This window comes from Arthrobacter sp. Soil764, assembly GCF_001428075.1.
Taxonomy (GTDB): domain Bacteria; phylum Actinomycetota; class Actinomycetes; order Actinomycetales; family Micrococcaceae; genus Arthrobacter.
Genome location: NZ_LMSI01000006.1, coordinates 1 through 57,671, shown reverse-complemented (window position 1 = coordinate 57,671; position 57,671 = coordinate 1). Strand labels below are relative to the sequence as shown.

The window sequence follows — 57,671 nt, the reverse complement described above, 5'->3', positions numbered from 1 at the left end:
GGCAGGGCGGAACTGTGGATGCTGGCCGGATACGGCGTGGTGGCGTCGTACCTGTTCGGGCTGCTGACCAACCTGTGGTTCTGGCCCTTCGCCGTGGGTGCCGGCACCGGGATCTCTTATGTGCCGGGCGCGCCGCTTGCCACCAACCTCAGCAGCTTCTTGCTCTACTCACTGCTGACCTCGACGGCGGGCTGGGACACCCTGCGGGCCGTCACTACGGTCATCGGCATCGCCGTGGTGGGCCGGGCCATCCTCGCCGCCCTCCGGCGGGTGAAGCCGGTCTCCAGCGCGGGCGGGCAGGCTGCGAAGGCCCACTCCGAACAGGCCAAAGACGGGCTGCAACTTAGGGTCTAAGTGCCCCGCCAAGAATTAGTGGCAAAGTTATGAGCGTGACGAATCATGCATAGATTCCGCAGGGTTATCTTCAAAATCTCGCGCTTTTGTTGCAGCTCCTGTGACCCTAGTCTCATCCTTACAAGCTCTTCCAACATCAGAGGCAGAAAGAGCCGTCCCATGCCCGTGAAGGGTGCTTCGGTGGCCTGAAACCTGGGGAGGTATCCCTATCGAAGCACCGCTCTCGGGCCATGGGGCAGCGCCTGCAACGTTGCAGGACCACTGCAAAGCCATCCGAATGGAAGGCCTGGCACCAAGTACCCCTACCAAAAGGAGTGTCCATGTCAGGAAACAGAGCCGTTGCCTACAAAGAACCCGGCGTCGTCGAAATCATCACCACCGACTACCCGACGTTCGAACTCAAGGATGGGCCTGGCGTCAATCCCGCCAATGTGGGCCGAAAAGTACCCCACGGCGCCATCCTCCGCACGGTGACCACCAATATCTGCGGCTCGGACCAGCACATGGTCAGGGGCCGGACCACGGCGCCTAAGGACCTCGTCCTTGGCCATGAAATCACCGGCGAAGTGGTGGAGGTCGGTCCGGATGTTGAGTTCATCAAGGTGGGAGACATTGTCTCTGTGCCTTTCAACATCTCCTGCGGCCGTTGCCGGAACTGCAAGGAGCGCAAGACGGGCATCTGCCTGAACGTCAACCCTGACCGCCCGGGCAGCGCCTACGGTTACGTGGATATGGGCGGCTGGGTGGGCGGCCAAGCCGAATACGTGCTGGTCCCCTATGCCGACTGGAACCTGCTCAGGTTCCCGGACCGCGACCAGGCGCTGGAAAAGATCATGGACCTGACCATGCTTTCCGACATCTTCCCCACAGGCTTTCACGGCGCCGTTACCGCCGGAGTGGGCGTCGGATCCACCGTCTACATTGCCGGTGCCGGCCCGGTGGGCCTCGCGGCCGCGGTCGGCGCACAGCTGCTCGGTGCAGCCGTGGTGATTGTCGGTGACATGAATGAAGACCGGCTGGCTCAGGCCCGCTCCTTCGGCTGTGAAACGGTGAACGTCACCAAGGGCGATCCAAAGGACCAGATCGAGCAAATCCTCGGCGTCCCCGAAGTGGATTGCGGCGTGGACGCCGTAGGGTTCGAAGCCCGCGGTCACGGCAAGGACGCCTCCCACGAGGCCCCCGCCACCGTGCTGAACTCGCTCATGGACATCACCGCCGCAGGCGGGGCCCTTGGCATCCCAGGCCTCTATGTCACCGGCGACCCCGGTGGAATTGACGAGGCAGCAAAGCGCGGCTCCCTGTCGCTGTCCTTGGGCACCGGATGGGCAAAGTCCCTGTCGTTTACAACTGGACAGTGCCCCGTGATGTCGTACAACCGCCAGCTGATGATGGCCATCCTGCACGACAAGGTCCAGATCGCCAAGGCAGTAAACGCCACAGCGATCCCACTTGAGGACGCACCGCGCGGTTACGCCGAATTTGATGCCGGTTCGGCAACGAAGTTCGTGCTGAACCCGAACGGTTACGTCGCGGCGTAGAACCGCAGCAACCCGCCCGGATGGCACGGGCATTCAGGGCCCGTGCCACCGGTGCGCATCCACTCTCCAAATATCAGCAAAGGTAATCAGATGACCCTTCTCACCGACCAAGAATCAATTCTCCGCCTTAGCAGCAACGGGCAGGAGCATGTCGACATCCGGCTCGAAGCATCGGGTCCGGTGACCGTTCGGCTGCAGCTGGATGGTGGGTGCAATTGCCAGCATGGCCCCGAAAAGCGCCCGGGCTCGTATGTTGACAGCGACTTCGGCGTCCGCTGACTGACCGTAGCTGCACAGGCCATCCGGCATAAGCCCGAGGGCCGGGACCACATGCAGATAGGCATCTCAGCAACCTTCGCTGCACAGGAGATCATGAGTGTCCCGCCCAGCTACATCTAAGCTGACACACGACTCCTCCCTGATTCCAGAGGCGCCGAAATTGGTCTGATGCTGCCAGGCAGCTATCCCAACGGCTCACGATCTCCAGCCATGGAAAACCTGAATTGACGCCAGCCATGGACAGATCGCAACCGCCCACCAGTTCCCGCCGCTGATCCAGCAGACAGGGTTTATCCGGCCCAGGCAGGTTGACGGAAGTGATTCTCCGGAGATCCTCGCGTGATCAAGAGCTAGGTCTCCTCGCTCGACCATCTCTTGAATCAGATTTCTAACTATCATGCTCATGGGTAGCTCCCGGTGTGCCTTGGTAGCTGCAGTGCACTCAAGCCTGATATCGCAGCGAATGCCCTAGCGCCTAGTTAGCTGGCAAGGAGGTCTCGATTCTGTAGGTTTTCCTTGCTGTTTCGGCAAAGAGATCTCGGCGTTCGCCATCTGTCATGCCGGCGGTCACGTCGTCGAAGGCACGATAGAGCTCGGTGAAGCTGGAGTAGAGGCTGTCCACGGGGAAGTTGCTTCCGAACATTGTGCGGGACGGGCCGAAGACTTCGATGGTTTCCAGGATGATTGGCCGGATAGAAGCCGTCGTCCAGGAGTGGTCGTTGGTTCCCAGCGCGGAGATCTTGGTGACGACGTTTGGCTGCTTCGCCAATTTTTCCATGCCGGCATGCCATTCCCCGAGGGAGGCCCGATCACGCTGAACCGGCATCGCCGCGTGGTCCAGGATGATGGTTGTGTCCGGATGGTTGGCAGCCAGTTGCGCGGCCTGGTCCAGTTGGTCAGGGAAGACCTGAAGGTCGAAGGAAAGGCCCAGGGAAGCCAGCTGAGAGAATCCCTCCAGCCAGTAGGGGTCGGTGATTAGGTCCGGGCGGGACGTATGGGTGTAGCGGGGGTCGGGGTGCCAGTTGAGGATGTCCCTTATTCCGCGCACGGATGGGATGGAGGCAAGCTGTTCAAGTCTGGGCAGCACTTCCGGATCGGCCAGTGAAGCTTTGGCTACCTGGACCGAGGGCAGGCCGCAACTGTCATGCACGTTCTGGATCCACTCCGCTTCCCAGAGCGGATCCGCGGCGCCATTCTCAATATGGACGGAACCGAACAACTCGAATTCCCGGGTGTCGGCCAGATAATCATCCAGGAAGTAGTCCCGCCTCAGCGGGCGGTCGTCTCCGTGGTAGCGAAACGGTCCCGCCGGTCTTTGAAGCCATGGGTAGGAGCGGGAGAAGTCGCAAAGGTGGTGGTGGGCGTCGATAATTCCGAAATTCAGCACGGGCACCTCCTGTGGCTGCGTGCCGCTTGTGTGGGACCGGCGAGCCGGTAACGGCGGCAGCGCTGTTCGGCTGCCGCCGTTACCGGCTTTGGTCAAATTTGGATAGGTGTCTTCCGCAGTCAGTCAGGGCGACGCTGGGTCATGCAACGGCTTCCTTCTGTGGTTCTAGCTTCTTCTTCTTCAACAGTGGCCATCCCTTGCTGCCTTGGTCCAGGGCGACAGCAATGACGACGACGAGACCGGTGACGATCTGTTCGTAAAAGCTGGGGACGTTGAGCAGCACCAAACCGTTGGTGAGCGCTCCGAGGATCAGGGCGCCGACCAAGGTTCCTGCGATCCGTCCTTCGCCGCCCATGAGGTTGGCTCCGCCGATAACGGCTGAGGCGATCGCCGTGAGAAGGTACGGGCTTCCTGCGTCGGTCTGGGCAGCATTGATGCGGGCGACGATGACTAGGCCGCCGACTCCGGCGAGTACGCCGGAGAGTGCGTAAACAGCGATTTTCACCCTGTCGACGCGAACACCCGAGAGCCAGGCGGTCTCTTCGCTGCCACCGGTGGCTATGACGTTCTGTCCGAACACCGTTCGACGGAGCAGCAGCCAGCAGAGCACGGCGAGGACTGCTACGAGGATGACTGCGACAGGGATACCGCCTACATAGCTGTTGAGCATGAAGACAAAGTCCTTGGGGACGTTGTAGACAGGCCGACCATTGGTGACGACGTATGCGCAGCCCTGATAAATGCTCATCGTTCCGAGCGTGGCGATGAATGGCGGCAGCTTGAGTTTGGTGATGAGCAGGCCGTTGATGGCACCGCAGACCAGGCCCAGTGCAATGCCGGCCAGCAGGGCGAGGAAGGGTGAGGTCCCTGCATTGACCATGAGGGTGGCGGATACGATACCGACAAAACTTGCGATGGAACCGACGGCGAGGTCGATGCCGCCGGTGATGATGACGAACGTGATCCCGAGCCCGATGATGGCGTTGACGCTCGCGGAGATGGCGATGTCCCGGAGGTTGCCGGAGGTGAGGAAGTTGGGGTTCAGCAACCCGAAGATGAGGAAGATGACAATTGCAGCGATGTAGATTCCGAGTGCCTGGAGGTTAAGTACCGGCCGGGTGCGTGATTTTTTGATGGCTGTAGCGTAGGGCCGTCGGTTCATCGCGTTGTTTCCGCTGTCTTCGGCCTGGTCTTTCTTGGGCAGGGTTGGCTGGCTCATGTCGTAGTTCTTTCTGCGATGCCCATGGCGTTGGCCACAAGACTGTGTTCGTTGATGTCGTCGCCCGTGTGCTCGGAGACGAACTGACCCTGCCGCATGACTTTGACCCGGTCGCTGAGGGAGATGATTTCCGGAAGGTCGGAGGAGACCACGATCACGGCGCTTCCGGCGTTGGCCAAAGCATCGATGAGTTCGTAGATTTCGACCTTGCCGCCGACGTCCACGCCCTTCGTGGGTTCATCGAACAGGAACACTTTGGTGTTGCGCCAGGTCCATTTGGCGATGACAATTTTTTGCTGGTTGCCGCCTGAAAATTGGCGGGCGTTGAGCCGGACATTGGCTGGGCGCAATGACATCCGAGCTGCCGCCTCTTCGGCTGCCGCGACCTGTTTTCGCAGGCTAATGAACGGGCCAAACCCGTTGAACTGCCGGTCAGCGGTGAGGGCGACGTTGAAGTAGGCAGGGACCTGCAGGACCAGGCCTTGGTGTTTGCGTTCTTCGGGGATGAAGGCAATGCCGGCGTTTCTACTGTCTCGAGGCGAGCGGATTTTGCGGTTTTTCCCATCGATACTCACCACCCCGGTACTGCCCTTGTCGGCCCTGATGATTGCCCGCAGAAACTCAGTGCGGCCTGAGCCGACCAAGCCGGCGATGCCCAGAACCTCGCCTGCCCGGACGTCCAGCGACAGCGGCCCTCCCCCGGTCGGATGGCTGACTTCCGAAGCCGAAAACAAGACCGGGGCGTCAGATCGTACGGGGTGCTGCCGCTTGAACGACAGCAACTCCCTGCCAACCATGTTCCTTACTATGTCCTGTTCAGATGTCTCCCTGATCGGCCGGGTGTAATTGACGGTTCCGTCTCGCAGGACCACGACCTTGTCCGAAACACTCATGACTTCTGGCATTTTGTGCGAGACGTAGATGATGCCAACACCGCGAGTGTGGGCGATCTCCCGGACACGGTTCAGGACGCCTTCAACGTTGTGTTCCAGCATGCTGGTTGTAGGTTCATCGAGCGCTACGATTTTCGCGCCGAAGGCCAGTGCCCGGGCGATGGTCAGGGCGTGGCGTTGTGCCGGGCTTAGCCCCCTTACGGAGGCTTTGGCGTGGAGGGGAAACCCCATTTGGGCGACGTCGGCCAGCGCCTGGTCGATATCAGCGCCAGCATCCCGACGTTCTCGGGAGGAGCGGCCTAGTACGAGATTCTGCTCCACAGTCAGCTGTGGGACGATGGCCGGTTCCTGATGGGCGATCCTCACCCCGTCGGCCAGTGCCTGGCGGGGGGTGAAGTGCTGCCGCTGGGTGCCGTCGATAAGGACGGCCCCGTGATCGGGAACAAGGGAACCGCCCAGAATGGCGAGCAGTGTACTTTTTCCGGCGCCGTTTTCCCCGGCCAACGTGCAGATTTCTCCGCGCTCCAAGGTGAAGCTGACATCGTTCAGAGCGCGGACGCCCGGGAATGACTTCGCGATGTTCTGCAGTTCCAGCAGCGGTGCAACCATGATGGGTACCGTTCTTGCCTTACGGCATTCCGGTCGGGTATTGCCCGACGTTTTCAGAGTCGATGATGAAGGCGGGAACGTCAATCCAGCCGGGAACCTTCTTGCCCTGCAGGAGCCAAAGAGCTGCACCAACGCCACTGGCGCCTTCGGTCACGGGTTGTTCGCTGACCGTGGCGGTCATGTTGCCGGCCTGGATCTCCTTTTTCGCCTGGGGAATGCCGTCGGTACCGACCAGCAGGACCTTTCCGGTCAGATTTTTGGCGGCGATGGCAGCGGCGACGCCGAACGCCATACCGTCGTTCTGGGAGTAGAACGCCTTGATGTCGGGGTTCGCGGTGAGCATGGCAGTCGCAATCTCCTGTGCCCTGGTCTGATCCCACTTCGCTGTCTGGGAGGCAACCAGTTGTAGGTTCGAGTGCTTGGCAAGACCGTTCTTGAAGCCCTCGCCACGGTTCAAAGCATTTGATGAACCCGGGTCGCCTTCGATCATGGCGACCTTGCCGCCTTCGGGAAGCTTGGACGCGATGTAATCAGCAGCGGTCTGGCCGATGGTCAGCGCGTCCGGACCGACATAGACGCTGCCGGGGACGGTGCCTTTTGCATCATTGAGGACGACGACCGGCATTTTCTTGCCCAGGGCATCGGTGAAAACGGTGTCCAGCCCAGTAGCCGAAATCGGTGAGGCAAGCAGGGCGGTGCAGCCCTGGTTCGCGGCACTCTTTGCCTTGTCCAACTGTTCGGTGATGGAAGATTCGTCGGTCACATCAAACGTTTGGTAGTTGACGCCGAGCCTCTTTGCTTCTGCTTCGAAGCCGTCCCGTTCAAATCCCCAGAATTCGTTGGACAGTGTCCGCGTGATGTAGCAGAGCTTCGTGTTGGCCGCTGGCGCTGCCGGCTCGCCAAGGCTGGATTTTAGGTCCTTGATCGGGGTCTTCGCCGAGGCGTCAACGAGGCTGGCCAGATCACCGCCCGATCCCGCGGCCTGGCCTGCTGGACCGTCAGGGGTGGCACTGCAGGCTGCGAGCATAGCGACTGCCGCCGTGGCGGCGATCAGCTGTGTAGCAGCGCGAGGGATTCTATTCATGGTGATAGTTCCTTTCATCATTGGAAGGCCCGCACTTTGCGGCACTCTTGCTAGATTTTGTTGCGACACCTTTGCTTTCGGGCACCGCAAGGGTTCCTGCCACGCACGGGGTGCAGCAGGGTGCTGGTCAGCTACTGGCCAACGGAGGTGTTGGCGAGGGAAAATCCGATAGCGTCCTCGATTTGACGGACGTCAGCGGTTGTAAGGAAGGATTCAGGCTTGCTGCACACGAGCCTGCCCGCTTCGTTGGCTGCCCTGAGGCACAACGGAAACGGATGGCCGTTCGCCATCGCCGCAACCATTGTTCCCAGGAAACTGTCACCTGCACCGACTGAATTCACGACCACTGTCGGTTCGACGTTTACCTGAACGAACTCATTTCCGTGCAGGGCCGCGACCCCGCCGCCGCCGAGCGTCAGGACAGGAGTTTTCGCGCCGGCCTCTCGTAGAGCGGTGAGCAGCACCAGGACGTCGGTGTTAAGCGGGACATCCAGTACGTGGCAGGCTTCCCGAAGGTTTAGAACGACGACGTCCGCGAGCCGGAGGAGCGACCTTGCCTCTGCACACACCGGTGAAAGGTTCAGGACCACTGTAGAACCGAGTTCCCGGAAGCGCGTCGCTGCCCGCTTGACGGTGGGAAGCGGCACCTCGAGGTTCAGGACAACGAATGCCGGCGGATCGTGCGCTTGGACGTAGCCGTCAATATCTAACGGCGAAAAGTTTCCGTTGGCTCCGGGAACGACGACTGTGTCGTACTCCCCCTGTCGATCGACTCTGACGTGACCTACGCCCGTGTGGGTCCGCTCATCCCGGATGATGCCTTCGGTGGTGACCCCTCTCTTGTGAAGAGCGCCGATGATGAAATTTCCTAGATCGTCGGAGCCGACGCGGGCCACGAGGGTAACCGTCGGATCCACAGCTGCAATACTCATCGCGGCGTTCAGACTCTTGCCGCCCGCGGCCATCTCGAAGCGGTCACCCGTCACATAGCCTGCCACGCTTGCTTCTGCACCGTGATACGCAATCAGGTCCGCGTTTACCGAGCCGACCACGCAGACACCGGTTGGCCGCACTTAGACACCCACTGCTTTCGACCACAGTACGGATGATGAGTTCAGAGCGTCCCCGCTGGGGAGATCCGGATAGTCCCGAACCAGCTCGTGGGCCTTCTCGATGATGGTCCCCATCCTCTCAATGTTCATCTCGCATTCGGCAACAGGGTTCTCTCGTACCGGATCGGTGTCGAAGTAGTACGTTCCCTGGTAGCCCTCGCGCAGCAGGTAGTACACAAGTTCCAGCGTCTCCGCGAAGTGGATCGACGCTACCACGAGTCCGTCATCGGCTACCCCGTGGGAATCGTTCAGCTGAAGACCGAACAGTTTCTGGTCACGCAGGCACATAGCCGCCGACTGGGACGGGTTCTCACGGGCCATCAGCAGGTGCCCGAAATCCAAAGTAACGCCGAGGTTCGGGCGGTCACAGTCCTTGATGAGGTTCATGACCGCGCCGGTAGTGTTAAGAATGGTGCGTCCACGCGGTTCAGCCGGCTTGTACTCAATGGAGATACGGATGTCCCGGTCGACGTCAGCGACCGTCTGCAGGCTTTCCACCATCCAGCCCCATGCCTTCATGTAATCCATCTGCAGGGGGTATTCATAACCGTCATGCGCTGGCCACAGCAGCACGTGATCGGCGCCGAATTCGCGGCAAAGGCTGATGGCCTCCTTGACCATTCCCACTGCTGCTTCCCGCAGCGCAGGGTCAGGATTCGTGAATCCCCCATTCGCGAACTGGGGTGCAGGCCAACGGAGCTGGATGCCACGCACGTCCAGTTCGGCCTTTTCCAGGGCCGCCTTAATGTCATCGACTGAATCAGTGCCGAAGTGCTCCGGGTAGTTCAGTTCAAGGGTGGTCAGGCCCTTGACAGTGCCGGCAATGGCGATCAGGTCGATCACCGAATCCTCGCCACTGGGATACTTCTTTCCCTTGCCCAAGGCAAAGGAGTTAAGACGGGTGGAGTACTTAATGTCTGTCATTGCAGTTCGCTTTCGATCGTGAAGGCCAGTCGGTCCACATGGACGGCGATCGAAATTCCTGACGGAACTTCGGCTCTGAAGTTGGGCTGGTGTTGGAAGTCTATGAGCCAAAATCCCCGGAAAGGATGGCAGAATCGATATTGAGGCAGAGAATTTTCAGGGCTGAATATTCATTCAGCACCGCTCTTGGCTTCGGCTGATCGACAGGGAGGCCGCCTTTCGCCTTAGGAAGTAGAACTGTCCACCGGATGGGCAAGTCCACGCGTTATTCGGCCCTGCATAAATATTCATACGCGCACCGAAAGTTACGAAGTATGACGCAATTCACAGAATCAGCGACCTTACTGTCCGTCACCACGGAACAGCTGCGACTCTTCACGAAGATCGCCGTGCTCTATCACGAGGAGGGGCTTTCCCAGGGTGACATCTCCCAGCGGCTGAACCTTTCCCAAGCAAGGGTGTCGCGCTACCTCAAGAACGCAGTTGACTTAGGGATAGTGCGAACATCCATCGTCCAGCCGGCGGGAATCTATGTCGGCCTCGAAAAGGCCCTAGAAGAGAAGTACCAGCTCCGGGAGGTGGTTGTAGTGGACGTCATGGACGGCGCTTCACTGGGTATGCGACTGGGCTCGTCCGCAGCCACCTACCTGGAGACCACGATTGACGCCAACGACTACATCGGAATCTCCTCATGGAGCACCACGCTCTTGCAAACGGTTGAAGCCATGCGATCACGCCCGAGAAAAGTAGCGAATGAAGTAATCCAGCTCATTGGCGGTGTAGGCAGCCCCCAAGCACAAATGCAGGCCAGCCGCCTGGTCTCCCACCTCGCCGAACTCACTTCCGCCAAGCCCTTCTATATGGGATGCCCCGGCCTCGTTGCGAACCCTCAGATTCGCGAAGCGTTCCTCGGGGATCCAGCAGTGGCCGCATCAGTAGAAGCATGGGAGCGCCTAACGACGCTACTGGTGGGGATCGGAACATTCCCCGCCTCACCACTCTGGCAAGCCAGCGGGAATGCCCTGAGCAGTGCAGAAGAAGGAGAACTATCGCGGGCGGGGGCTGTCGGCGAGATCTGCTTGCGCTTTTTTGACATCAACGGGGTGCCCATGAAACCCGCGATTGAAGAACGGGTGATATCCATTGACGCCGAGGTCATGATGCAGGTACCCCGCCGCATCGGTGTAGCCGGCGGCATGGGCAAACTGGACGCCATCCGCGGCGCCGTATCCGGCGGCTGGATCAACGTCCTGATCACCGACGCCGACGTTGCGCGTCAGCTCCTCGAACCACCACAGTTGTAAGTTCACTGTCACGAAGCCTGCAGCAGCCGGTGAGTTGAGCGCCTGGCCGTCCTTGCAGGTGATGACGCGACCAGCAGGGAGACCGTCCGCCACTACCTGCGTCACACGCGGCGGGGTTGCTGCCTGTCCTCTCCGGCAGGGTTGTACTACTAAGTGGGATGCCGGCAGAAGCTGCGGGGACGAGCGGGACCAGGTGGTGGTACCGGGACGGCAGGTGTACCGGCCAAGCCCGGGAGGCGCACTCCCAGACCAACGACCGGCTTCACCTCACACCTTGAAGTACTTCGCCTCCGGGTGGTGGAACACGAACGCGTCGGTGGACTGTTCGGGGTGCAGCATCAGCTCATCGCTGAGCACCACGCCCATGCGTTCCGGCTTCAGCAGCTCCGTCACCTTGCGGCGGTCCTCCATGTCGGGGCAGGCGGGGTAGCCCAGCGAGAACCGGGCACCGCGGTAGTCGAGCTTGAAATACCCTGCCGTGTCCTTCGGCTCCTCGGCCGCGAAGCCCAGCTCCTTGCGGATCCGGGCATGCCAGAACTCGGCGAGCGCCTCCGTGAGCTGCATGACCAGGCCGTTGAGCTCGTAGTAGTCGCGGTACTGGTTGGCGGCGAACATCTTGGAGGTGAACTCCTCGATCTTCGAGCCGGCGGTGACCAGCTGGACCGGCAGCACGTCGATCTGCCCGGACTCCCGCGGCTTCACGAAGTCGGCCAGGCACAGGTGCCGGTCGCGGCGCTGGCGCGGGAAATCGAAGCGCAGTCGGTCGGTGCCGATCGGACCGCCTGAACCACCATCGGGGGCAAGAAGGCCCGCCTGGCCCAGGACGCCGTCGTGGTCCTCGCCGTGGTGCAGCACCACCACCTGCTCCCCCTCGGAAACCACGGGGAAGTAGCCGTAGGCGACGGACGCGTCCAGCATGCCCTCGCCCAGGATGCGGTCCAGCCAGTAGCGCAGGCGCGGCCGGCCCTCGCGTTCCACCAGTTCCTCGTAGGAGGCGCCGTCCTCGCCGCGGCCGGGCTTGAGGCCCCACTGCCCCATGAAGGTGGCGCGCTCGTCGAGGAACGCGGAGTAGTCGTGGAGCGAGACGCCGCGCACGATCCGGGTGCCCCAGAACGGCGGCACCGGAACCGGGTTGTCGGTGGCAACATCCGAGCGGCCGGGCATGGCTTCCGGCTCGGTGACCGTGAACTTCGCACCGCCCTTGTGGATGCGCTTCTTCAAAGGCGGCAGGCCGACGTCGTCCGGCGATTCACCGCGGGCCACGCGCACCAGTGGTTCCATGAGGGAAAGGCCCTCGAAGGCGTCCTTGGCGTACCTGACCACGCCGTCGAACTGCTCGGCCAGGTCCTGCTCCACGTAGGCGCGGGTGAGGGCTGCGCCGCCGAGGATTACCGGCCACTTCTTCGCCAGGCCGCGGGACTGCAGCTCCGCGAGGTTCTCCTTCATCACCACGGTGGATTTCACCAGCAGCCCGGACATGCCAATCACGTCGGCGTCGTGTTCCTCGGCTGCGGCGATGATCTCGGCGATGCCCTGCTTGATGCCGATGTTGACTACCTTGTAGCCGTTGTTGGTGAGGATGATGTCCACCAGGTTCTTGCCGATGTCGTGCACGTCGCCGCGGACGGTGGCGATCACCATGGTGCCCTTGCCGGAGGAGTCTGACTTCTCCATGTGCGGTTCGAGCAGGGCGACGGCGTTCTTCATGACCTCGGCGGACTGCAGCACGAACGGCAGCTGCATTTCGCCGGCGCCGAAGCGTTCACCGACAACCTTCATGCCCTCGAGCAGGTGGTCGTTGATGATGCCCAGCGGGGTCATGCCTTCGCTGCGGGCCAGGTCCAGGTCCGCTTCGAGGCCCTTGCCTTCGCCGTCGATGATGCGCCGTTCCAGGCGTGCGCCGGTGGGCAGGGCCGCGAGTTCGGCGGCGCGCTGGTCCTTGAGGGCTGCGGTGTCGACGCCGGCGAACATGTCCAGCATGCTGGCCAGGGGGTCGTAGGTGACGTTGCCGTCGGCGTCGTATTCGCGCCGGTCCCAGACCAGGTCCAGGGCCACCTTGCGCTGCTCTTCCGGGAGGGAGGCGAGCGGGACGATCTTGGCGGCGTCGATGATGCCGCTGGTCAGGCCGGCCTGGACGGCCTCGTGCAGGAACACGGAGTTCAGGACGACGCGGGCTGCCGGGTTCAGGCCGAAGGAGACGTTGGAGACGCCGAGCGTGGTGTTGATGCCGGGGTACTTGGCGGTGATCTGGCGGATGGCCTCGATGGTTTCGATGCCGTCCCGGCGGGTTTCCTCCTGGCCGGTGGCGACCGGGAAGGTGAGGCAGTCGACGATGATGTCCTCGACGCGCATGCCCCATTCGCCCACCAGGGCGTCGACGAGGCGGGAGGCGATGGCCACCTTGCCCTCGGTGGTGCGGGCCTGGCCCTCTTCATTGATAGTCAGGGCGATCACGGCAGTGCCGTGTTCCTTCACCAGCGGCATGATGCGCGCGAAGCGGCTGTTGGGACCGTCGCCGTCCTCGTAGTTGACTGAGTTGACCACCGGACGGCCGCCGATGAGTTCCAAGCCGGCCTGCAGGACGGGCGGTTCGGTGGAGTCGATGACCAGCGGGAGGGTGGAGGCGGACGCGAACCGACTTACCACCTCCTTGATGTCGGCGACGCCGTCGCGGCCCACATAGTCGATGCAGACGTCCAGCAGGTGGGCGCCGACGCGGATCTGCTCGCGGGCGATGTCCACGCAGTCGTCCCAGCGTTCTTCGAGCATTGCCTGGCGGAAGGCCTTGGAGCCGTTGGCGTTGGTGCGTTCACCGATGGCCAGGTACGCGGACTCCTGGTCGAAGTTCACGTGCTGGTAGAGGGAGGCCACGCCGGCTTCGCGTTCTTCGGGAATGCGGGCGGGTGCTGTCTTGTCTCCGCTGGTGACCACGGCTTTGGCGCGGAAGGGCGCAAGACGTTCGACGACGGCGGCCATGTGCTCCGGCGTCGTACCGCAGCAGCCGCCCACCAAGCCCAGGCCGAATTCACGCACGAACTGTTCGTGCGCGGTGGCGAGTTCAGTGGGTGAGAGCGGGTAGTGCGCGCCGTTGGCGCCGAGGACGGGCAGGCCGGCGTTGGGCATGCAGGCGATGGCGACGGAGGACTGCTTGGAGAGGTGGCGGAGGTGTTCGCTCATTTCGTCCGGGCCGGTGGCGCAGTTCAGGCCGATGGCGTCGACGCCGAGCGGTTCGAGGGCGGTGAGCGCGGCGCCGATTTCGGAGCCCATGAGCATGGTTCCGGTGGTTTCCACCGTCACCTCGACGAAGATGGGGAGGCGGATGCCACGGTCCACGATGGCCTGCTTGCAGCCGTTGACGGCGGCCTTGGTCTGCAGGAGGTCCTGGCTGGTTTCGATGAGGAAGGCGTCGGCGCCGCCGTCGATCAGGCCCTGGGCCTGGAGGGCGAAGGTCTGTTTGAGGTAGTCGTAGGTGGTGTGGCCCAGGCTGGGGAGCTTGGTGCCGGGGCCCATGGAGCCGAGGACCCAGCGCATGCGGCCGTCTGTTTGTTCCGCCGCCTCCGCACGTTCGCGGGCGATTTGCGCACCCTTGCGGGCGAGCTCTTCGATGCGGTCGTCGATGCCGTAGTCGGAGAGGTTGGACCAGTTGGCGCCGAACGTGTTGGTTTCCACCGCGTCGATGCCCGTGGCGAAGTAGGCGTCGTGGATGTCCGCGATGACATCCGGCCGGGTGTCGTTGAGGATCTCGTTGCAGCCCTCGAGGTTCTGGAAGTCCGTCTCCAGCTGCAGGTCCCGGCCCTGGAGCATGGTGCCCATGGCGCCATCGGCGATGACGACGCGGTGGTTCACGCCGTCCAGCAGCTCCTGCGAACGGGCGGGGCGGGGGACGGACTCGATATCCAGTGCAAAACGGGGCATCTATTCAGGTTACGTGTGGGGGCGCCTGCGTTGCGCTGTGTGTCCGTGTACTACGGCGGGCGGACCGCTTTCGCTGTCCTTAGCGATCGACACGATCCGGCCCAAGGATGGCCGCGACGGTCGGCTCAGATGGCGTAGTGGGGGTTCTGACGGCTGCCGCCGTCAGTTGGCGGAGCCGGCCTGCTGCTGCGTGATGGCCAAATCCTCAGGAGCCTCAGGCTGAGGTTCTTGTTTCTCGATTTCCCCGGGGCTCCGTCGTCGCGCCTCGATTCCTTGGGCTACGTGCAGGATCGTATCTTCAACAGTTTCCCCGATGGCTTTGGGAACTGAAGCTACCCCTTCGGCAACGGCAGCGGCGGAGTTCACCACGACACCTCCAGCTTTTTGGCCAAGGCGGATCACAGATTCGTGCCACTGCGTACGCTCGATCGAAGCTGGCTCCGGCATACCGAAGGACGAGCTAAAGACCTGCAATAGTCGCTGCATTTCCTCAGCGGCAGTGTAGAGCCTTGGCATTTCTAGGGGGTTCGTAATGCGGGTAAAGCTATCCACATCCACCGCTTTTGAAATAGCGTCTGACAAGTTTCGGATTGCCGTGCTGGTGGTGGTCATGCGCCGCTCGCGCGCCTTGGCGATATGCCGCTCATGAGCCGGGGAGTCTGACCCGTCCTGCACACTTCGGACGGCCTCGAGGGCGTCCAGGCGAACCATATTTGTCAGGGCCACCGCCGCAATAACCAGCCAGTGCTTCAGTTCGCCCCTTGCCGAGGCCTCAGCGTTATTGACCCGCTTGCCGAAGTTTTTGACAGTAAGACTGTCGGCAATGGTGTTTAGGTGGTTCAGGGCGACGGCGTGAGCCTGGGCAAGAGCAGCCGCCTGCCCCGACACCTGGTCCCATAGAGCATCGTTCAGCCGCGCCGTCTCCTCGAAGTATCCAAATGCCTTGTCTAGGACGTGGGTCGTTCCCTGTACGTTGCCGAGCGCCTCGTCACGGTTATCCCGGACGATTGTGTCCAGCTTCGCGTCCACAGCCTGAACAAGCGTATCGAGGTCTTTGAGGGCCACACGGATCGCCAAAGTCGCGGCCATGAGCTGCACGTTCGCGGCCGCGGCAGGATTGACTGGAGAAGAGCTCACCAGTTCGATGATCGTGTCAATCCTCCCATCTGACTGTCGTAGCACCCCGCTGACAATCCCGAGCTTTTCCTCAGTGGAACCGACGAGTTCCAGAAATCGAGCGTAGGACTCGGGAGTCATATGGAAGGAGTTGCCCGGGATATTTGCCGACATCGCCATCGCAACCGCCCCAGCCAGGCCAGCGAGGAGATCAGCCACCCCTGACCCCAAGTTGGCACGGTCCTCTGGCTTGACATCCAACTTGCGGAAAAGCTCCGCAATGGCTGTCGGATCGCCCGCCACCAAGGCATTCTTGCCGTCGACATACAGGGAAAGCTCGTGGTCGTTGTCACTCATTTGAACATCTTCACATATCCTTCCGACGCAGCACGGTGACGCGGCCCCGGAGTCTCCATCACCCATCGATCGCCCACCAAGCCACCCTCGCCAATACAATGCAAGGGCAAGTACGTGCGTGATCGATTGAACGCTGCACGGCAATGGGGGCGCCGACGGCGTGGCCGGCTAAAGTCAGCGCACCCCCACTGCCCGCGGCACAGAAAGTGGGAACAGTGGCCGGCAACAACAACGCCAACCTGGTGTGGAGCATCGCGAATATTCTGCGGGGCACCTACAAACCGGCCCAGTACGGTTCGGTGATCCTGCCATTCACCATCCTGCGCCGTCTGGATTGCGTCCTCGAAAAAACCAAGGACGCCGTTCTCGCTGAACAGGAGGCCAAGAAGGACCTCAACATTCCGCTCGACACCTTCCTGCAGAAGGCTTCGGGCCACAGCTTCTTCAACATCTCCAAGTTCAACTTCGCCGAGCTCTTGGACGACCCCACGAACATCAAGGCGAACATCCTCAATTACGTCCAGGGCTTCTCGGAGAACACCCGCGATATCTTCGAGCGCTTCGAGTTCTACAAAACGCTCGAGAAGCTGGACAGCTCGGACCTGCTCTACCACGTCGCCAAGGACTTCGCCGCGATCGACCTCCACCCGGAGACCATCAGCAACATCGAGATGGGCCTCATGTTTGAGGAGCTCATCCGCCGCTTCGCTGAAGCCTCCAACGAGACCGCGGGTGAACACTTCACCCCTCGCGAAGTCATCCAGCTGATGGTGCAGCTTTTGCTGAATTACGACGACGACGTCCTCACCAAGGAGGGCATCGTCCGGAGCATCTATGACCCCACCGCCGGAACCGGCGGCATGCTCACGGTCGCCCAGGAGCACCTGCATGGGCTGAACCCAAGCGCCTCCCTCGTCGCATACGGCCAGGAAATCAACGACGAGTCCTACGCCATCTGTAAGTCGGACCTGCTCATCAAGGGCCAGGACATCTCGAAGATCTCCGTCGGTGACACCCTCGCGAACGACCAGAACATCGGCCAGCAGTTTGACTTCATGCTCTCCAACCCGCCCTTCGGCGTCGAGTGGAAAAAGATTCAGCCGCAGATCCAGAAGGAACACGAACTCCACGGCTTCGACGGCCGCTTCGGCCCAGGCCTGCCCCGCGTCAGCGACGGCTCACTGCTCTTCTTGCTCCATCTGGTCCGCAAGATGCGCCCGGCGCATGACGGCGGGTCCCGCATCGGCATCGTCTTGAACGGATCGCCGCTATTCACAGGCGGTGCCGGGTCAGGCGAGTCTGAGATCCGCAAGTACCTGATCGAGAACGACTTCGTGGAGGCCATCATCGCGCTGCCCACGGACATGTTCTACAACACCGGCATCGCCACCTACATCTGGATCCTCTCGAACAGCAAGAAGCAGAAACACCCGGAGCGCGTCGGCAAGACCCAGCTCATCAACGGCATCGGCTTCTTTCAGAAAATGCGCAAGAGCCTCGGCTCCAAGCGCAAGGAACTCGGCCCCAAGGACATTGCGAGCATCGTCAACCTCTACGGTGAATTCGAGGACAACGGCGAGACCTCCAAGATTTTCAACAACCAGGACTTCGGCTACTCCTCCGTCACGGTGGAGCGGCCGCTCAAACTGAACTTCGCCTGCACTCCGGAGCGGATCGACGCCGTGTTGGCGCAGAAGCCGGTGGAAAAGCTGTCCGATGACGACCGGCAGCTTCTGGAGAAAGCCCTTACCCGGGTCAGCGAAGGCGATACCAAGCTCTGGAAGAACCGCGAGGCGTTCATCAAGGTCCTCAAGCCGGCGCTGGCAGGCGCGGACCTAAAGCTTGGTGCCCCGGTCCTGAAGGCTGTCCTGGCCGGCCTTTCCGAACGCGACGAATCGGCAGACACCTGTAAGGGGCCCAAGGGAACGCCCGAGGCCGACACAGACCTTCGTGACACCGAAAACGTGCGATTGGATGAAGACATTCAGGCCTACCTTGAACGGGAAGTCCTCCCCCACGTCCCCGACGCCTGGATCGACGATTCCAAGACCAAGGTCGGTTACGAGATCCCATTTACTCGGCACTTCTACAAGTACGTCCCGCCTCGGTCCTTGGACGAGATCGACGCTGATCTCAACCAACTCATCTCCGAGATCACGACGTTGCTGGCCGAGGTGGAGAAGTGACCTGGTACGGCGCAACCACTCTCCCCGTGACCAGTTTCAAGCAGATGTTCGAGGTCACGCTCGGAAAGATGCTGCAGACGGAACAGAGAGGCCCCTCAGACTTTATGACGCTCTACCTGAACTCCGCTGCAGTCCAGGACGGGTATCTCGACGAGTCCGCTCTGAAGTCCATGTGGGCATCCGACACCGATCGCCGCAATCTAGCTATTCGGGCCAACGACCTTGTCGTTTGCGAAGGGGGAGACGTGGGACGCAGCGCGCTGATAAAAGCCGATAGTCCTGCAATATTCCAAAACAGCGTGCACCGTGTTCGCCCCCGCCGGGGAAATGACATTCGGTTCGCCAAATACATTCTTGATGCCCTTCGCAGCAGCTCTTATCTCGACGTCCTCTGCAACAAAGCGACAATCCGTCATTTCACTGCAGAAAAGCTCGCAAATTTGGAAGTACCCCATGCCAGCATTGGTTTTCAAACGGCCGCTTGCGACTACCTCGACCGCGAAACAGCGCAGATCGACGATCTCATCAGAAAGCAGGAGCGGCTCATCGAGCTGCTCATCGAAAAGCGTCAAGCCGTGGTCACTGCATACGTATCGTGCTCGGTACAGCCCACGACTGAAGATCCTGGCTTAAGTTTGAAGCACCTCTATACCGTGACCGACGAACGGGCGGACGGTGCCGAACTTCCGCTCATGTCCGTCTCGATTCACCGAGGCCTTCACCGACGCGACGAGATAACGGATGATGAGCCGCGCGCCGCTGATCTCAGCAACTACAAGGTATCCAGACCCGGAGATATCGTCATTAACCGCATGCGCGCGTTTCAAGGGGCCCTCGGTACATCAAATCAAAGCGGTCTTGTCAGCCCCGACTACCTAGTGATTCGCCCCTCTAGGAGGGTCGATCCAACTTGGCTAGCAATGGTTCTCCGCTCGAAGTGGGCCGTAGGCGAAATGCAGTCCAGGGTGCGTGGTATTGGGTCAGTTGATCAAGGTGTCATCAGGACACCGCGTATCAACGTCAATGACCTCGGAGAGATCAGGTTCCGCGTCCCGTCGATAGACTCGCAACGCTCCAGCGTTGCCGGCCTTCGCGGGACCGTCGAGCGTCTGGATCACCTCTCGCAGAAGTGTGCAACTGCCGTGGGCTTGCTGCTCGAACGCCGCTCGGCACTCATTTCCGCCACTGTCACAGGCAGCCTCAAAGTACAGGAAGTTTGCTGAAATGACGCCTGCCATCGCAGAGGTTCCAGGAGACCGGGAAGTCACGGTTTTGCTTGGGGCGGGTGCCTCGGTGGAGGCTGGCCTCCCCACATCTACTCGTCTCACCGAACAAATCTTGAACGGGATCTCTAATGACAATCATGTCGGCCGCTCAGTTGCCGGCGCCCTCAATATGGCCGTTGGGGCAATGATCGCCCACGACACCGCCAGAGGCGGCGCAATCGCTGACGGGATCGACGTCGAGCGAGTCTTTGCGGCAGTCCGCATGCTCTCCCACAGAGATGACCTAGAGGTCTCGCCGTTCATATCTGCTTGGAACCCCTATCTGAACGAAGTCGATAAGGGTCCGGCACCTCGTCTTTCAAGCACGTGGGGTCGTAAATTCATGGGTGGCATAGCGGATGCTACCGAACGAGCACATCGAACAACCAAGTTGCAGGATGCTTTTCAAGACGGCGTTCGTGCCCTGACGCGCCAAAACCAACAGGGAACGACATTCAAGTTGCTGGAGCAGGCAATGCTGCTCCAGCTTCGGACTGCATTGAAAATTGATGCTGAGCGGATTGGGTACCTCGCACCTGTACTGACCCGATCCGCGTCGAATACCCGTGTTGCCACACTGAACTACGACCTAAGTCTTGAGTCGTTCTGCGAAGCAAACCGGATCCAGTACGACACTGGCATTGAGCAATGGAGTGGAGGTTTCAACTGGCATTGGAATAACCGTGCTGATCTCAGACTGCTCAAGCTTCACGGCTCGCTTGACTGGCAATATACGAATGAACGTCAAGGCCTCGACGCATTCGCGGATGACGACATTGCGGTCCGGCGTAGTGAACCCTCTGACGAAGATTTAGCGAGAGGGTCATCGCCCGCCCTGGTTTTCGGCCATGGAACGAAGCTGCGTGCGGAAGGCCCTTTTCTAGCAATGCTGAAGGAATTCGACCAGTTCCTAGAGGATTCAAATCACCTGGTCATAGTCGGATACTCGATGCGCGACGAGCACATTAACGCTGCGATAAAGCGCTGGGTAAACTCTCGACTCGCTCCGGTGATAACAATCATCGACCCATATCCCCCGGATGCAGCAGCCTACTGGGATCACAATGCATCCTTCTATTCTTCACTGCTAGCCAGGATTGAGAATCCTGCCGAGCACGGTCTTTCGCCGTCGAGTCAGTTGATATGCGAAACGGCTGCTGTGGGCCTGCTAAAGGTTTTCGGGATTTCCAGCCAGACAGGCACAGGCGAAAGTCAAATCGGAGGGGGAATCGATGGCGCAGCACAATGAAGTGACGTTTGAGGACGAGATCTGCCAGGCCCTCGCCGCTGAGGGCTGGATCTACGAACCACACCGCAAGGCCAACGAACTCTACGACGCCTCCCGGGGCCTTGTCCCGGAGGATGTGTTCGCGTGGCTGTCCGATACCCAACCGGAGCAGCTGGCGAAGGTCCTGAAGCCTACGGACTCCCCCGCCGAGCATGAGGTCGCGAAGCGGCTGCTCCTTGACCGGCTGTGCAAGGTGCTGGACAAGCCTGCAGCTAAAGAGGCCGGCATGCTCTCAGTGCTGCGCACTGGATTCAAGGACGTCGCCGCCAAGTTTGAGATGTGCCAGTTCAAGCCGGCCATGGGCCTGAACCCGGAGACCCTGGAACGCTACCAAAAGGTGCGTCTCCGCGTGATCCGGCAGGTGCACTACTCCACGGTCGACACCATGAAGAGCATCGACTTGGTCCTGTTCGTCAACGGCCTGCCTGTCGCCACCATAGAGCTCAAGACGGATTTCACGCAGAACATCAATGACGCCATCGAGCAATACCGCAAAGACCGGCTGCCCCGCAACGGCAAGAACAAGGATGAGCCGCTGCTATCGTTCGGCCGCCGCGCGCTGGTGCACTTCGCTGTCAGCAACGACGAGATCCAAATGACCACCGAGCTCAAGGGCAAGGACACCTACTTCCTGCCTTTCAACCTCGGGAATGACGGACACGCCGGCAACCCGGTCAACCCCAAGGGGTCAGCCACCAGCTACCTCTGGGAACAAGTGCTGCAGCGCGACTCCTGGCTGAACATCATCGGCAAATTCCTGCACCTGCAAATCAGCGACAAGACCAACCCTGTCACCGGCGAGCGGGAAGTCCGCAAGTCCCTGCTGTTCCCCCGCTATCACCAGTGGGACGTGGTCAACCACCTCATCGAGACCGCCCGGGCCGAGGGGCCCGGCCACCGCTACCTGGTCCAGCACTCAGCCGGGTCCGGCAAAACCAACTCGATCGCCTGGACGGCGCATCAGCTCAGCTCGCTGCACGGGGCTGACAATCAGAAGATCTTCGACTCCGTCATCGTCGTGACCGACCGGACCGTCCTGGACGCCCAACTCCAGGACGCGATCTACCAGATCGAGCACAAGTCCGGCGTCGTGGTCCCCATCCGCGGTAACGCGGGCTCCAAGTCCGGCGAACTCACTTCCGCGCTGGCGGCACGAACGCCGATCATCATCGTCACCATTCAGACCTTCCCGTTCGCGTTGAAGGCCATCGCCGAATCCCAAGCGCTCAAAGGTCGGAACTTCGCCATCATCGCGGACGAAGCCCACTCCTCACAGACCGGGTCCACCGCGAACAAACTGAAGAAGGTCCTGTCCGCGGAGGAACTGGCGGACGTCAACGACGGCGGCGAGTTCGACGTCGAAAGCTATTTGGCGGCCGAAATGGCTGAGCGTGCCGACGCCAAGAACATCAGTTACTTCGCCTTCACCGCCACCCCCAAGGCCAAGACCCTGGAGCTGTTCGGTCGCAAGGGCCCGGACGGGCTGCCGCAGCCGTTCCACCTGTACTCCATGCAGCAGGCCATCGAGGAGCGCTTCATCCTGGACGTGCTGCAGAACTACACCAGCTACAAGGTGGCCTACCGGCTCACCCATGAGGGCCGGGACTACGACTCGGACGACGCCCATATGGAGAAGTCCGAGGCGCTGAAGTCCCTGATGAACTGGGTGAAGCTGCACCCCTACAACATCAGCCAGAAGGTCCAGGTGATCGTTGAGCATTTCCGCGCGAACGTTGCCTGGCGGCTGGATGGCAAGGCCAAGGCAATGGTGGTCACAGGCTCCCGCAAGGAAGCCGTGCGATATAAGCTCGCCATCGACAAATACATTCTCGACGCCGGCTATTCGGGGTTGGGCACGATGGTTGCCTTCTCCGGCGAAGTGAACGACGACGAATCCGGGCCTGAGGCGTTCACCGAGCTCAGCATGAATGCCGGGCTCAAGGGGCGCACACTTCCCGAGGCGTTCTCCACCGACGAGTACAAAATCATGCTGGTGGCTAACAAGTTCCAGACCGGCTTCGACCAACCGCTGCTCGTGGCCATGTATGTGGACAAGAAGCTTTCCGGGGTCTCCGCCGTGCAAACGCTGTCCCGGCTAAACCGAACGGCCGTGGGCAAGGACCAGACGTTTGTGCTGGACTTCGTCAATAATCCGGGTGAGATTCTAGCGTCCTTCCAGCCGTACTTCCGCGAGGCAGCCCTGGAGGGCGTTTCCGACCCGAACGTGGTGCACGATCTGCAGGCCAAGCTCGATGCCGCGCAGATCTACCTGGAGTCCGAGGTGGACGGGCTCGTGAAGTCATATGTCCTGGAGGAAGGCAACAACGCGCTCTCCGGCTGGGTTGCTCCCGCGAAGTCGCGCTTCAACACCCGGTACAACGCCGGCGTCGCGGAGGGCAACAAGGCCGCCCAGGACGAGCTAGACCTGTTCCGAAAAGACCTCGGCTCGTTTGTTCGCTCCTACGACTTCCTCTCCCAGATCGTCGACTTCGCCGATACGGACCTGGAGAAGCGTGCAATCTACTACAAGCACCTCCTGCCGGTGCTCCGCGTGAACGACGCGAAGGTGGCCCTGGACCTCTCCGGGGTGGTGCTTGCCAAATACGCGCTCAAAGACAAGGGGCAGGCCCAGTTGCAACTCTCCGGCGATGATGCGCTGCTGAAACCGCCCACAGAAGTGGGCACCGGACAGGCGAAGGACCCGGTCCTCGCGACTTGGGAGGAGATCATCCAGCAGGCCAACCTTCCATTCGAGGGTGAGGAACTGGACGCTGTAGCGCACTTTGTCGAGGGAGTACGTAGGGAGCTCGTGAAGAACGAAACACTTCAGAAGCAGGCGCAGAACAACTCACGGAACCACTTCGGCAGCAGCCCGCACCTGGAAAAGGCCGTCACAGACGCGGTCTCGAACTCGATGGACAGCCACTACAACCTGAGTCTCCAGGCGCTCGGCGACAGGACGAAGATGAGTGCGCTACTAAAGATGCTGAGCGAGTTGGTCTACGAGGAACTGCAGGGGTCGAAGGCGCCCCAGCGCTGAGCCACGAGAGCACATTCGTCCTATTACGTGAGGCCAGGACGGTGGAAAGTCTGCCGTCGTGTTTCGGGTTCTGCTGCTCAATTCCAGTGGTTTCCCGGCTCAGTTCAAGTGTTACCTTAGCCAGAAACTTCCAAGGACCCCGTCCAATGAGCTCGCCACTTCTGCAGGAATAGCTCATGATGCAGCGGATGCAACGTAGCAACCCGATGATGATTCCTGGTGCTCACTGCCCGCAAATAATCCCCGTCTGGCCCCTCATCTGGAAGATCAGCGGAAAAATCTACGAGCTCAATGTCGAACTCTGTAGCTGGAAGAGTGAAGCATTCCAAAAGATTAACGTACCCCTCCCCCACCTGTTCCAAGTCTCCAAGGTACAGGGCAGCATAGGGTGTCGTGCTACTTGGATCCCTGCGAAGCAGAGTAGCTCTGTCCTTCGGAAGGGCCTCAACGGACCGCACTGGAAGGAAATTGAGATGGGTAACGGTTGATACGCCCCGCCCATTGCGCTTATCCAAGGCACAGTGATAAGTCGCTAGGAGCGCGGGACCCGCCAAGTCAGGCTCGTGCAGGTCCGGAATAGGGAGCTCCAAGAAGACGTCACCCTGACTAAGCCATCTCGCAGGCTGGACCGTCAACGCTGGAGTGTCGGCGGCTACCACCCGCTGTCGTCGACGGGCGCGGGTTCGTAACGGGCAGCACGAACGACTTCATCGTTCACCGGAAAAGTAGTCGGGCGATGAAACGAAGAAACACGTGACTCGGTGGCGTGAATGTTCAACAGGCCATCAGACACTGGGACACAAAAAGCCCAAAAGGCAGAACTGCGGCGCAACTTTTCTACAACGTCAAAGGCACCTGCCAGCGGATTACCACTTACAAGCGACGTTGGTGATGAGAGAATCGTCATCAGGAAATTAGCCCCCTAGTGGCGTCCGTGATGCATGCTTCGAAAACGAAGTTCTTTGCATCTCGAGCTTCTTCAAGCTTACCCGAAAGCTTGTCATCGAATGCTACATCAGACAGTGGCAGCGGCAGCGCTTTTTGGATATCTATGTCGAGGATGAGCTCCGCTCTTCGTTCGGCGTTTGGCTGCAAGACGGTGGTGATCGCCGCTGTGGCGTCAAACATACGCAGTGGCACTTGGACCTGTGTGAACATCCTATTCATCGCCTGTGGCAAGTAAGCCGGGATATCAACAGACATGCGGACATAGTCCCTAAGTTCCGCAGCCCGGTCCGGGATGGGAATGCGATTGATCGTCCTGACTCCTATTGACGTGACTGCAACAGGGTTGGCGGCGGCAGAATAACGAGTCCAATATTCCCGCGCTTCCGAAACGAACTCCTCCCACCTGCTGTATGGCGGTAGCCAGGAAAAGATGAAGCTGTCTCGTTGAGCTTGGACGACTCTTCGGCCATCCTTCCGGCGGAAGACAAAACCCAATCTCGAGGCCTTCACGTTATTGACGATTTCGGTGTCCACAACCGACACCTCCCCGTCAAACGCTATTGCCGGTTCGGGCGCCTGGAAGTCCTCCAAGTCGCCAAGGAGCCTTGAGAGCTCCTCCATGGATAAAGTACTCGAGGCCTCCACGTTGATCTGGAGGATGGCTTCAACGATTGGAGCTTTGGCGTAGCTGAGTGGAAGCTGTACTAGGTTACCGAGTTCGCCCCACTTGGAAAGATCCGCGTCGTGCGCCACTTATTCTCCCGGTCTCTTGACGAATTAAGATAGGACGCTTCCCAGCCTAGCTGTCAAAGAGCGGTGCATCGACGTGTTGCTGACCCGCCGGTCTCAGGGGACGCTCTGTTCAACGGAACCTAAACCCAAAAGCGAACATTTTAGCTTGCTGAGCGACTAGGGCAAAACGAAATCTTTGCTCGACGGTACAAGTTCCAGTGGAAAACCCCAGCATCGCCGTGTGATCTCACACCGCATCTTCCCGGGTTTGTGAGGCTGGGAGCGCACCGATGGCTCATCACAATAACAGATAATCCTTCAAACCTCCGCCGCCGGAGCCGCGAACTGGGCCTCGTACAGCCTCGCGTAAGCCCCACCCGCAGCCAGCAAGGAAGCGTGCGTGCCCTGCTCCACAATCTGGCCGGCCTCCATCACCAGGATGAGGTCGGCGTCGCGGATCGTGGACAGGCGGTGGGCAATGACGAACGAAGTTCGGTCGGAGCGCAGGGCACTCATCGCTTTCTGCACCAGCACCTCGGTCCGGGTATCCACGGAAGACGTCGCCTCATCCAAAATCAAGACAGAGGGCCGCGCCAGGAACGCCCGGGCAATCGTCAGCAGCTGCTTCTCCCCCGCGGACACGTTGGAGCCCTCATCCTCGAGAAGAGTGTCGTACCCGTCAGGCAGCGACCGCAGAAACCGGTCCACATACGTCGCCCGGGCCGCCTCCAGGATTTCGGATTCAGTAGCACCAGGACGCCCGTACGCAATGTTGTCCCGGATGCTCCCCGCGAACAGCCACGTATCCTGCAGCACCATCCCCATCCGCGAGCGCAGCTCGCGCCGCGGCACCGAGGTGACGTCCACGCCGTCGAGCGTTATCCGCCCCGCATCAATCTCGTAGAACCGCATCATCAGGTTCACCAGCGTGGTCTTCCCCGCCCCGGTAGGCCCCACAATCGCCACCGTCTGCCCGGGCTCCGCCACCAACGACAAAGAAGAAATCAGCGGCTGCTCCGGCGAATACGAGAACGACACATCCGAGAACACCAGCCGCCCCCGCCCAAACACAGGCCCGGCAGACGGCGCAGGCTCAACGGACTCCTCCTCCTCGTCCAACAGAGAGAACACCCGCTCGGCCGACGCCACCCCGGACTGCAGCACGTTGGCCATGAACCCCAGCTGCGCCAGCGGCATGGTGAACTGCCGCGAGTACTGGATGAACGCCTGCACATCGCCCAGTTGCATCGCCCCGGACGCCACCTGCATCAGGTTCACCTGCTAATGTCCCCGCTATGACCACATTCGAGCCCTCGCGATACGTCGCCGAAGCCCTCATTTCACTGTCGGCGGCGGCCTGGCCGGTCACTCTGGCGGAAGGTCGTGTGCGGCCGGTATCTGGCCTGTATGCGATATATGGCGATGCCGAAGCGTGGGCAAATCTAGGCCTCGACCCGCGTCCAGACTCCGCCCTGTACGTCGGTAAGAGCGAGGACAACCTCGTTCGCCGAGAACTCGACACCCACTTCGCAGTCGACCCTACCAAGAAGCCTCTAACAGGCCGCTCGACTGTGCGACGATCTTTCGCTGCGCTGCTCCGCGATCTGCTCGACCTGCATTCGGTTCCCCGTAACACCAACAAGCCCGGCCACTTCTCGAACTACGGACTCTTGCCAGCTGGGGACGCCCGGCTCACATCCTGGATGCACAAGCGCCTTTCGCTCGCGGTATGGGAGCGACCCGTGGGGATGGAGCAACCGCTCCTAGAAGTCGAAGTCGCAATCATCCAGCGCTGGACGCCGCCGCTGAACATCAGGGACAATCCCAAGCCGCTCCGTCGCCTGCGCAGGGCGCGTGAAGAGATGACCCGCGAGGCATCAGGCTCACAAGCCCGGCAGGCAACCGTGTCCGCGGCACGGGCTTCCATGCTCCCGTCCATCGAGTCTGATTCCACCCCCGCGGCGGGCGTACGAGGACTCACGCCGGTCGAGCTGGCACGCGAACTTGGCAGGAGCCCCAAGACGATCCGGCAGGCGCTGCGCGACAAGTACGGCAAACTGCCTTTTGAGGGTGACCGCTGGGGTGCTCTCACACCAGAGCAAGAACGCTATCTCCGGGCCCGCTTCCGCTGAATCCATCATTGCCTTGGCCGTATCCTGGCAACAGCTGATGCCCGAATAGCGGTGTTCGAGCGACACTTGCAGGCTGACCGTTCCTGCAACCTATTGATGCATCGCCGTCAGCCAACAGCTCCGCGCGCGCCGTCGAGCGTTCCAGCTCGTAGAACCGCATCATCAGGTTCACCTGAGTGGTCTTCCCCGCCCCGGTGGGCCCGACAATCGCCACCGTCTGCTCCGGCTCCGCACAAGACTCTGGGAGGAGATCGGCGGCTTCCGACTGAGGGGGAGCTACCCAGGGGATGTCTAGGAGAGCGGGGGGCCAGAAGAGGAACCGTCTTTACCGACGACACCTCGATTTAGATATGAACCGAGGAGAGAGTGCCTCATATAGTCTTCGACCCTACTTCTACATCTGCACGAGCCAACTCAACGAACCTGTCCATCTCATCACGGCAGTTCTCGCCCAGACGGTTCAGTTCCTCTTGGTTTCCTACGTCCTTCAGCGAGGTGATTCTGTCCAGAATTTGCCGCCCCGACTCACCCCGGCGCTGATCTTCAGTCAAAAGGCGAACGCCATAGTAGGCAGACCATGCTGAACTGCGCGTCCGGTGAACTTCATCGTCATCCGTCGACTCTTGCAGTTGATGGTCTTCGAACCACTGATCCATCACTCCCAAACTGCAGGTGGCGGTGGCGCAACCAAGCACTGTCGAACCCCAGCCGCTCGCCCAGTTCAATGATCTGCAGCGTTGACTCATGCCCCGCAGCTGGATCAAGAGGATCGAACAGCCCAATAGTGAGGAAACCAAGCTTGCGCAAAGGACGGGTGGGATGCGGCATCGGCTTCCTCCAAAACACAGGGACGTGGCTGATTTTCAGACTAGGCGGTGGCCCATCGCATGAACCAACATTTCCCGCGGACCCGGAGCCTTCACCCGAAACGCCCCAAAACCTTGACGGCATTGTCCATCCCAGGGTTAGGCTCACCACGGGCAGGCGACGGCGCCGCCACAGGAGGAATACATGTCATTGCAGGAAATCGAGTTCACGTCCGCCAACGGCCGGGACAAAATCCAGGCGTGGGTCTACGAGCCCATCGGCGCGCCCAAGGCGATCGTGCAGCTGATCCACGGGCTCGGCGAGCACTCCCGCCGCTACCTCCACCTCATCTCCACCCTGGTGGATGCGGGGTTCATCGTGGTGGCAGGTGACCATTCCGGGCACGGGCGCACCGCGATGCAGCAGGGCACCTGGGGCGACGCCGGCGAGGATGCCGCCAGCGTGGTGGTTGCGGACGAGGTCGCCCTCCAGGCCAAGGCCAGGGAGGCGCTCCCCCAGCTTCCGTACGTGGTGTTCGGCCACAGCTGGGGATCCATGATCGCCCGCGGCATGGCCGTCAATCCCGGTGCACAGCTTTCCGGCCTGATCCTCTGCGGCATTGCCGCCCAAATGCGAGGCATTGAAAAGATGATCAACCGGCCAGAACTGGCGCGGCTTGCCTCCGGCGAGCGCGCCACGGAGCCGGCGCCCGAGGAACTGGTGGGCCAGCTGTTCGACGGTTTCCTGGGCCGCTTCGGCGAAGGTGCCGGCCCCACTGCCTGGGTGGCGCTGGACGCCGACGTCGTTGCCGACCACGGCCGGGACCCCTTCAACAACTTCGGCGCACCCCTGAGCGCCCGGTTCCTGCAGGGCTTCGTGGACCTCTACGACCAGGTCAACTCCGACGACTGGTACAAACAGCTCCCCGCGGAACTCCCCGTGCTGATCCTCGCCGGCGACCAGGACCCCGTGACCAACTACGGCGAAGGGGCCTACCACGTGGCAAACCGCCTGGCCGATTCGGGCCACGCGGACGTCCGCACCCGCGTCTTCCCCGGCGTACGCCACGAGGTGCACAACGAACCCACCACCCGCGCCGAAACGGAGCGCGAAACGGTCGAGTTCATCCAGCGGGTCTCGCACCAGCGGCAGGAGTCGCCAGCACCGTCACCTACAGCCTGACGGTCCCAGAGGAAAGCACCTCCCAAGGAAGGGTCGACGACGGCACCCGCCCCGCCGCCGTCGTCGTCCCTTCCAGCGTGGCCGGACAGCGGCGGCCGGCCGCGAGAGCTGCTACGCGGCGTCCTCTGCGATGTCCTCCGCCCACAGGTCGGGGTTGTCCTCCTGGAACGCGCGCATCATCTCCACGCAGCGCGGATCATCCAGGACCACCACCTCAACACCGCGTGAGCGCAAAAGGTCGAACTCGCCGTCGAACGTGCGCGCCTCCCCCACCACCACCCGGGGGATCTTGAACTGGATGATGGTTCCCGTGCACATGGCACACGGTGCCAGCGTGGTGTAGAGCGTGGTGTCCCGGTAGCTCTTCTGCCGGCCGGCCGCGCGAAGGGCGGACATTTCCCCGTGCGCTATGGGGTCGCCGTTCTGGACGCGTTCGTTGTGTCCGCTCGCGATGACCACACCGTCACGGGCCAGTGCTGCCCCAATCGGGATGCCACCCTCCTTGAGGCTCTTTTGGGCAGCCTGGTACGCGGCTTCGAAGGCAGGGTCTGAAGTCGCTGGTGCAGCGGCAGACGCTTGAGATTCGTCAATCATGCGGCCATTCTCGCATGCGGCTATTGGCGCGCTGGCCGGGATCTGTAGACGTGGCCTGGGACGAGGGGCACGTCTTCGAAGAGCTGGGGGACGGACACCAGCTGGTAGCCCTGGCTCTGCAGCGCCGTAATGAGTTCCTGTTGCCCGGCTATGGTCGTCGGCTGGACGTCGTGCATGAGCACCATGGCGCCGGGCGCGATTTCCTTGAGGACTTTGGGCACGAAAACGGCCGGGTTCTTGCTTTGCCAGTCCAGTGAGTCGACGGCCCAGAGCATGAGGGGTTTGCCGACGGCGGCCTGGACGGGGGCATCGGCCGCGCCGTATGGGGGACGCATCATTGTCGGGATTGAGCCCGTGGCGGACGCGATGGCGGCATCCGTGCGCTCGATCTCTGTTTTCACCGCAGGCGGGGACAGCTTGGTCAGATTGGGGTGGCTGAAGGTGTGGTTCCCGATCGCATGTCCCGCCTGGGCGACCTGCTTGGCGATCGAAGGGTTGGCGGCGGCGTTGGACCCGGTCATGAAGAACGTGGCGTGGGCTTTCTTCTCCGCCAGGATGGCCAGCAACTGTGGTGTGGTGCGGGCGTCCGGTCCGTCGTCGTAGGTCAGCGCTGCGCACGGGACGAGGTCACAGTTGACGTGCCTGAGTGCCGGCGCTGTGGCCGGACGCGGTGCCGGGGCGGCGTTCAGCTGCTCCAATACCTGCCGGCCGTAGTCACTAAGGGCGCTCCCGGCATCGCCGGCATTCATCCTCATCGTCGCTTGACTGCCCGGCGCACCGGGCAGCTCTGCGCTGACGGTCAGTCCTCCCGCCGGGTCAAGAACCAGGTCGGTCAACGGCGGACCCTGCGGGGAAGGCGCCGCGATCTCAGCCGGGACACTCATGATGCGCGCTTGTATGGTGGGCACGGCCTCAGGCCGCAGCAGCTCGGCGCCACCGTGGATTCCCCCTGAAACGGTGTCCACGTACACGGTGCCAGACCTCACGGAAGCCATTCCGTTTGCCCCGGCACTTGTCACTTTTTCGCGGACGACGACTATTGTTCCGTTGGCCTGGACGGGGCGGGCTGAAACGGTCATTTCCGGGCTCCTGGACGGGGCAGGGTTCAGAGCCATCGCGGGCCGGTAGCGGCCATTCGCGGGGGCGGCTGCGTCCAAGATCCCGAGCAGCCAGGAGTCCAAGTGGGCGTTCAACCCTGGCAGCCCGTCGACGTACGTCCAGGATGCCTCGACGTGACTTCCTCCAACTTGCGCCGTCAACTTCATTGGATACCCGCCCGGCACCTCGACGGGTCGATCCGGGGCAACCGAAAGGGGCTCAGGCACCCGCACTACCTTGGGCTGGCTGGAAACCCGTTCGTGAAGCAGGATCAGGGAAGGGGCCCCGGCAACGCCGTCGCCGCCTAAGATGAGCGCCACTGCGCAGCACGACACCAGAAGGAAACGCAGGCAGACAGTGGCCATGCCCGGGCGTGCGTCTCCCAAACGCTGCCCCATCGATCCACAATCTCCTTTGGTTCCTGACGCCTTCCTTCCTGCAGAAGCCTACTAGCCAGCTCTTCGTTGCCTTTGTCAATCGCTTTGGTTCCCCACCTTTGTGAACTCCCGTTCAGGCGGTATTCAGACCACTGCTGACCGCTCCAACAGTTTCCGGATCCGTTCCACGGTTGTGTCGATGCCGCCCGTTGACTCGATCATCACGCCGGATTCGTCGCTCTGCAGCTCTTCCAGGGTTTCCAGCTGGGAGGTGAGCAGGGATGCCGGCATGAAGTGTCCGGGGCGCTGGGTGAGCCGGTCCTGCAGTGCTGGCCTGTCGGCCTGCAGCAGGATGAACGTGGTGGCCGGCGCGGCCGTCCGGATGGCGTCCCGGTAGCTGCGCTTGAGGGCTGAGCAGGCAACGATGGTTGCGCTGTCGCGGCTGCTGGACAGCTGGGTACCCACGAGGTGCAGCCACGGCCACCGGTCCTCATCGGTGAGGGGGACGCCGGAGGCCATTTTCTTGACGTTGGCTTCCGGGTGAAGGCTGTCGCCGTCGATGAAACTGGCGCCGAGCTGGGTGGCGAGCGCCTGGCCGACGGAGGATTTTCCTGCACCGGAGACGCCCATCACCACGATGCCCTGGGGCATTACAGGGCGCCCTGGTGTGCGGTGCCGGCGGGGATGGGGGTCAGACGGGTGACCTCGACGGGTTCTGCCAGGAGTCCTTCGAGTGAGGCGTTCAGCCGCTTGACGGCGTCGCCGACGCCGTGCGCGTCGAGCAGCTCGGCGCTCTCCCATTTCTCGATCATGACGATCTGACCGTTCGGCGCGTCGTGGATGGCGTACAGGAGGCATCCGGGCTCTTCGTGGACCTCGGCGATGGCGGGCTCGAGGGCCGCGACAACCTGGTCGCGGGCGCCGTCGTTGGGCGTGAAGACTGCTGTGACGACGATGGTCATGATGGTTCCTTTGCTCGATTGCTGGTGATGCTTAGGTAGATGCCTGTGTGGTCCAGGTCCCCGAGGCCCTCGGTGACCATTGTTTCGAAAGCCGATTTCAGCGTATTGGCAACGGGCAGCGCGAGGCCGGCGTCCGCCGCCGCGTCCGTCACAAACCGCAGGTCTTTGAGCTGGTTCTTGGCCGAACCGCCGCCGTCAAAGTCTCCGCTGATCCAGCGGCCGCCCTTCTGCTGGAGAACTTCGGAGTTGGCCAGCCCGCCCTTGAGGACTGCCTGGACCTTTTCCAGATCCAAACCTGATGCCTTCGCCAATGCCATCGACTCGGACAGGGCGGTGACGGTCGCCGCCACCACGATCTGGTTGCAGGCCTTCACGATGGCGCCGGACCCTGCTTCACCGAACCACATAACGGTGGAGCTGTAGAGCTCGAAAAGCGGCGTAAGCCACTCCACTACGCTCTGGGGCCCACCGGCCATGATGCTCAGCCGCCCCTGCTCTGCCCCGATGGTCCCGCCGCTGAGCGGCGCGTCGATGACCACCACCCCATAGCGGGACTTGCAGTGGGCTGCGAAGGCGGCGACCGCCGTCGGTGACACGGTGCCGTGGATGACCAGTACGGGTTCAACCACACCTGCCTGCGCCCACCTCGCGAGCAGGCCGTCGTCGCCCTCCAGGAGTGCTTCCACTTGGGGCAGGTCCGGCAGGACGGTGAGGACAACATCCGCTGCGGCGTCCGCCGGCCGCGCAGCTACCGTGCCCCCTTGGATGGCTTCGGCTTTTTGGCGGGTGCGGTTCCACAGCGTCAGCGGCACCCCGCCGTCGATGATGTTCCGGGCGATGGGGGCACCCATGGGGCCGGTGCCGAGCAGAGAGACGGAGACGCCGGAATCGAGGGGTGAGGACGGTCTGGTTTCTGTCATGGATTAGAAGGGGATCAGGCCGGCGAGGGCGGGAAGGAAGGTGCTGAACCAGGGCACGGCGGCGAGGACGAGGAGGCCGACGAACACCGCCACCAGATACGGCCAGAAGTGTTTGAGGCTGTTTTCCACGGTTTCGCGGGCGGTGGCGCAGGCGACGTAGAAGCCAACCCCTGCCGGCGGGGCGAAGGATCCGATGCCCATGGAGATGATGAGGACCATGGCGTACTGCACGGGGTTGACGCCGAAGTCGGTGGCGATCGGCAGGAGCAGCGGGGCGAAGATGAGTACCGCGGGCAGGCCTTCGAGGAGCTGGCCCATGATGATCAGCAGCACGACGGTGAAGAGCATGAACAGGATGGGGGAATCGCCCAGTCCTGACATCAGGTCGTGGATCTGCTGCGAGACGCCCGCCAGGGCGAGGGTCTGGGCCAGGGGCGACGCGGCGGCGATGATGAACAGCACCATGCCCGCCGTCGTGGTTGTTTCACGCAGGGTGTCGCCGAGAAGGCGCCGGCTGCCGCGGCGGTAGGCGGCGGCAAGCACAAAGGCGTAGGCGACGGCGACCGAGGAAACCTCGGTGGGGGTGGCGAACCCGCTGAGGATCCCCACCACCATGCCGACGGGGAGCAGGAGCGTGGGCAGGGCGAAGAAGGTGGCCGAGCCCCGGGCCCGCCACGTGGCCTTGGCGCTGGGCACCCCTCCCTGCTTGCGCGCCCTCAGGAACACCATTGCCATGACCACCAGGGCGAGGAAGGCTGCCGGAACGAAGCCGGCGAGGAACAGGGTGGTGGTGGAGATGGTGGTGATGGAGCCCAGGATGAGCAGGACGATGCTGGGCGGGATGGTTTCACCCATGATGGCCGACGCCGACAGCACGGCGACCACTTCGCCCCGCGGGTATTTACGTTCTTCGAGCATGCCGCGCATGGTGGTGCCTACGGCTGCCACGTCGGCGACTTTGGAGCCGGAGATGCCGGAGAAGATGTACATGGTGACCACCACCACCTGCAGCAGCCCGCCGCGAAGATGGCCGATCAGCGCATCGACGAGCTTGGCCAGCGGCAGGGTAAGGCCCGCGGAGTTCATGACCGTGCCGGCCAGGATGAAGAACGGGATGGCCAGCAGGACAAATCCCTTGGCTCCGGACGCCATGCCGATGGGGATGGCGCTCACGTCGGAAATGCCGCCCAGGTACAGGTAGATTCCGGAGGCGAGGGCCAGGACAAACGCAATGGGCAGGCCCAGGAACAGCAGGGCAAACAAGGCCACGAGGACGACGACGAGCAGGACGTTCGGGGAGGCGTAGTAGAACAGCGGCGGGGAGACGAGGACGACGACGACCAGGGCCGCCGCTATTCCGGCACCTACCAGGGCGGGTCGCCAGGCTTCGCGCCGGAGTTTGACCAGGGCAAACCAGGCGATGAGGACCATGCCCACCGTGAAGGGCATGTTGACCCAAAAGACGGGGAGTTGCAGGATGGGTGTCTTCTCCTCGATCTGCTGAACGAGGGTGGGCACGAACAGGGCAAGCGCGCCGGCGCTCATGACAAAGACGAGCCAGTCCACGAGCGCTGCGAGGTATGGCTTCCATGTTGCGGGCAGGCGCATGATGAGCGCCTGGACGGACATGTGTGCGCCCTTGGGATAGGCGATGGCGCCACCGATGAAGGCAATGGTCAGCAGGGCGATCTCGGAGACCTCCTGTGTCCACAGAACTGAGTCCCCGGTGATGACGCGGACGGTGATGTTCAGGAGGATCACCACGAGCTCCGCGAGAATCGCCGCTCCCACAATCCATTCGAGGGTCTTGTCGAGCCATGCAGCACCGCTCCAGCCGGAGGGCACGTGGTCGTGATGAAGGATTTCCTCCGCTTCGAGGGGAAGGACTTCCTCGTAGTCCTGGGGAGCAACGGTGGGTTTCATGGTTTTCCAGACTGTCGACATTGAGAGCGGGATTCTTTTTGGGGTGGAGGGTCAGTGCGGGTGGGAGCCCTGCGGGGGCTCCCACCCGTCCTTGTTATTTCTTACCGGCGAAGGCGATGGCCTGGTCGAAGAATTCCTTGCCGATGAGCTTGGAAAACTCCGGGTAGAGGCTTTGGGAGGTGGCCTTGAACTCGGCGAGTCCGGATGCGCTGAGCTCATTGGCCTTCATGCCCTTGGCTGCCAGTTCATCCAGTTGCTTCTTGGACTGTTCCTCGTCATAACCGGTCTTGAAGGTTGCCGTTTCCTCGGAAGCGGCGGTGAGCACCTTCTTCTGGTCATCCGTCAGCGAATCCCACTTCTTCGATGACAGGGCCAGCACCCAGGCGTCGTTGATGTGGTTGGTCATGGAGACGTATTTCTGCACCTCGGAGAATTTGTTGGTCCAAGGCACTTCAATCGGGTTTTCCTGGCCGTCGATGGTTCCGGTCTGCAGGCCGGTGAAGACTTCCGAGAAGGCCATGGTGGTGGGGCTCGCGCCCAGCTTGCCGAAGAAGTCGGTCCACAAGGTGTTGCCCGGCACGCGGATCTTCAGCCCCTTCAGGTCCGAAGGCTGTTCGATCGGGCGCACGGAGTTGGTGATCTCCCGGCCGGTCCGGGTCAGGAAGGAGAGCGCCACGGTGTCCTTTGCCGCCAGCTTCTCCTTCAGGACCTTTCCGGGCTCGCCGGCGAGGAACTTTGCCTCTTCCTTGGTGTCCGCGAACAGGTAGGGGATGCTGATGCCGTTCATTTCCGGCACCACGGAGGCGTAGACGGAGGTGGACAGAATGAGTCCGTCGAGCGATCCGCCCTGCAGACGGGTCACCGCGGCATTCTGGTCACCGCTGAAGCTGGTGCCGTTGGGCACCACGGTGACCTGGACGGAACCGTTGGAGGTTTTCTTGACCTGGTCGGCGAAGTGCTGGGCGGTGACGCCAACCGAAGAGGTCAGCGGATCGGGGATGGAGAGCTGAATTTTGGCCACGGGGCCGCTTTGGCCTGCGGGCTGGGCTCCGCCTGCGCAGCCGGTCAGCAGTGCTGCGGCCAGGCTGGTAGCCAGCACTCCGGTGATGGCGCGGGTCTTGGTGTTCATTCGATGCCTTTCTTCATTGGAAGGATGCGGTGCTGCACGGCAGACACGGCGGGCCGCTGGTTGCAGCGGGTGTGGCGTGGAGCCAGGGGGATTGGTTCAGGAGACCGTGACGGGGGTGGAAATCAGCGCCTCGGTTTCGCGGCGGAGCTCCAGCGCTTGGGACAGGGAGTCATCAATGATGACATCGTCCCAACCAACGGTGGCACCCTTGGGCACATCGTTACGCAGCTCCACGTGGTGGGCCAGGGCGACGGGGAGAGCGCCGGTTGCCACCGAGTGCTTGGCCGAAACCAGCTTGCCCCAGACGGTGAAGCCGCCTTCGCCGTCGAGGAATTCTCCGGCCTTGAGGTCTTTCTTGGCGGTGGCCACCACGTCGCCGTAGAAACCGACCGGCCCGCCGGTGGGGATGCCGCGAAGGGCTGCATTGGCGATGGACATGTTCAGTTCGAGGCCCACGTAGTGGTACGGGCGGTACAGGGCGGCGTACTGGCCCGTGGGGTCCGGGTGCCAGGGGTATTCGTTGAAGCAGCCGGAGACGTAATCGTTGGTTGCCTTGACCACGACGAAGACGCCTTCCTGGGTGTTGTAAGGGATCCAGCTGCCGTCGCGGTTGACGCTGGACATGACGTCGACGCTTCCTTCGTGGGCGAGGGAACCACCGACGGCGGCCGGGCGGCAGATGGTGGCGATTTCCTCAACGTTGCCGGGGGTGAAGCTCAGGCCGGAATCGGAGGGGGCGAGCCCTGCGCCGTTGGCTACCGCTGCCATTTCGATGGCGGCCTTGGTCCCGTCGCGGAACGAGGTGTGCATGTAGGGGTTGAGCTGGCCGGAGTCCGTCAGCTCCTTGGAGAACTCCCAGTTTTCCCAGACGTTGTCCGGGTTCATCTCGTGGTAGTGCTCCAGGTACTTTGCGCCCTTGCCCGCGCAGACCACGTCAAAGCCGCTGGTGCGGGCCCAGTCCACGAGTTCCATGATGAGGGCCGGCTGGTCCCCGTAGGCCATGGAGTAGACCACGCCTGCTTCCTCGGCGCGCTTGGCGAGCGCGGGGCCGGCAAGGGCATCAGCTTCGACGGTGACCATGATGATGTGCTTCTTGGTTTCGATCGCCTTCAAAGCGTGCTTGATGCCGACGATCGGGTTGCCGGTGGCTTCGACGATGACGTCGATGTCCACGTCGAACAGTTCATCGGCGTTGGCAATGATGGCCGTGGTGCGGTCCTTCAGCGCCGTCGCGATGTCCGGGGCTACCTGCGAGGCGGGCCAGTCCACCAGTTCAAAGGCCCCCTGGGCCCGCTTGACGTTGATGTCCGCGATGGCCACGACGTGGATGCCGGGGATGTTGTTGGCCTGGGCCAGGTACATGGTCCCGTAGCGGCCGGCGCCGATCAGTCCAACGCGGATGGGACGGGACTGCTGCTCACGCTCGCTGAGGAGTTTATGAAGGTTCACGGGGATCTCTCTAACGGTGCTTGGCGAAAGAAAGCACCTCCGGCGAGGCCGGATGGCACAACTTCTTTGTCGCGTTTTGTAAGGAAAACTGTCCGGAGTGGAACCGGTTCCACTTTTGTACCAGCCACTGATAAGCTGTGTCAACGATCACCTTCCTGCCCCGGCGTAATGAAGCGAACGGGCAGGAAGGAATGGCGTGGGTAATGACGATAAGGGTCTTGTCTCAAGGAGGAGCTGTGCGCAAAGCGCCTACTATTCGCGATGTGGCGGCGGCTGCGGGAGTGTCCGTCTCCGTGGTCTCACGGGTTCTGAACCCGGAATCGGGGCCGGTGGCACCTGCGAAAAGGCAAGAGGTTTTGCGGGTGATTGATGAACTGGGTTACCGGCCCAGGGCGGCCGCCCGTGAACTCAGCGCGGGGCATGCCCTCACCATTGGCCTGGTGGTCACCGATCTCTCCAACCCGTTTTTCGCCCGGCTGGCGGACAGGATCGTCTGGGAGGCGCGCAGCCATGGCGTCCAGGTGGTGTTGATGACCACGCAGGAGGATCCTCACCTGGAGGCTGACTCCCTGGACACGCTGCTGGACCGCTCCGTCAGTGGCGTCATCGCCACTCCCACCGGGGGCAACATCGAAAAATGGCGGCGCCTGCGGGACCTCGGCGTGAACGTCGTCTTCATTGACCGTGCCATCGAAGAGCTCGAAGATGTGGACGTTGTCAGCATCGAGAACTTCGACTCGGCCCAACGCTCCACAGAGCATCTCCTAAGCCTGGGCCATACCCGGATCGGGCTGATCACGGGGCCGCTCACCACCTCCACCGGAAGTGCCAGGCTGAACGGCTACAAGGCCGCCCACCAGAACGCGTCCCTGCCGGTAGACCCCACGCTGATTCGTGACGTGCCTTTCCGCGGGGACGCCGGCGGCGGCGCCGTAGGATCACTGCTGGCAATGCGTCAGCCGCCCACGGCCCTCATCGTGGCAAACACGGCACAGGTGCAAAGTTCAGTCCGCAGGCTGGTCCAAATGGGCATTGACATCCCCGATGAGCTTTCCCTCATCGTCTTTGACGACAATCCCTGGACCGAGCTGACCACTCCCCCGCTGAGCGTCATCCGCCAGCCGCTGGACATGCTTGCCGTTCACGCCATCGAGCTGGTGCTCGGGCGGATGCACGGGAAGCTGCCGGACGGGGCGCGCCGCATAGAGGTCAAAGCCGACTACCTGCCGCGCAACAGCTGCGCGCCCCTCATCCTGTCAAACGCCCACTGAGGTCCGGTTCGGGGAGGAAACTTTTGCGCGGTTCCGGTCCAGGATCAGCGCGAGGGCGATTCCGAACATCCAGACGTCCTTTGCCAGCGCGGTCCCTTGCTGGCTCGGCCGGATCCCGTCCTCAAGGGTCATCTCGGGAATCCTTCGATACATGGTCAGGAGGGATCCGGAGAAGAGTCCCAGGCCCAGTCCGGCCAACCGGCTCGGCACGAACGGTGCCAGGAGTGTTGCGCCAAGGGTCATCTCGGCGTAGCTGAGGAGCTTTCCGAACGTTTCCGGCTCCATCCAGGCCAGCTGCGGGTACACCTTGGCTCCCATGCCCTGCATCTGGGCGGCACTGTCCTTGTCCAGGTTCCGCTTGCTGTAGCCGGCGTTAAGAATGAATGCTCCGGTGGCCAAGCGGAGGGGAATATGGCTCAGTTTCATCATTAAAGTTTAGTCCTGCACCTCCGGCCCGGCCTAGGAACTACACCCACTGCTCCCCCACCGTCAGCTGCAGCCTGACGGTCCCAAACGAAGCACCCCCGAAAGGGTCGACGACGGCACTCACCTCGCCGCCGTCGTCCCTTCCAGCAAACCCGGCCCTCCCAGCAAACCCGGCCCTTCTAGCGAAACCAGCCCAGCGCATCAGGCGGTGACCGCCTGGGCAGCCGTGTCCGCAGTCCGCACCGGCGTTTCCAGCCCAAGGTGCTCGCGGAGCGTGCTGCCGCGGTATTCGGCGGGGTACACGCCGCGTTCCTGCAACTCCGGCACCAGGTGGTTCACGATGTCGTCCAGGCCCGTGGGGATCAGCCACGGCGAGATGTTGAATCCATCCACCGCACCCACCCGCGCGTACTCGGCCAGCTGGTCCGCAACAGCGGTGTAGGAGCCGGTGAAGGTGGCATCGATCCGCGCGGTCTTCGAGGTGACGACCTGCCGGATGGACAGCCCCTTGTCCTTGGCCTCGGCCCGCCACTGGTCCGCCAGCTGCCGCGCCTTGGCACCGTGGAAGCCGCTGCCGCGGGTCTCCGACGTCTCCTCCACCACCGGGTCAATCTCCGGCAGCGGCCCGTCCGGATCGTACGCCGACAGCTCGCGGCCCCAGAACTGCTCCAGGTAGGCGATGGCCTGCTGCGGGCCGATCTGCAGGCTCCGCACCCACTCCTTCTTCTCCGCCGCCTCGGCATCAGTGGGCGCCAGGATGAACTCGCTGGCCGGCATGATCTGCACGGCGTTCGCGCCGCGGCCGGCAGCCACGGACCGCTCCACCAGGTCCTTCCGGAACTCCACGGCGTCGTCCAACTTGGGGTGCGCCGAGAAGATCACGTCCGCCTGCCGGGCCGCGAAGTTGCGGCCTTCCGGCGAATCCCCGGCCTGGAACAGCACCGGCCGGTACTGGGCGCTGCGCGGCAGCCGCGGCGTCACATCCACCGTGTAGTGCTGGCCCTCATGCAGCACCCGGCGCGCGGGGCCGTCCGGGGTCTTCCACGAATCCCAGATCCGCTTAGCCGTCTCCACGAAGGCCTCGGCGTGCTTGTAGCGGTCGGCGTGGTCCAGGTACCCGCCGCGGCGGAAGTTAGCCCCGGTCCAGGCATTGTCCGTGGTCACGACGTTCCACGCGGCGCGGCCGCCGGAGATCAGATCCAGCGACGCCAGCCGGTGCGCCAGGTCCGCGGGATCGTTGTAGGTGGTGTTCTGGGTGGCCACCAGGCCGATGTTCTTGGTGACGGAGGCGAGTGCGGCGAGCATGGTCTGCGCGTCAGGGCGGCCCACCACGTCCAGCGCATGCGGGCGGCCCAGGTGCTCACGAAGGCGGAGCCCCTCGCCCAGGAAGAACGCCGCGAACAGGCCCCGCTCCGCGGTCTGGGCAATGCGGCGGAACGATTCGAAGTCCGTCTGCGAGCCCGATTCGGCCGCCTTCCAGATGGTGCCGGAGTTGACGCCCTGGAAGAAGACACCGAACTGGATCTGGCCGGACGGTTTGAATTCGGACGGCACAACGACGTCGGATTTAGCACGGGTGTGCTGTGTCATGGTGTTCCCCTTACTTTCCGGCGCTGGCATGCGCGGCGGAGGCGATTGGGTAACGGCTGGCGGGGCGAGGAAGTCCCAGCAGGTCGCGGAAGGTACCGTCCTGGACCACCGGGCGGAGAGCTCCTCGGCGGCGCAGGTCCGGCAGGACCAGCCGGGCCAGTTCTTCCAGGTCAACAAAGAGCACCGCCGGATGCAGGCGCACGCCGTCGGCCTCAGCGAGAAGGTCCGTCAGGAAGTCGGTGAGACCGGCTGCAGAACCGGCGTACTGTGCCCGTCCGCCTTCAAACCGGGCTCGATCCGAACCAGCCGAACGCTCACTCGCGGCCTGGCCGTGGGCGTCCAGGACGACGTCGAGCTCGGCGATCACCGAAACAGACGCACCCACCCGGGCGCGGACGTCGCGGACCTCGGCCGCCAGCAGTTCCGCGGCAGGCCCGGACACCAGCACCCCGTCCACGGCGTCCACCGCAACCTCCCCCAGCAGCGACGCCTGAACCAGCACCGGCAGCTGACCCTGCAGCGGCCGCGGAATAATGGATGGCCCCTTCACGGAATAGCCGGGACCGGCAAAACCCGCAGGCGTCTCAAAATCCACATAGTGCAGCTTGTCCACGTCGATGTACCGCCCGGTGGCCACATCGCGGATCACGGCGTCGTCCTCCCAGGAGTCCCACAACCGCCGGGAGACCTCGATGGACGCGGCAGCCTCCTGCCCTAGTGCAGCACCATTCACGGAAGAGCGTCCGACGGCGTCAGCAGCCTCGGGCGATTCGGCCGCCGTCGCGATCCATCCGGCCCGGCCGCCGGACACGTAGTCCAGGCTGGCCAGCTGGGTGGAGGCATGGAACGGCTCCGTGTAGACGGTGTCCACCTCGGGGACCAGGGCGATGGTGCGCGAGACGGGCCCGGCGAAGGCGGCACGCTGCAGCGCGTTGGCCCTGCCGGGCGCGGGCGCGTCGGTGAACGTGGCCGCATGGAAGCCCGCGGACTCCGCTGCCAGCACGGCCCGGGTGATGTCTGCGCCGTCCCAGCCTGCGCCGTCGAGCTCGATGGCTAGGAAGCCCTGCGGGTGTGAAGTGTGGATTGCGTTCATGATGCCTTCCCCGATGGCGTGGCAGATGAGGTGGCCTGTGTGGCCGCGAAGTTCTCATCGGTGATGGTCTTGGATTCCGTCAGCGCTTCCTCGGACAGGCCCCAGCGTTCCAGGACCTTTCCGTAGGAGCCGTCCTTAATGACGGAGTTGAGGGCCTCGGAGATAACCGGAGCCAGCCCGTTGCCGCGCAGCGTGGTGGCGGCCACCAGCGTCTCGGACGGCCAGCCGGCGTTGACCTTGCCCACCACCTTCAGGTCATCGCGGGTGTTTTCCCGGTACACGGTGGACGGGTAGGGGGCGATGTTCAGGTCCGTTCGGCCGGAGGACAGCGCCAGGATGGTGTCCGCGTCTGACGAGTAGTACTGCAGCGTGGCTGGCGCCTTGCCCTTGGACTCGAGTTCCTTGTTCCAGGCCAGCAGGATCTTCTCCTGGTTTGTCCCGGACCCCACGGACACTTTCAGGCCGGAGATGTCGTCAGCGCCCTTGATGTCATAGGTGGCGGATTTCTTCGCCTCGAAGCCCATGTACGCGGCCCGGTAGCTGGCGAAGTCGAACAGCTTCACCCGGTCCTTGTTTACGCCCACGTTGGAGAACACGGCCTCGAAGTCGCCGGACTGGGTCTTCAGCGGCCAGTTCTCCCAGGACGTGACCTGGACGTCCAGCTCCAGGCCCAGCTTGTCCGCCACCAGCTGGGCGATGTCCAGTTCGGAGCCGATCGGCGTCTTGTCGTCCGTGGCGTGGAAGGACAGCGGGATGGAGCCGGCCGTGGTGGCCACCGTCAGCTTGCCGTCCTTGCCGATCAGGGCGGGGACCTTGGCGGCGAGCGCCGCATCCTTCTCAGCCCGGATCCGCTGCTGGTCCGGGGAGGTGTTGTAAACCACGCCGTTGCGGGCCGCCGTCGTCTGCGCCCCTCCGCTGGGGTTGCCGGCGGCTGATGCGCCGGGGTCGGCGCACCCGGCGAGCGGGGCAGTGCCAAGAAGGACGACGGCGGGAAGTACCGCGAGTGCGCGGCTGCGGGTTGGGAAAGCCATGGGGTGGTCCTTAGATGTTGAAGGCAGGTTCCAGCACCTTGGAGAAAAAGCTCCGGGTGCGCGGTTCCTGGGGGTTGCTGAAAATGTCCCTGGGGGTGCCCTGTTCCACGATCTGGCCCTGGTCCATGAACACCACGGTGTCCGCCACGTCGCGGGCGAAGCCCATCTCGTGCGTGACGATGATCAGCGTGGTGCCGGACGTGGCAAGTTCGCGGATGACGTCCAGCACTTCATTGACCAGCTCGGGGTCCAGGGCGGAGGTGGGTTCGTCGAACAGCAGGATTTTGGGATCCAGCGCCAGGGCGCGGGCGATGGCGACGCGCTGCTGCTGCCCGCCGGAGAGCTGGCGCGGGTAGGCGTCCGCCCGGTCCTTGAGGCCCACCCGGTCCAGGAGTTCCAGGCCGCGGCGGCGGGCCTCCTCCCTGGAGCGGCGCGCCTTGCCAGGCTGGTGGGCGACGACGGGTGCTTCCGCCACGTTCTCCAGTGCGGTGAGGTGCGGGAACAGGTTGAAGTTCTGGAACACCATGCCGATCTCGGTGCGCTGCTTCAGGATCTCCTTTTCGCGCAGCTCGTGCAGCCGGTCGCCGCGGATTTCGTAGCCCACCAGCTGCCCGTCGATGGTGATGTGCCCGCCGTCCACCTTTTCCAGGTGGTTGATGGTGCGCAGCAGGGTGGACTTGCCGGAGCCGGACGGGCCCACGATCACGGCCACCCCGCCCGGCTCGACGGTCAGGCTGACGCCTTTGAGGACTTCGGTGGCGCCGAAGGATTTACGGACGCCGGTGATTTCCACCAGGCCGCGGGTGGCTGTCGGAGCTGAAAGGGTTGCAGTCATCAGAAGTTCCTCCGGTTGGGGACTGCCGCGTGGGTGGCGAAGAATTTGCGGGCCTTCTGCAGGGGCGTCAGCGGCAGGTTCCGCACCGCGCCCTTGGAGTAGTGCCGTTCGATGTAGTACTGGAAGACGCTCAGCACGGACGTGATCACGATGTACCAGAGCGTGGCCACCAGCAGCAGCGGCAGGACCTGCTGCGTGCGGTTGTAGATGACCTGGACCGTATAGAACAGCTCGGAGTAGGCCAGGACGTAGACGATCGAGGTGCCCTTGACCAGGCCGATGATCTCGTTGAACGCCGTGGGCAGGATGGCCCGCATGGCCTGGGGCAGCACGATCCTGGTGGAGCGGCGCCAGGCCGGGATGCCCAGCGCGGCCGCCGCCTCCAGCTGGCCCTGGTCCACGGACAGGATGCCGCCGCGGATGATCTCCGCCGAATACGCGGCCTGGTTCAGGGTCAGCCCCAGCACTGCTGCCGCAAACTGGCTGATCAGTGTGGTGGTCTGGACCTCGAAGAACCGGACATCGGTGAACGGGATCCCCAGGCTGATCTTCTCGTACAGGTAGCCCAGGTTGTACCAAAGGAGCATCTGGACCAGCAGCGGCGTGGACCGGAAGATCCAGGAGAACGTCCACGACACCGAGACCAGCAGCGGCGACGCGGAGAGCCGCATCAGCGCCAGGATGAAGCCGAGCACAAACCCGAGGACGCCCGAGATGGCAGTCAGCTTCAGGGTTTCCACCAGTCCGTTGACCACGGACTGGGCGGTGAACCACTGCGCCACCACGCCCCACTCCCAGCGCGGGTTGGTGGCCAGGGACCACGCCACCGCAAGGACACCGAGCGCGACGACGGCCGTCCCCACCCAGCGCCACGGATGCCTGGCTGCCACCACCCGGTAGGACGAGTAATCCGCCGGGATCCGGGCGGAGACACCAGTTTTGTCCGGTGGCGCTGCCGGCGGCACTGCCGCGGCTTGTTCCGGCAGCGCCTGTTCCGATTGCGGCTGGGCAGGTTGCGGCTGGTTTGACTGCGCCACCCTGGTTGCTGAACTCACGGGCCACCTCACTTCTCATTCCTGGACTGGAGCCGGGTTGCCCGGCGTCGGGGCGGCTGGCCCCGGGTGCTGGCTGCAAATCTAGGACCGGCCGGAACGGGCCAGCAAGACGCCGGGTTGCAATACTTCACGGGGCTTCGCACGGCGTCATGAGTCGGTTTTTTGCGTCTTTTAACCCGCTGTGACGCGCGGTTAACGGCCGTGACCAAGCGCTCGACCGCCGTCGTCACGGCTGCCTAGCATGGGCACTCCGACGGCCGCTTCCGCACCGTCCCTGCACCCCAAGCACCCGTCAGGAGAGCCCATGCCAGCCACCATCCCGGCCATCGTCTTCATCGGCGGCGGACCGCGCACGGCGGGTGTGCTGGAACGGATTGCGGCCAACCGGCCGGAGGTCTTCGCCGGCCCGCTGCAGATCCACGTGGTGGAGCCGCACATCCCGGGGTCGGGCCGCATCTGGCGGTACGACCAGGACCCGGGGCTCCTCCTGAACTCGATGGCCGCGGACATCACCATGTTCACGGACGGGTCGGTGGACTGCGAAGGACCCGCGGCGCCGGGCCCGGGGCTGGCCCAGTGGGCCGCCGGCGTGCTGGACGCCTCCATCATCGACGTTCCGGACTTCCCGCAGCCGCTGTGGGACCAGCTGCGGCCCCTGACGGACACCACCTTTCCCACCCGCCAGCTGCAGAGCCAGTACCTGGAGTGGTTCTTCCGCCGCACCGCCAGGTCCCTTGGCCGCAGCGTCACAGTCCACCGAACCATGGCCGTCGGCATCGCGGATCTGCCGTCCGGTGGCCACCAGGTGGAACTGGCCAACGGCCGCACCCTCCACGCGGACATCGTGGTGACCGCGCTGGGCCACACCGACTCCCGCCCGGACGCCGCCTCCGCCGGCTTCACGGACTTCGCCGCCCGGCACGGCGGGTACCACGCGCCACCCAGCTACACCACCGACGTCGACTACTCCCCCATTGCCCCCGGGCAGGATGTGATCGTGGCCGGGATGGGCCTGGCGTTCGTGGACCTGCTGGTCCTCCTCATGGAGGGACGCGGCGGCAGGTTCCAGGAGACGGACGACGGCGGGCTGCGCTACCTTCCGTCCGGACGGGAACCGGTGCTGTGGGCCGGGTCGCGGCGGGGCGTGCCCTACCACTCCAAGATCTCCGCGGTGCTGCGCGGGCAGACTCCCGGGCCGCTGCAGTTCTTCACGAAAGCCGCGGTGGACTCCTTGCTGCAGCAGCACGGCGAGCTGGACTTCCGCCGGCACCTGTGGCCACTGATCGCCAAGGAAGCCGGCCACTACTACTACCGGGAGCTGCTGACTGGAAGCCCGGAACGCGCCGCCATGGGCTGGGACGGGTTTGCCGCAGCCTACGCCGGACTGGACTGGTACAGCGCTGAGCGTGCGGACCTGGTTGCCGCTGCCGTCCCGGATTCCGGCCTGCACCTGGACCTGGAGCGGCTGGACCGTCCCTTCGAGGGCCGCCGCTTCCGGGACCACGCGGAAGTGCAGGAAGCCGTGGCTCATTACATCGACAATGACCTGGCGCTGCGGGACAGCCCGGACCATCCCGAAACCCTTGCCCTGTTCCTCGCCCTGCTGCACGTCTACATGGAGGTGGGGCGCGTGGTCCCGCCGGAGCGGCTGAACGCCCGCTCGCAGCAGGTTATCCACGGGTGGTGGCACGGCTTCTTCAGCTTTGTGGACTCCGGTCCGCCGCCCCACCGGCTCCGCCAGATGCTGGCGCTGCACCGGGCGGGCGTGCTGCAGTTCCTGGGTCCGGGCCTGCAGGTGTCCGTCGACGAAGCCAACGGGTTATTTGTTGCCTCGTCCGCGCAGTCGGGGGTAACGGTCACGGCCAAGGCCCTGATCGAAGCCCGGCTGCCGTCCACCTCGGTGGCCCGCTCGGTCAACCCCGTGCTCGCCTCGCTGTATGGGAGCGGCCTGGGCAGCGAGCAGCAGCTGCTGACCTCCGACGGCATCCACTCCACAGGGAAACTTTTGGTCTCCCCGCTGCACCAGCTGGTAGGGGCCGACGGGAAACGGCGGGCAACCCTCTTTGGCATCGGTCCGGGAACCTCCGGTTGGGGCGCGGGCGCCTTTGCCCGGCCCAACACCAACGCCGCGCCGTTCCGGGAGAACGATGCCCTGGCCCGGACCATCCTCGGCCTTGCCCGTGACCTGACTGCCCAAGACCCTGCTGTCCGGGCCACAATTACTCCAGAACCAGCCGCCGCCGGAAAGAACTGACCGGCAACAATAAACGACCAGTGACAAGGAATGACCAGTGACCGCAGAACCCCACCTTCGTCCCAGGCCGCTTGACCCTGCCAGGCTGGCCGTCCTCAGCCTGCCCATGCACGATCCGCGCGTCCGGCCGCTCCTGGACGAACTCGCCGTCGAATACGACACCCGCTACGGGGACCTGTTCGGACGCTCCGCTGCCACGGAGGAACTGAACCGATACCCGGCAGCGGAATTCGAGGAACCGCACGGCGCCCTGCTGATCATCCAGGAGGATGGTGAGTCGATCGCGGGAGGCGCGTTCCGCCGGTATGACGACACCACCGCGGAACTGAAGCGGATCTGGACGCACTCGGCCCACCGTCGTCGTGGTTTGGCCCGGCTGGTGCTGGCCGAGCTGGAAGCCGTGGCTGCCGCGCGCGGCTACGCCAGGCTGTACCTCACCACCGGCCCGCGGCAGCCCGAAGCCAAGCACCTTTACCTCAGCACCGGATACCAGGCGCAGTTCGACCTCGATGCCGACCCGGAAAGCATTGGACCGCCGGCATTCACCAAGGAATTGACCACGGCGCCGCCAAATTCCTCGCCGGACTGCCCGCCCGGGCACCGCCGTATCTGAGGCCGCCGCCGCTAAGCTGGCGCCATGGCCACCAAAACCACAGCAGAGAAGCTTGCCACCATCCAGAAGGGCTACACGCTGGAAGGGCCCACCATCGAGCTGGGGGCCGCCATCATCGACGGCGAGCTCCACAAGGACGCGCCGGTGCGGCTGCCGCTGGCCATGATGAACCGGCACGGCCTGGTGGCGGGTGCCACCGGTACGGGCAAGACAGTGACGCTGCACATGATGGCCGAGCAGCTGTCCACGGCCGGCGTCCCCGTCTTCCTGGCCGACATCAAGGGCGACCTGTCCGGCCTGGCGACTGCCGCCGTCGGCAGTGACAAACTGACCGCCCGCACGCAAAGCATCGGCCAGCCGTGGCAGGGCAGGACGTTCCCCGTGGAGTTCCTGGCGCTGGGCGGCGACGGCAACGGCGTCCCGGTCCGCGCCACGGTGACCTCGTTCGGTCCCATCCTGCTCTCGCGCATCATGGAGCTCAACGACACGCAGGAATCGAGCCTGCAGCTGGTGTTCTACTTCGCGGACAAGAACGGCCTGGAACTGATCGACCTCAAGGACCTCCGCGCCGTCATCCAGTTCCTCACCTCGGACGAGGGCAAGGACCAGCTCGAGGAACTCGGCGGCCTGTCCAAGGCCACCGCAGGCGTGATCCTGCGGGAGATCGTGACCCTGGAGGCGCAGGGGCTGGAGAAGTTCTTTGGCGAGCCGGAGTTCGATACCGCCGAGCTGCTGCGCACCGCCCCGGACGGCCGCGGCGTGGTCACCTGCCTGGAGCTGCCCACCCTGCAGACCAAGCCCATGCTGTTCTCCACGTTCCTGATGTGGCTGCTGGCGGACTTGTTCGAGGACCTCCCGGAGGCCGGCGATCTGGACAAGCCCAAGCTGGTGTTCTTCCTGGACGAGGCCCACCTGCTGTTCAACGACGCATCCAAGGCCTTCCTCGAGGCGATCACCACCACGGTCCGGCTCATCCGGTCCAAGGGTGTGGGCATCTTCTTCGTGACCCAGACGCCCAAGGACGTCCCCGCGGACGTTCTGGGCCAGCTGGCCAACCGGGTGCAGCATGCCCTGCGCGCCTTTACCCCCGAGGACGCCAAGGCGCTCAAGGCCACGGTGTCCACGTTCCCGCTCAGCGACTATGACCTCGAAGAGACGCTCACGTCCGCAGGCATCGGCGAGGCCGTCATCACCGTCATGAACGAAAAGGGTGCACCCACGCCGGTGGCCCTCACCCGGCTCCGCGCTCCCGAGTCCCTCATGGGCCCCAGCGACGAGGCCCTGGTCCGCAGCACCGTGGCCGGTTCCGCGCTGCTGGGCAAGTACGGAACCGCGGTGGACAACCCGTCCGCGTACGAGAAGCTTTCCGGCAAGGCCGCCGCTCCCACGGGTCCGGCGGCTGGGTCTCCTGCCGGCGCACCCGAGGCGCCCGGCGGGTACGACGTGGACGCCGAAGCCCGGCGGATCGAGGAGGAGATCCTGGGCCGGCCCAGCAGCAGGCCGCCGCAGGTGCCGGTGCCGGTGGATCCGGAACCCCAGTACAGCGAACCGGATTACGGCGAGCCGTCGGCGTCCAAGCCCCGGTCAAAGGCTCCGCGGGCACCCCGGACGCGCCAGCCCCGGGAGCCGCAGGCGCAGCCCGGCGGCATGATGGGTGACCTCGGCGGCGTACTCGGGGGTGCCCTGGGCGGCGGGCTCAAGAGCATGGCGCGGTCAATGGGCACGCAGCTGGGGCGCGAACTGCTCCGCGGGGTGTTCGGCACGTCGTCCCGGCGCCGCCGTCGCTGAGGCTGCCGCTCCCGGACCTGCCGTTTCGCGACCCTGACACCCCTGCCCTGCCGCTCCCTGCCCTGCACCTCACAGCCCTGCACCGGGTGTCCCGGGGACCTGCCCAGGGTTCCTGTTGACGCTGTCCGGGCGGCCCGGCGTCGGGCGTTAACCCGCCGTTGCCGGGCAGATTAGGGGGGACCCTAACTTTAGTGTGTGTCCGCACTGCCGTTACTGTAAGGAACGTGCAGATGAGTCAAGCGTTGGTGAGGATCGCGGCCGGATGGCTGCTGGGCCTCATGCTTGCCGTCGCCGGAGCCGTGGTGGCCATCAATGTGGTGAACAATACCGTGGCCAGTCCCCAGCAGCCGGTCAGGGAGTATCTGGATGCCCTGAAGAGCGGCGACGGGGGGCGTGCACTGGGGCTCCTGAAGGCCGCGGTTCCGCCCAGCAACGCCGCCATGCTGGACGGACCCGGGTTGCAGACGTCTGCGTCCCGCGTGGCCAATGTGGCCATCGGCGACCCCCAGGAACGTCCGAACAACCAGGTGATGGTGCCCCTCGAGTACACCATCGACGGCAGCCGCCTGCACACGGAATTCCTGCTGCAGAAGACCGGCACCGAGTGGCTGTTTTTCAACACCTGGGCATTCGTCCCGTCCCGGCTGCCCACGGTTGACATCACCGTGGTCAACAGCAGCGAGGCCACCGTCAACGGCGTCCCGGTCAACATGCCCAACGGCCGCAACTCCTTTGCCGTGTTCTACCCCGGAGAGTACGAGGCATCCCTCGACGGGCAGTATTTCTCGGCACCGGCCAGCCGGGCCACCGTCACCTCCAAGGACACCCCGGTGGCGCCGCTCAACCTGCTGACCCAGGCCACGGACAAGCTGAAGAACGATGTCGCAGCCAAGATCCGTGAATTCCTGGACAGCTGCGCGGCGGAAGCCGTCAAGGAACAGAAGCTCCAGCCCGACTGCCCCTTCTACTACACCAGCAACAACAGGGTCCGGGACGGCAGCATCAAGTGGACCGTGACCGAGTACCCCGGCGTATCGGTGGAGCCGTTCGACGGCCGCTGGGTGGTGGCACCGCTGGACGGCAAGGCCAAGGTGGAGGCGCTCCAGCAGAACTCGTTCACCGGGGCCTGGTACCCGCTGGACCAGGAGGTGGACTTCAGCTTCACCACCCGCCTGGACGTCGCCGGGGACACCGTCAAAGTCACCCCGATGCTCAGCTTCTAGCCCCTGCCTTCCAACCCGCGTCACGCCAAGCACGCTTTCAGCCCTGGTGCATGCCGCCGCCCTTGATTTTGCAGGGTCCCGGCAACTCGACGCTGGTGAAAACCTGCTCCGCGTGACGCCGCCGGCCGGTTACCGCCGCCGTTTCAGGACGGCAAGCACCTCCGCGACCATCTCCTGCGGCCGGAACACCACGTCGGTGTAGTAGTAGCGGAGTGCCGTGTACCCCTGCAGCACCGACTCATTATTGCGGCGATGGTCCTTTTGAACCTGTTTCCACTCCGCGTGATGCCTCCCGTCCAGTTCCACGACCAGCCATCCGTCCAGCAGCAGGTCCACATACCCCACCCGTTCCAGGTACACCTGCGCCTGCACCTCGATACCTGCCTTCCGGAAGTATGTCCGGGCCAGCGTTTCGAGGAGCGAATCCGCCCCACTGTCCACCCAGTCCAGGACCGCCCTGGCCCTTCCGTTGCGATGTCCCGGTAAACGCTGGCGCAGGAAATCCACAGTCATGTCGCCCCGGGTTACGGCGCACTCCACCATGACCAGCGAATCCGCAAAGGACAGGCATCGCAGTGCATGAATCAGCACATCTGCCAGGGCGGCCACAGGCTGAAGCCGGGACGGCGGCAGGAGAAGTCCGCTGTGATGGACGGCGTCACCACACACAGCGTCCTGCCGGCGGTGGTAGACGTGGCGCCTTCCGTCCGAGGGCAGCGACCAAAGGCTGTAGGCAGCCGCAGCGCTGGAACACGTCAGCAGCTCCCGGTTCCGCAGCACGGCAACCAAGTCCGGAGGCGCCGTCGGAAGCGCATAAAGCCCGCGGTCCGGTTGCAGCACCCCGGCCCTTACCGCCCGCCGAAGCGCGGCGTCCTCCACTCCCAGCCTTGCCAGGGCTGGCCTCCGCGCGGCTCCACCGCAGACTTCCAGGGCTTTGAGGGCATCCATGCGGCCATGCTGCCCGGCTCCTGAAGTCGCCTGACAGCCTGCCCCAAGCCTATGTGGACAGCAGAGGACTCAGTCCGCGTCACGCCAAGCACGCTTTCAGGGACATCGGACACCGAAAACCCCGGGATTCCGCGGTTGCCATGAAACCGGAAACGCGAAAGGCTGCTCCCCGTGACGCAAGGTCACAAGGAAGCAGCCTTTCAGCAAGCAGCGGCCGGGTCAGTCCATGCCGCGGAGGTCCAACACCAGTTCGGTGTCGCCGTCGGCCTGCAGGACCACCGGGATGCCCCAGTCCTGCTGGTACAGGTGGCAGGCGGCGTGGTCCGGGATCTCGCCGTCCTCGGTTTCGGGGCCATCGCAGGCCGCGGCCCGGGCGGTAATGTGCAGCACGCCCTCGGGCACGTCCCGGGACAGCTCCAGGGTACGCAGCAGTCCAACAGAGGTCCCGCCGCCGGACACCAGCAGTTCCGGCGGAGTGGAGGAGATTTTCAGCTGCGTGGGGTCGCCCCAGCGGTCGTCGAGCTTCTGCCCGGTGGGGGCGGTGAAGCGGACGGTCAGATCCAGCGGTCCGGGAGCCACGGGGCTCTTGGGCCGGTGGGTCTGGGACGCTCCCTCATCCACCTGCTGTGCTTCCTTGGGGATGGGAACGTAGACAAGCTGGTGCTTGTTCGCCTCCACCACCACCAGCAGGGGCTCCGAGCCGGCGGCCTGGGTGTGGTCCACAATGACGTCGGAGGGCTCCGCCAGGCCACGGGCCAGGGTGGACACGGTGCCGGATGCGGGGTCATAGCGGCGCACTGCCCCGTTGTAGGTGTCCGCGATCGCCACGGAGCCGTCGGGCAGGACCGTCACTCCGAGGGGGTGCTGCAAGCGTGCTTCTGCCGCGGGACCGTCGCGGAAGCCAAAGTCGAACAGGCCCTTGCCCACCGCGGATTCCACGGTGATGGTGCCGTCCTCGGCGATGACCAGCTTGCGCAAGGCGGAGGTTTCGGAATCCGCAACCCAGATGTTGCCGTCGGCATCCTCGGCAAGGCCGGACGACTGGGCGAACCAGGCCTCATGGGCGGGCCCGTCGAGCAGGCCTTCCAGCCCGTTGCCGGCAATGATGGCCACCGCACCGGTAATGGGATCGAAGCTGAAAATCTGGTGCGTGCCGGCCATCGCCACCACCACCGCGTTCAGCTTGCGCGACCACACCACGTCCCACGGTGAGCTCAGGGCAACCTCCAGCGGGTCGCTGCCCAGGGATCCGCTGAACCCGGCGCCTTCCTCGTCCACACGCGCCGGGCCGGTCTCCAGCAGCCGCTGGATGCCGTTGCCGGCCAGGGTGGAGGCCTTCCCGTCCGTGAGCGAGAGTCCCCGGAGGCGGTGGTTGACCGAGTCGGCAATGACGACGTCGAAACCCGCCTTGGCTGCCACATCTTCCGGGAGCAGGACCAGGCCCTGGGGTTCGTTGAACTGGGCACTGGCGGTGTCCCCTGCGGCAGGCCCGTCGGCGTAGCCCTTGGTGCCGGAACCGAAGGTGGCCAGGACGGTCTGGAAGTCGGTGCCCAGCTCCACCAGGCGGTGGTGGCCGGTGTCGGTGACCAGCCAGGAACCCTTGTCCGCGGCGCCGCCGGCCGTGGCACGTTCGGAGGAGCCGTCGTCGGACGTTCCAGCCAATGCCGCGGAACCTCGGCCCTGCGGCAGGAACAAAGCCTTGCCGGGGAAGCGCAGGGTGCCGGACGTCGCCTCGGGCGCCACGTACGGGCCGGAGCCGCGGTGCAGGGTGCCCTTGGCCTCGTGTTCTGCGATGAGCTCGGGGATCAGCACGGCGAGCCCGTCCGCGTGGCCCTCACCGGAGAGGTGCGCCACGATGTAGCCCTCGGGGTCGATGACCACCAGGGTGGGCCAGGCGCGGGCGGTGTAGGCCTTCCAGGTGTCCAGCTCCGGATCGTCCAGCACGGGGTGGTGGATCTCGTAGCGCTCCACGGCCGCGGCCAGCGCCACCGGATCGGCCTCGTGCTCGAACTTGGGCGAGTGAACCCCCACGGTGACCAGCACGTCCGAGTACTGCTCTTCCAGCGGCCGCAGCTCATCCAGGACGTGCAGGCAGTTGATGCAGCAGAAGGTCCAGAAATCGAGCAGCACGATCTTGCCGCGCAGGGCCTCGAGATCCAGGGTCTTGCCGCCGGTGTTCAACCAGTTGCGGCCCACCAGTTCGGAGGCCCGGACCCGGGCATGCGTGCGTACGGTTTCGCTCATCAGCGTCCTTCCAGCTTGTTGCGTTCAGCCAGCTTGGCGTCGCGTTCGGCCAATTTGGCAAACATATCGTTGTAAGCGGTCAGATCGGCGTCATTATTCCTGTCCGCCGCGCGGTCCACCCGTTTGGTCTCCCGCTGGTCGGACCTGGACCACATGATGGCGACGCCGATCGCCACCAGCAGGGTTGGCACCTCGCCGATGCCCCAGGCCACCGCTCCGCCGGTCTGCTGGTCAACGAGGGCTGACGGTCCCCAGGCGCGGCCAAGGTTGCCAAAGTAATCCGCAGCCAGCAGCCCCGTGCCGCCCATGATGGAGACGCCGAAGAAGGCATGGAAGCCCATGGTGGCCAGCAGCAGGAGCAGCCGCATGGGGTACGGCGCACGCAGCGGCAGGGGGTCGGTGCCGATCATGCTCAGCACGAAGATGTATCCGGTGAGCAGGAAGTGCAGGTTCATCAGTTCGTGGCCCACATGCTCGCGCATGGCGAAGCCGAACAGGTCCGAGTAGTAGAACAGCACGATCGAGCCGGCGAAGTTCGCGGCCGCGAACAGCGGGTGGGTGACAAGCTGCGAGAACTTCGAGTGCACGAAGACCAGGAGCCATTCCCGCGTTCCGCGTGAGCCGTCGCCGCGGGCGGGCAACGCGCGCAGGGCAAGGGTTACCGGGGCGCCCAGCACCAGGAAGATCGGGGCCACCATGGTCAGGGCCATGTGGTCCACCATGTGCGCGGAGAACAGGACGCGGCCATAGACCGACGGCGGCCCGGACGTGATGTAGGTCAGGACCACCAGGCCGATGACCCAGTTCAGGGACCGGAACCACTGCCAGGAGTCGCCGCGGCGGCGGACCTTGGCCACGCCCAGGAGATAGGTCACCAGGCCGAAGAGGGCCACTGCCACCCAGAGCCAGTCCAGGCGCCATTCGGTCAACCAGCGTTCGGGCGTCAGTTCCGGCGGCAGGTCGTAGCCGCTGAGGATGAAGGCGGGCGAGGCATTGGGCGCCGGCTCGATGGGCTGCGGCGGCGCGGAGCGGCCCAGGGCCACGGCAATGCCGGAGGTGGCGCCCATGATCAACAGCTCGGCCAGCACCAGCTGCCAGAGGACCCGCCGCGAGGACAGGGTGGAGCCCTTGCGGCCCAGCTGCGGGATGACCCACTGCCGGTGCATGAAGCCGATGCCGCCCAGCACCACAGCGGCTGCGCTCTTGGCCAGGATCAGCTGGCCGTAGGCGGAGCCGAAGAGATCGGCCCAGCTGGTGACCCGGATGCTCGCGTTCACGATGCCCGAGGCGAAGACCAGCACGAAGGCGAACCCGGCCAGGGTGGAGAACCGCCGGAGCGTGGGTTCGGTGATGTCTGTGGCTGCCCCGGCTTTGGTCCCGGTGAGGATCCCGGACAGCAGGGCAAGGATGATGATGCCGCCCACCCAGGTGCTCACGCCCACCAGGTGCAGGCCGAGCGAGTTGATGGCGCCCTCGTGGTCGGAAGAGCTGGACGAGTGGCCGATCAGGGCCGTGGGGACCAGGCCAATGAGGGCCAGGATGAGGGTCAGCGCCAGGCCGCCCAGAGACCTGACGCCGAACAGCGCCGTGGTCACTACTGCCGCGATGATGATGACGGCAAGCCAAGCCCGGCCCGTTTCAATATCCGTCATGAAATACACCAGGGCCTGGGTAAACGCCGGGTCGCCGGACAAACCCTGCCCCGCAACGTCGGCATAGGTGAGCACCAGGACTGCGATGGCGGACAAGGTCCACACGGCACCGGCGACGGCGGCCACAGCCAGTACGCGGGTAAAGGCGGGATGTTCAGGTGCACCGTTGGCTGCCGCTTCCCGGTCGCGGCCGCGGGCGTTAAGGCCTCTGGGGAGAATCCCGACGGCGAAGATCAGGCCACCGACGACGGTCGCCAGGGAGACGTTATGGACGGCCTTGCTGACTGGCAGGCCCCAACGCACCAAGGCACCGGGGTCGGCAACACTGCGGGCCGCGGCAGCGCCGGAAAAGATCAGTGCTGCTGCCAGGCCCAGGAAGAGTGCTGCCAGGCCTGCAAGCTGCCAGGGCACCGGGATCCCCCGGCTTCCGGCGTCCCGGACCGCAGCTCCCTTGCCAGGATCGGACTGGGGCGCGGTGGAACGTGGTTTTGCGGCAGAAGACACCATTCCATTGTCCGCTACGCCTGCCCGGGCCGCGAATCCGTGCGTGGAAGCCAGCGGGCCCTTAAAAGCGAAGGAGCGGCAACCCTGGGGGTTGCCGCTCCTTGTTCCAGCCGGCTGAGTGCCGGACCGGACAAGCCTTACTTCTTGGAGACTGCAGCCTTCAGCTTGGAGCCGGCGGTCAGCTTGACGCTGTGGCCTGCTGCAATCTGGATGGTTTCGCCGGTCTGCGGGTTGCGGCCGGTGCGGGCTGCACGGTCGGTGCGCTCGACAGCGAGCCAGCCCGGGATGGTGATCTTCTCGCCCGCGGCGACAGAAGTCTCGAAAACCTCGAACAGTGCATCGAGGACGGAGTTGACGGCAGCCTGGCTGGTGCCGGCCTTGCCTGCTACCTCTGCAACAAGTTCACTACGGTTCTTAGCCATTTATGTCCTCCTGGACGATTCTGATTCTGAAGCCTGCACGCGGCATGCGTACAAGCCACTGTCCGAAAACTTACCAGCTTGGGCGCTTCCGGTCCGCAAATTCCGCGTGTTTCCGCCACTTTTTGAGGTTAATCACCGCTTCCGGGGGCTATTTTCAGCCCTCGGCAGAAGCCTCAGTGCTTCCTGGCGGGTTTGCCCGGGGTGGTCCTTCGGGTCCTGGGCTATTAAATGTGGGAGGCCCCAACCGTGTGGTTGGGGCCTCGACCTAATGTGTGTCCGGCGGTGACCTACTCTCCCACACCCTCCCGGGTGCAGTACCATCGGCGCTGTGGGTCTTAGCTTCCGGGTTCGGAATGGGACCGGGCGTTTCCCCCACGCTATGACCGCCGTAACCCTTGCTCCACACACCTTGGTGGGTGTGGGAAATCTTGTGTGGTTACAACATTGTGGTGTTGTGTATTTAGTTATTTGGTTCCGTGCAACCATCCCCGGTGTTGGGGGTTGTTGGTTGGGAACCACATAGTGGACGCAAGCAGAGTTTTGTATATGTCTGTGTGGTGTAAGTTGTTGGCCTATTAGTACCGGTCAGCTTCACGAGT

General features: G+C 63.6%; 44 protein-coding genes, 1 rRNA gene and 3 pseudogenes (1 of these 48 running past the window's edge). 15 read left to right on the top strand and 33 right to left on the bottom strand.

The features are described 5' to 3' along the window. The 3 genes from ASG86_RS05745 to ASG86_RS20465 form a co-directional block, all read left to right on the top strand. On the top strand, positions 1–354 hold the final stretch of the coding sequence (locus ASG86_RS05745; protein ID WP_056331467.1) for an ATP-binding cassette domain-containing protein. Its footprint begins 2,472 nt before the window's first position; only the last 354 of its 2,826 coding nucleotides appear in the window; the start codon falls outside the window, past its left edge; the stop codon is at positions 352–354. A gap of 320 nt (positions 355–674) precedes the next feature. Continuing rightward, a complete protein-coding gene (gene fdhA / locus ASG86_RS05740) occupies positions 675–1,892 on the top strand; it encodes a formaldehyde dehydrogenase, glutathione-independent (RefSeq protein WP_056331465.1) in 1,218 nt (405 codons plus the stop codon). Positions 1,893–1,982: 90 nt separating this feature from the next. After that, on the top strand, positions 1,983–2,171 hold the full coding sequence (locus ASG86_RS20465; RefSeq protein ID WP_156386134.1) for a hypothetical protein: 189 nt from the start codon (positions 1,983–1,985) through the stop codon (positions 2,169–2,171). Positions 2,172–2,646: 475 nt separating this feature from the next. Here ASG86_RS20465 and ASG86_RS05730 read toward each other — a convergent pair whose 3' ends face one another. The 6 genes from ASG86_RS05730 to ASG86_RS05705 form a co-directional block, all read right to left on the bottom strand. Then, complete coding sequence (locus ASG86_RS05730; RefSeq protein WP_162253494.1) at positions 2,647–3,654, bottom strand: amidohydrolase family protein; 1,008 nt, start codon at positions 3,652–3,654, stop codon at positions 2,647–2,649. A 43-nt stretch (positions 3,655–3,697) separates the two neighbouring features. Beyond that, positions 3,698–4,777: an ABC transporter permease gene (locus ASG86_RS05725; protein ID WP_200946170.1), complete on the bottom strand. Its 1,080-nt coding sequence runs from the start codon at positions 4,775–4,777 to the stop codon at positions 3,698–3,700. Further along, a complete protein-coding gene (locus tag ASG86_RS05720; protein WP_056331459.1) occupies positions 4,774–6,279 on the bottom strand; it encodes a sugar ABC transporter ATP-binding protein in 1,506 nt (501 codons plus the stop codon). The genes ASG86_RS05725 and ASG86_RS05720 overlap by 4 nt, the downstream gene beginning before the upstream one ends. Positions 6,280–6,298: 19 nt before the next feature. Continuing rightward, on the bottom strand, positions 6,299–7,384 hold the full coding sequence (locus tag ASG86_RS05715; protein WP_082566685.1) for a sugar ABC transporter substrate-binding protein: 1,086 nt from the start codon (positions 7,382–7,384) through the stop codon (positions 6,299–6,301). A 110-nt stretch (positions 7,385–7,494) separates the two neighbouring features. After that, positions 7,495–8,415: a PfkB family carbohydrate kinase gene (locus ASG86_RS05710; protein WP_162253493.1), complete on the bottom strand. Its 921-nt coding sequence runs from the start codon at positions 8,413–8,415 to the stop codon at positions 7,495–7,497. Between the two features lie 21 nt (positions 8,416–8,436). Further along, on the bottom strand, positions 8,437–9,399 hold the full coding sequence (locus ASG86_RS05705; RefSeq protein WP_056331454.1) for a sugar phosphate isomerase/epimerase family protein: 963 nt from the start codon (positions 9,397–9,399) through the stop codon (positions 8,437–8,439). A 314-nt stretch (positions 9,400–9,713) separates the two neighbouring features. On the opposite strand from ASG86_RS05705, the gene ASG86_RS05700 reads away from it, so the two are divergent. Further along, entirely contained in the window at positions 9,714–10,703 is a 990-nt protein-coding gene (locus ASG86_RS05700) for a sugar-binding transcriptional regulator (protein ID WP_056331452.1), read from the top strand. A 267-nt stretch (positions 10,704–10,970) separates the two neighbouring features. On the opposite strand, the gene metH is transcribed toward ASG86_RS05700, so the two are convergent. Both metH and ASG86_RS05690 read right to left on the bottom strand, forming a co-directional pair. Beyond that, positions 10,971–14,618: a methionine synthase gene (metH, locus tag ASG86_RS05695; protein WP_056331450.1), complete on the bottom strand. Its 3,648-nt coding sequence runs from the start codon at positions 14,616–14,618 to the stop codon at positions 10,971–10,973. Positions 14,619–14,780: 162 nt separating this feature from the next. After that, positions 14,781–16,091: a hypothetical protein gene (locus ASG86_RS05690; protein WP_056331448.1), complete on the bottom strand. Its 1,311-nt coding sequence runs from the start codon at positions 16,089–16,091 to the stop codon at positions 14,781–14,783. Positions 16,092–16,306: 215 nt separating this feature from the next. On the opposite strand from ASG86_RS05690, the gene ASG86_RS05685 reads away from it, so the two are divergent. Genes ASG86_RS05685 through ASG86_RS05670 form a run of 4 tightly spaced genes read left to right on the top strand, consistent with a single transcriptional unit; the run spans position 16,307 to position 23,870 of the window. Next, the gene (locus ASG86_RS05685) at positions 16,307–18,277 is read left to right on the top strand and encodes a type I restriction-modification system subunit M (protein WP_056331446.1); all 1,971 of its coding nucleotides are present in this window, start codon (positions 16,307–16,309) and stop codon (positions 18,275–18,277) included. Positions 18,278–18,303: 26 nt separating this feature from the next. Next, positions 18,304–19,500, top strand: a complete 1,197-nt coding sequence (locus tag ASG86_RS05680) for a hypothetical protein (RefSeq protein ID WP_156386133.1) — start codon at positions 18,304–18,306, stop codon at positions 19,498–19,500. A gap of 1 nt (position 19,501) precedes the next feature. Then, positions 19,502–20,791 (top strand): SIR2 family protein, encoded by a 1,290-nt coding sequence (locus ASG86_RS05675; protein ID WP_056331442.1) that lies wholly within the window; start codon positions 19,502–19,504, stop codon positions 20,789–20,791. Then, a complete protein-coding gene (locus ASG86_RS05670; protein WP_056331440.1) occupies positions 20,775–23,870 on the top strand; it encodes a type I restriction endonuclease subunit R in 3,096 nt (1,031 codons plus the stop codon). The genes ASG86_RS05675 and ASG86_RS05670 overlap by 17 nt, the downstream gene beginning before the upstream one ends. 652 nt (positions 23,871–24,522) lie before the next feature. Here ASG86_RS05670 and ASG86_RS20460 read toward each other — a convergent pair. From ASG86_RS20460 to ASG86_RS05655, 3 genes and pseudogenes are all read right to left on the bottom strand, one after another. After that, positions 24,523–24,777: a hypothetical protein gene (locus ASG86_RS20460; protein ID WP_156386132.1), complete on the bottom strand. Its 255-nt coding sequence runs from the start codon at positions 24,775–24,777 to the stop codon at positions 24,523–24,525. Beyond that, entirely contained in the window at positions 24,777–25,571 is a 795-nt protein-coding gene (locus ASG86_RS05660; protein WP_056331436.1) for a TIGR04255 family protein, read from the bottom strand. The genes ASG86_RS20460 and ASG86_RS05660 overlap by 1 nt, the downstream gene beginning before the upstream one ends. A 297-nt stretch (positions 25,572–25,868) precedes the next feature. Beyond that, positions 25,869–26,819: pseudogene (locus ASG86_RS05655) on the bottom strand (ABC transporter ATP-binding protein); the annotation flags it as partial. Between the two features lie 26 nt (positions 26,820–26,845). Here ASG86_RS05655 and ASG86_RS20455 point away from each other — a divergent pair. Then, positions 26,846–27,682: a GIY-YIG nuclease family protein gene (locus ASG86_RS20455; RefSeq protein WP_156386131.1), complete on the top strand. Its 837-nt coding sequence runs from the start codon at positions 26,846–26,848 to the stop codon at positions 27,680–27,682. A 139-nt stretch (positions 27,683–27,821) separates the two neighbouring features. On the opposite strand, the pseudogene ASG86_RS21185 reads toward ASG86_RS20455, so the two are convergent. The 3 genes and pseudogenes from ASG86_RS21185 to ASG86_RS20935 form a co-directional block, all read right to left on the bottom strand. Then, a pseudogene (locus tag ASG86_RS21185) lies at positions 27,822–27,914 on the bottom strand (ATP-binding cassette domain-containing protein); the annotation flags it as partial. 139 nt (positions 27,915–28,053) lie between these two features. Continuing rightward, positions 28,054–28,338 (bottom strand): hypothetical protein, encoded by a 285-nt coding sequence (locus ASG86_RS20635; RefSeq protein ID WP_162253492.1) that lies wholly within the window; start codon positions 28,336–28,338, stop codon positions 28,054–28,056. After that, a pseudogene (locus ASG86_RS20935) lies at positions 28,328–28,510 on the bottom strand (LLM class flavin-dependent oxidoreductase); the annotation flags it as partial. The gene ASG86_RS20635 and the pseudogene ASG86_RS20935, both read right to left, overlap by 11 nt. 183 nt (positions 28,511–28,693) lie before the next feature. On the opposite strand from ASG86_RS20935, the gene ASG86_RS05640 reads away from it, so the two are divergent. Next, positions 28,694–29,671, top strand: coding sequence for an alpha/beta fold hydrolase (locus ASG86_RS05640; protein WP_056331429.1), 978 nt, complete (start codon positions 28,694–28,696; stop codon positions 29,669–29,671). A 111-nt stretch (positions 29,672–29,782) separates the two neighbouring features. On the opposite strand, the gene ASG86_RS05635 is transcribed toward ASG86_RS05640, so the two are convergent. The 8 genes from ASG86_RS05635 to ASG86_RS05600 form a co-directional block, all read right to left on the bottom strand. Continuing rightward, positions 29,783–30,265, bottom strand: coding sequence for a nucleoside deaminase (locus tag ASG86_RS05635; RefSeq protein WP_056331427.1), 483 nt, complete (start codon positions 30,263–30,265; stop codon positions 29,783–29,785). A 20-nt stretch (positions 30,266–30,285) separates the two neighbouring features. Further along, on the bottom strand, positions 30,286–31,344 hold the full coding sequence (locus ASG86_RS05630; RefSeq protein ID WP_235565108.1) for a polysaccharide deacetylase family protein: 1,059 nt from the start codon (positions 31,342–31,344) through the stop codon (positions 30,286–30,288). Positions 31,345–31,884: 540 nt separating this feature from the next. Then, positions 31,885–32,391 carry a gluconokinase gene (locus ASG86_RS05625; protein WP_056331422.1) on the bottom strand — a complete coding sequence of 169 codons (507 nt, stop codon included), beginning with the start codon at positions 32,389–32,391 and terminating at the stop codon, positions 31,885–31,887. After that, the gene (locus ASG86_RS05620) at positions 32,391–32,702 is read right to left on the bottom strand and encodes a putative quinol monooxygenase (protein ID WP_056331421.1); all 312 of its coding nucleotides are present in this window, start codon (positions 32,700–32,702) and stop codon (positions 32,391–32,393) included. Before ASG86_RS05620 ends, ASG86_RS05625 begins: the two co-directional genes overlap by 1 nt. After that, positions 32,699–33,622, bottom strand: coding sequence for an NAD(P)-dependent oxidoreductase (locus ASG86_RS05615; RefSeq protein WP_056331419.1), 924 nt, complete (start codon positions 33,620–33,622; stop codon positions 32,699–32,701). Before ASG86_RS05615 ends, ASG86_RS05620 begins: the two co-directional genes overlap by 4 nt. 3 nt (positions 33,623–33,625) lie before the next feature. After that, positions 33,626–35,545, bottom strand: a complete 1,920-nt coding sequence (locus ASG86_RS05610; RefSeq protein ID WP_056331417.1) for a TRAP transporter large permease — start codon at positions 35,543–35,545, stop codon at positions 33,626–33,628. A 94-nt stretch (positions 35,546–35,639) separates the two neighbouring features. Further along, on the bottom strand, positions 35,640–36,674 hold the full coding sequence (locus ASG86_RS05605) for a DctP family TRAP transporter solute-binding subunit (RefSeq protein ID WP_056331415.1): 1,035 nt from the start codon (positions 36,672–36,674) through the stop codon (positions 35,640–35,642). A gap of 96 nt (positions 36,675–36,770) precedes the next feature. Next, on the bottom strand, positions 36,771–38,123 hold the full coding sequence (locus ASG86_RS05600) for an NAD(P)H-dependent oxidoreductase (RefSeq protein ID WP_056331413.1): 1,353 nt from the start codon (positions 38,121–38,123) through the stop codon (positions 36,771–36,773). 236 nt (positions 38,124–38,359) lie between these two features. Here ASG86_RS05600 and ASG86_RS05595 point away from each other — a divergent pair, with 236 nt between their 5' ends. Then, the gene (locus tag ASG86_RS05595) at positions 38,360–39,394 is read left to right on the top strand and encodes a LacI family DNA-binding transcriptional regulator (protein WP_056331410.1); all 1,035 of its coding nucleotides are present in this window, start codon (positions 38,360–38,362) and stop codon (positions 39,392–39,394) included. Here the strand turns inward: ASG86_RS05595 and ASG86_RS05590 are convergent. The 6 genes from ASG86_RS05590 to ASG86_RS05565 form a co-directional block, all read right to left on the bottom strand. Further along, positions 39,380–39,820 carry a hypothetical protein gene (locus ASG86_RS05590; RefSeq protein ID WP_056331623.1) on the bottom strand — a complete coding sequence of 147 codons (441 nt, stop codon included), beginning with the start codon at positions 39,818–39,820 and terminating at the stop codon, positions 39,380–39,382. The genes ASG86_RS05595 and ASG86_RS05590 overlap by 15 nt on opposite strands. A gap of 201 nt (positions 39,821–40,021) precedes the next feature. After that, a complete protein-coding gene (locus ASG86_RS05585) occupies positions 40,022–41,410 on the bottom strand; it encodes an NtaA/DmoA family FMN-dependent monooxygenase (RefSeq protein ID WP_056331409.1) in 1,389 nt (462 codons plus the stop codon). A 10-nt stretch (positions 41,411–41,420) separates the two neighbouring features. Next, positions 41,421–42,503 carry an LLM class flavin-dependent oxidoreductase gene (locus ASG86_RS05580; protein WP_056331407.1) on the bottom strand — a complete coding sequence of 361 codons (1,083 nt, stop codon included), beginning with the start codon at positions 42,501–42,503 and terminating at the stop codon, positions 41,421–41,423. Beyond that, positions 42,500–43,534, bottom strand: coding sequence for a transporter substrate-binding domain-containing protein (locus ASG86_RS05575; protein WP_056331405.1), 1,035 nt, complete (start codon positions 43,532–43,534; stop codon positions 42,500–42,502). Before ASG86_RS05575 ends, ASG86_RS05580 begins: the two co-directional genes overlap by 4 nt. Before the next feature lie 10 nt (positions 43,535–43,544). Further along, positions 43,545–44,369 carry an amino acid ABC transporter ATP-binding protein gene (locus tag ASG86_RS05570; RefSeq protein WP_056331402.1) on the bottom strand — a complete coding sequence of 275 codons (825 nt, stop codon included), beginning with the start codon at positions 44,367–44,369 and terminating at the stop codon, positions 43,545–43,547. Then, the gene (locus ASG86_RS05565; protein WP_442854290.1) at positions 44,369–45,424 is read right to left on the bottom strand and encodes an amino acid ABC transporter permease; all 1,056 of its coding nucleotides are present in this window, start codon (positions 45,422–45,424) and stop codon (positions 44,369–44,371) included. The genes ASG86_RS05570 and ASG86_RS05565 overlap by 1 nt, the downstream gene beginning before the upstream one ends. A 304-nt stretch (positions 45,425–45,728) precedes the next feature. Here ASG86_RS05565 and ASG86_RS05560 point away from each other — a divergent pair, with 304 nt between their 5' ends. The 4 genes from ASG86_RS05560 (at position 45,729) to ASG86_RS05545 (ending at position 51,302) form a co-directional block, all read left to right on the top strand. Further along, positions 45,729–47,678 carry an FAD/NAD(P)-binding protein gene (locus ASG86_RS05560; protein WP_056331400.1) on the top strand — a complete coding sequence of 650 codons (1,950 nt, stop codon included), beginning with the start codon at positions 45,729–45,731 and terminating at the stop codon, positions 47,676–47,678. Between the two features lie 37 nt (positions 47,679–47,715). After that, positions 47,716–48,291 (top strand): GNAT family N-acetyltransferase, encoded by a 576-nt coding sequence (locus tag ASG86_RS05555; protein WP_056331398.1) that lies wholly within the window; start codon positions 47,716–47,718, stop codon positions 48,289–48,291. A 24-nt stretch (positions 48,292–48,315) separates the two neighbouring features. After that, entirely contained in the window at positions 48,316–50,079 is a 1,764-nt protein-coding gene (locus tag ASG86_RS05550; protein WP_056331396.1) for a helicase HerA-like domain-containing protein, read from the top strand. A gap of 230 nt (positions 50,080–50,309) precedes the next feature. After that, positions 50,310–51,302, top strand: a complete 993-nt coding sequence (locus ASG86_RS05545; RefSeq protein ID WP_200946168.1) for a hypothetical protein — start codon at positions 50,310–50,312, stop codon at positions 51,300–51,302. A gap of 129 nt (positions 51,303–51,431) precedes the next feature. Here the strand turns inward: ASG86_RS05545 and ASG86_RS05540 are convergent, their stop codons facing one another. The 5 genes from ASG86_RS05540 to rrf all read right to left on the bottom strand — a co-directional run bounded on the left by ASG86_RS05540 (position 51,432) and on the right by rrf (position 57,463). After that, on the bottom strand, positions 51,432–52,250 hold the full coding sequence (locus ASG86_RS05540; RefSeq protein ID WP_056331392.1) for a DUF559 domain-containing protein: 819 nt from the start codon (positions 52,248–52,250) through the stop codon (positions 51,432–51,434). 219 nt (positions 52,251–52,469) lie between these two features. Continuing rightward, the gene (locus tag ASG86_RS05535; protein WP_056331390.1) at positions 52,470–54,494 is read right to left on the bottom strand and encodes an NHL domain-containing thioredoxin family protein; all 2,025 of its coding nucleotides are present in this window, start codon (positions 54,492–54,494) and stop codon (positions 52,470–52,472) included. Then, a complete protein-coding gene (locus ASG86_RS05530; RefSeq protein ID WP_056331388.1) occupies positions 54,494–56,653 on the bottom strand; it encodes a cytochrome c oxidase assembly protein in 2,160 nt (719 codons plus the stop codon). Before ASG86_RS05530 ends, ASG86_RS05535 begins: the two co-directional genes overlap by 1 nt. A gap of 134 nt (positions 56,654–56,787) precedes the next feature. Beyond that, positions 56,788–57,072, bottom strand: coding sequence for an HU family DNA-binding protein (locus ASG86_RS05525; protein ID WP_011693739.1), 285 nt, complete (start codon positions 57,070–57,072; stop codon positions 56,788–56,790). A gap of 274 nt (positions 57,073–57,346) precedes the next feature. Next, positions 57,347–57,463, bottom strand: a 5S ribosomal RNA gene (gene rrf, locus ASG86_RS05520). Between the last annotated feature and the right edge of the window lie 208 nt (positions 57,464–57,671).

What these genes read in the sequence shown, in the direction of transcription:
- ASG86_RS05700 (WP_056331452.1), top strand. Translation starts at nt 9,714, where the DNA reads ATGACGCAATTCACAGAATCAGCGACCTTACTGTCCGTCACCACGGAA.
- ASG86_RS05525 (WP_011693739.1), bottom strand. Translation starts at nt 57,072, where the DNA reads ATGGCTAAGAACCGTAGTGAACTTGTTGCAGAGGTAGCAGGCAAGGCC.
- metH (WP_056331450.1), bottom strand. Translation starts at nt 14,618, where the DNA reads ATGCCCCGTTTTGCACTGGATATCGAGTCCGTCCCCCGCCCCGCCCGT.
- ASG86_RS05560 (WP_056331400.1), top strand. Translation starts at nt 45,729, where the DNA reads ATGCCAGCCACCATCCCGGCCATCGTCTTCATCGGCGGCGGACCGCGC.
- ASG86_RS05545 (WP_200946168.1), top strand. Translation starts at nt 50,310, where the DNA reads ATGAGTCAAGCGTTGGTGAGGATCGCGGCCGGATGGCTGCTGGGCCTC.
- ASG86_RS05635 (WP_056331427.1), bottom strand. Translation starts at nt 30,265, where the DNA reads ATGATTGACGAATCTCAAGCGTCTGCCGCTGCACCAGCGACTTCAGAC.
- ASG86_RS05530 (WP_056331388.1), bottom strand. Translation starts at nt 56,653, where the DNA reads ATGGTGTCTTCTGCCGCAAAACCACGTTCCACCGCGCCCCAGTCCGAT.
- ASG86_RS05570 (WP_056331402.1), bottom strand. Translation starts at nt 44,369, where the DNA reads ATGACTGCAACCCTTTCAGCTCCGACAGCCACCCGCGGCCTGGTGGAA.
- ASG86_RS05630 (WP_235565108.1), bottom strand. Translation starts at nt 31,344, where the DNA reads ATGACCGTTTCAGCCCGCCCCGTCCAGGCCAACGGAACAATAGTCGTC.
- ASG86_RS20635 (WP_162253492.1), bottom strand. Translation starts at nt 28,338, where the DNA reads ATGGATCAGTGGTTCGAAGACCATCAACTGCAAGAGTCGACGGATGAC.
- ASG86_RS05675 (WP_056331442.1), top strand. Translation starts at nt 19,502, where the DNA reads ATGACGCCTGCCATCGCAGAGGTTCCAGGAGACCGGGAAGTCACGGTT.
- ASG86_RS05705 (WP_056331454.1), bottom strand. Translation starts at nt 9,399, where the DNA reads ATGACAGACATTAAGTACTCCACCCGTCTTAACTCCTTTGCCTTGGGC.
- ASG86_RS05615 (WP_056331419.1), bottom strand. Translation starts at nt 33,622, where the DNA reads ATGACAGAAACCAGACCGTCCTCACCCCTCGATTCCGGCGTCTCCGTC.
- ASG86_RS20455 (WP_156386131.1), top strand. Translation starts at nt 26,846, where the DNA reads ATGACCACATTCGAGCCCTCGCGATACGTCGCCGAAGCCCTCATTTCA.
- fdhA (WP_056331465.1), top strand. Translation starts at nt 675, where the DNA reads ATGTCAGGAAACAGAGCCGTTGCCTACAAAGAACCCGGCGTCGTCGAA.
- ASG86_RS05540 (WP_056331392.1), bottom strand. Translation starts at nt 52,250, where the DNA reads ATGGATGCCCTCAAAGCCCTGGAAGTCTGCGGTGGAGCCGCGCGGAGG.
- ASG86_RS05640 (WP_056331429.1), top strand. Translation starts at nt 28,694, where the DNA reads ATGTCATTGCAGGAAATCGAGTTCACGTCCGCCAACGGCCGGGACAAA.
- ASG86_RS05575 (WP_056331405.1), bottom strand. Translation starts at nt 43,534, where the DNA reads ATGGCTTTCCCAACCCGCAGCCGCGCACTCGCGGTACTTCCCGCCGTC.
- ASG86_RS05715 (WP_082566685.1), bottom strand. Translation starts at nt 7,384, where the DNA reads ATGATGAAAGGAACTATCACCATGAATAGAATCCCTCGCGCTGCTACA.
- ASG86_RS05590 (WP_056331623.1), bottom strand. Translation starts at nt 39,820, where the DNA reads ATGAAACTGAGCCATATTCCCCTCCGCTTGGCCACCGGAGCATTCATT.
- ASG86_RS05605 (WP_056331415.1), bottom strand. Translation starts at nt 36,674, where the DNA reads ATGAACACCAAGACCCGCGCCATCACCGGAGTGCTGGCTACCAGCCTG.
- ASG86_RS05625 (WP_056331422.1), bottom strand. Translation starts at nt 32,391, where the DNA reads ATGCCCCAGGGCATCGTGGTGATGGGCGTCTCCGGTGCAGGAAAATCC.
- ASG86_RS20460 (WP_156386132.1), bottom strand. Translation starts at nt 24,777, where the DNA reads ATGACGATTCTCTCATCACCAACGTCGCTTGTAAGTGGTAATCCGCTG.
- ASG86_RS05725 (WP_200946170.1), bottom strand. Translation starts at nt 4,777, where the DNA reads ATGAGCCAGCCAACCCTGCCCAAGAAAGACCAGGCCGAAGACAGCGGA.
- ASG86_RS20465 (WP_156386134.1), top strand. Translation starts at nt 1,983, where the DNA reads ATGACCCTTCTCACCGACCAAGAATCAATTCTCCGCCTTAGCAGCAAC.
- ASG86_RS05720 (WP_056331459.1), bottom strand. Translation starts at nt 6,279, where the DNA reads ATGGTTGCACCGCTGCTGGAACTGCAGAACATCGCGAAGTCATTCCCG.
- ASG86_RS05580 (WP_056331407.1), bottom strand. Translation starts at nt 42,503, where the DNA reads ATGAACGCAATCCACACTTCACACCCGCAGGGCTTCCTAGCCATCGAG.
- ASG86_RS05690 (WP_056331448.1), bottom strand. Translation starts at nt 16,091, where the DNA reads ATGAGTGACAACGACCACGAGCTTTCCCTGTATGTCGACGGCAAGAAT.
- ASG86_RS05670 (WP_056331440.1), top strand. Translation starts at nt 20,775, where the DNA reads ATGGCGCAGCACAATGAAGTGACGTTTGAGGACGAGATCTGCCAGGCC.
- ASG86_RS05550 (WP_056331396.1), top strand. Translation starts at nt 48,316, where the DNA reads ATGGCCACCAAAACCACAGCAGAGAAGCTTGCCACCATCCAGAAGGGC.
- ASG86_RS05585 (WP_056331409.1), bottom strand. Translation starts at nt 41,410, where the DNA reads ATGACACAGCACACCCGTGCTAAATCCGACGTCGTTGTGCCGTCCGAA.
- ASG86_RS05535 (WP_056331390.1), bottom strand. Translation starts at nt 54,494, where the DNA reads ATGAGCGAAACCGTACGCACGCATGCCCGGGTCCGGGCCTCCGAACTG.
- ASG86_RS05610 (WP_056331417.1), bottom strand. Translation starts at nt 35,545, where the DNA reads ATGAAACCCACCGTTGCTCCCCAGGACTACGAGGAAGTCCTTCCCCTC.
- ASG86_RS05620 (WP_056331421.1), bottom strand. Translation starts at nt 32,702, where the DNA reads ATGACCATCGTCGTCACAGCAGTCTTCACGCCCAACGACGGCGCCCGC.